The 57,671-nt window shown below is 41.3% G+C and carries 60 protein-coding genes (2 of these 60 cut by a window edge); 9 read left to right on the forward strand and 51 right to left on the reverse strand.

Annotated elements, in window-relative coordinates; all coding sequences use genetic code 11:
* From MHB38_RS11935 to MHB38_RS11955, 5 genes are all read right to left on the reverse strand, one after another.
* Positions 1-265 carry the start of a phosphate ABC transporter substrate-binding protein gene (locus MHB38_RS11935; RefSeq protein ID WP_007501261.1) on the reverse strand. It extends 653 nt beyond the left edge of the window, so the window shows 265 of its 918 coding nt (coding positions 1-265); its start codon is at positions 263-265; its stop codon lies off the left edge, out of view.
* A gap of 214 nt (positions 266-479) precedes the next feature.
* Positions 480-2,615 carry a peptidoglycan D,D-transpeptidase FtsI family protein gene (locus MHB38_RS11940; RefSeq protein WP_017358000.1) on the reverse strand — a complete coding sequence of 712 codons (2,136 nt, stop codon included), beginning with the start codon at positions 2,613-2,615 and terminating at the stop codon, positions 480-482.
* Positions 2,616-2,737: 122 nt separating this feature from the next.
* Complete coding sequence (locus MHB38_RS11945) at positions 2,738-4,024, reverse strand: MFS transporter (RefSeq protein ID WP_025207632.1); 1,287 nt, start codon at positions 4,022-4,024, stop codon at positions 2,738-2,740.
* A 123-nt stretch (positions 4,025-4,147) separates the two neighbouring features.
* Entirely contained in the window at positions 4,148-4,756 is a 609-nt protein-coding gene (sodA, locus tag MHB38_RS11950; RefSeq protein WP_007501264.1) for a superoxide dismutase SodA, read from the reverse strand.
* Between the two features lie 183 nt (positions 4,757-4,939).
* On the reverse strand, positions 4,940-5,425 hold the full coding sequence (locus tag MHB38_RS11955; RefSeq protein ID WP_025207633.1) for a DUF456 domain-containing protein: 486 nt from the start codon (positions 5,423-5,425) through the stop codon (positions 4,940-4,942).
* A gap of 143 nt (positions 5,426-5,568) precedes the next feature.
* Here MHB38_RS11955 and MHB38_RS11960 point away from each other — a divergent pair, with 143 nt between their 5' ends.
* Complete coding sequence (locus tag MHB38_RS11960; RefSeq protein WP_007501266.1) at positions 5,569-6,321, forward strand: DUF1189 domain-containing protein; 753 nt, start codon at positions 5,569-5,571, stop codon at positions 6,319-6,321.
* Between the two features lie 39 nt (positions 6,322-6,360).
* Here the strand turns inward: MHB38_RS11960 and MHB38_RS11965 are convergent, their stop codons facing one another.
* Complete coding sequence (locus MHB38_RS11965) at positions 6,361-6,906, reverse strand: GNAT family N-acetyltransferase (protein WP_017367613.1); 546 nt, start codon at positions 6,904-6,906, stop codon at positions 6,361-6,363.
* A gap of 184 nt (positions 6,907-7,090) precedes the next feature.
* On the opposite strand from MHB38_RS11965, the gene MHB38_RS11970 reads away from it, so the two are divergent.
* Positions 7,091-7,393, forward strand: coding sequence for a hypothetical protein (locus MHB38_RS11970; protein ID WP_007501268.1), 303 nt, complete (start codon positions 7,091-7,093; stop codon positions 7,391-7,393).
* A gap of 106 nt (positions 7,394-7,499) precedes the next feature.
* Positions 7,500-8,615, forward strand: a complete 1,116-nt coding sequence (gene ispG, locus MHB38_RS11975; RefSeq protein ID WP_008342357.1) for a flavodoxin-dependent (E)-4-hydroxy-3-methylbut-2-enyl-diphosphate synthase — start codon at positions 7,500-7,502, stop codon at positions 8,613-8,615.
* Between the two features lie 48 nt (positions 8,616-8,663).
* Here the strand turns inward: ispG and MHB38_RS11980 are convergent, their stop codons facing one another.
* On the reverse strand, positions 8,664-9,026 hold the full coding sequence (locus tag MHB38_RS11980) for a DUF308 domain-containing protein (RefSeq protein ID WP_008342359.1): 363 nt from the start codon (positions 9,024-9,026) through the stop codon (positions 8,664-8,666).
* 139 nt (positions 9,027-9,165) lie between these two features.
* Here MHB38_RS11980 and MHB38_RS11985 point away from each other — a divergent pair, with 139 nt between their 5' ends.
* Positions 9,166-9,744, forward strand: a complete 579-nt coding sequence (locus MHB38_RS11985) for a 5' nucleotidase, NT5C type (protein ID WP_008342361.1) — start codon at positions 9,166-9,168, stop codon at positions 9,742-9,744.
* 227 nt (positions 9,745-9,971) lie between these two features.
* Here MHB38_RS11985 and MHB38_RS11990 read toward each other — a convergent pair whose 3' ends face one another.
* From MHB38_RS11990 to MHB38_RS12010, 5 genes are all read right to left on the reverse strand, one after another.
* Positions 9,972-10,889 (reverse strand): ROK family protein, encoded by a 918-nt coding sequence (locus tag MHB38_RS11990; protein WP_202734341.1) that lies wholly within the window; start codon positions 10,887-10,889, stop codon positions 9,972-9,974.
* Positions 10,890-11,030: 141 nt separating this feature from the next.
* Positions 11,031-11,459: a Fur family transcriptional regulator gene (locus MHB38_RS11995; protein WP_003217433.1), complete on the reverse strand. Its 429-nt coding sequence runs from the start codon at positions 11,457-11,459 to the stop codon at positions 11,031-11,033.
* Entirely contained in the window at positions 11,437-12,297 is an 861-nt protein-coding gene (locus MHB38_RS12000) for a metal ABC transporter permease (RefSeq protein ID WP_007501274.1), read from the reverse strand. The genes MHB38_RS11995 and MHB38_RS12000 overlap by 23 nt, the downstream gene beginning before the upstream one ends.
* Complete coding sequence (locus MHB38_RS12005; protein ID WP_008342368.1) at positions 12,297-13,073, reverse strand: metal ABC transporter ATP-binding protein; 777 nt, start codon at positions 13,071-13,073, stop codon at positions 12,297-12,299. Before MHB38_RS12005 ends, MHB38_RS12000 begins: the two co-directional genes overlap by 1 nt.
* Positions 13,074-13,209: 136 nt before the next feature.
* Positions 13,210-14,091, reverse strand: a complete 882-nt coding sequence (locus MHB38_RS12010; protein WP_017367617.1) for a YitT family protein — start codon at positions 14,089-14,091, stop codon at positions 13,210-13,212.
* Positions 14,092-14,231: 140 nt separating this feature from the next.
* On the opposite strand from MHB38_RS12010, the gene MHB38_RS12015 reads away from it, so the two are divergent.
* Positions 14,232-14,486, forward strand: a complete 255-nt coding sequence (locus MHB38_RS12015) for a DUF2624 domain-containing protein (RefSeq protein WP_008342377.1) — start codon at positions 14,232-14,234, stop codon at positions 14,484-14,486.
* Positions 14,487-14,535: 49 nt separating this feature from the next.
* Here the strand turns inward: MHB38_RS12015 and MHB38_RS12020 are convergent, their stop codons facing one another.
* On the reverse strand, positions 14,536-15,429 hold the full coding sequence (locus tag MHB38_RS12020) for a deoxyribonuclease IV (protein ID WP_017358005.1): 894 nt from the start codon (positions 15,427-15,429) through the stop codon (positions 14,536-14,538).
* Positions 15,430-15,438: 9 nt separating this feature from the next.
* Complete coding sequence (locus tag MHB38_RS12025; RefSeq protein WP_007501280.1) at positions 15,439-16,758, reverse strand: DEAD/DEAH box helicase; 1,320 nt, start codon at positions 16,756-16,758, stop codon at positions 15,439-15,441.
* Positions 16,759-16,913: 155 nt separating this feature from the next.
* Here MHB38_RS12025 and vrrA point away from each other — a divergent pair, with 155 nt between their 5' ends.
* Both vrrA and MHB38_RS12035 read left to right on the forward strand, forming a co-directional pair.
* Positions 16,914-17,585 (forward strand): VrrA/YqfQ family protein, encoded by a 672-nt coding sequence (gene vrrA, locus MHB38_RS12030; protein WP_341003494.1) that lies wholly within the window; start codon positions 16,914-16,916, stop codon positions 17,583-17,585.
* Positions 17,586-17,741: 156 nt separating this feature from the next.
* Positions 17,742-18,686 (forward strand): 4-hydroxy-3-methylbut-2-enyl diphosphate reductase, encoded by a 945-nt coding sequence (locus MHB38_RS12035; RefSeq protein WP_007501283.1) that lies wholly within the window; start codon positions 17,742-17,744, stop codon positions 18,684-18,686.
* Between the two features lie 36 nt (positions 18,687-18,722).
* Here the strand turns inward: MHB38_RS12035 and MHB38_RS12040 are convergent, their stop codons facing one another.
* From MHB38_RS12040 to rpsU, 25 genes are all read right to left on the reverse strand, one after another.
* Positions 18,723-19,844, reverse strand: a complete 1,122-nt coding sequence (locus MHB38_RS12040; RefSeq protein WP_171465585.1) for a Nif3-like dinuclear metal center hexameric protein — start codon at positions 19,842-19,844, stop codon at positions 18,723-18,725.
* Positions 19,837-20,553, reverse strand: a complete 717-nt coding sequence (locus MHB38_RS12045) for a tRNA (adenine(22)-N(1))-methyltransferase (RefSeq protein WP_017367620.1) — start codon at positions 20,551-20,553, stop codon at positions 19,837-19,839. Before MHB38_RS12045 ends, MHB38_RS12040 begins: the two co-directional genes overlap by 8 nt.
* Before the next feature lie 120 nt (positions 20,554-20,673).
* On the reverse strand, positions 20,674-21,033 hold the full coding sequence (gene cccA, locus MHB38_RS12050; RefSeq protein WP_008342390.1) for a cytochrome c550: 360 nt from the start codon (positions 21,031-21,033) through the stop codon (positions 20,674-20,676).
* Positions 21,034-21,334: 301 nt separating this feature from the next.
* Positions 21,335-22,456, reverse strand: a complete 1,122-nt coding sequence (gene rpoD, locus MHB38_RS12055) for an RNA polymerase sigma factor RpoD (protein ID WP_008342392.1) — start codon at positions 22,454-22,456, stop codon at positions 21,335-21,337.
* 203 nt (positions 22,457-22,659) lie between these two features.
* Positions 22,660-24,489, reverse strand: coding sequence for a DNA primase (gene dnaG, locus MHB38_RS12060; protein ID WP_008342393.1), 1,830 nt, complete (start codon positions 24,487-24,489; stop codon positions 22,660-22,662).
* Between the two features lie 33 nt (positions 24,490-24,522).
* Complete coding sequence (locus tag MHB38_RS12065; protein ID WP_008342395.1) at positions 24,523-25,023, reverse strand: YaiI/YqxD family protein; 501 nt, start codon at positions 25,021-25,023, stop codon at positions 24,523-24,525.
* A 261-nt stretch (positions 25,024-25,284) separates the two neighbouring features.
* Positions 25,285-26,106 (reverse strand): pyruvate, water dikinase regulatory protein, encoded by an 822-nt coding sequence (locus tag MHB38_RS12070; RefSeq protein ID WP_008342399.1) that lies wholly within the window; start codon positions 26,104-26,106, stop codon positions 25,285-25,287.
* A 25-nt stretch (positions 26,107-26,131) separates the two neighbouring features.
* A complete protein-coding gene (locus MHB38_RS12075; protein WP_024423017.1) occupies positions 26,132-26,770 on the reverse strand; it encodes a helix-turn-helix transcriptional regulator in 639 nt (212 codons plus the stop codon).
* A gap of 166 nt (positions 26,771-26,936) precedes the next feature.
* Positions 26,937-28,982, reverse strand: coding sequence for a glycine--tRNA ligase subunit beta (gene glyS, locus MHB38_RS12080; RefSeq protein ID WP_099496613.1), 2,046 nt, complete (start codon positions 28,980-28,982; stop codon positions 26,937-26,939).
* Positions 28,975-29,862, reverse strand: a complete 888-nt coding sequence (glyQ, locus tag MHB38_RS12085; protein WP_003217487.1) for a glycine--tRNA ligase subunit alpha — start codon at positions 29,860-29,862, stop codon at positions 28,975-28,977. The genes glyS and glyQ overlap by 8 nt, the downstream gene beginning before the upstream one ends.
* Positions 29,863-30,191: 329 nt before the next feature.
* Positions 30,192-30,962: a DNA repair protein RecO gene (gene recO, locus MHB38_RS12090; protein WP_007501304.1), complete on the reverse strand. Its 771-nt coding sequence runs from the start codon at positions 30,960-30,962 to the stop codon at positions 30,192-30,194.
* A gap of 35 nt (positions 30,963-30,997) precedes the next feature.
* On the reverse strand, positions 30,998-31,141 hold the full coding sequence (locus tag MHB38_RS12095; protein ID WP_008342408.1) for a YqzL family protein: 144 nt from the start codon (positions 31,139-31,141) through the stop codon (positions 30,998-31,000).
* Positions 31,142-31,288: 147 nt separating this feature from the next.
* Positions 31,289-32,194 carry a GTPase Era gene (era, locus tag MHB38_RS12100; protein ID WP_007501305.1) on the reverse strand — a complete coding sequence of 302 codons (906 nt, stop codon included), beginning with the start codon at positions 32,192-32,194 and terminating at the stop codon, positions 31,289-31,291.
* Positions 32,187-32,585 carry a cytidine deaminase gene (locus MHB38_RS12105; RefSeq protein ID WP_008342410.1) on the reverse strand — a complete coding sequence of 133 codons (399 nt, stop codon included), beginning with the start codon at positions 32,583-32,585 and terminating at the stop codon, positions 32,187-32,189. Before MHB38_RS12105 ends, era begins: the two co-directional genes overlap by 8 nt.
* A 112-nt stretch (positions 32,586-32,697) precedes the next feature.
* Positions 32,698-33,084 carry a diacylglycerol kinase family protein gene (locus MHB38_RS12110; protein WP_076822228.1) on the reverse strand — a complete coding sequence of 129 codons (387 nt, stop codon included), beginning with the start codon at positions 33,082-33,084 and terminating at the stop codon, positions 32,698-32,700.
* A complete protein-coding gene (gene ybeY, locus MHB38_RS12115; RefSeq protein ID WP_017358013.1) occupies positions 33,062-33,541 on the reverse strand; it encodes an rRNA maturation RNase YbeY in 480 nt (159 codons plus the stop codon). The genes MHB38_RS12110 and ybeY overlap by 23 nt, the downstream gene beginning before the upstream one ends.
* Positions 33,542-35,656: an HD family phosphohydrolase gene (locus tag MHB38_RS12120; RefSeq protein WP_370648338.1), complete on the reverse strand. Its 2,115-nt coding sequence runs from the start codon at positions 35,654-35,656 to the stop codon at positions 33,542-33,544.
* A gap of 114 nt (positions 35,657-35,770) precedes the next feature.
* The gene (locus tag MHB38_RS12125; protein ID WP_008342419.1) at positions 35,771-36,730 is read right to left on the reverse strand and encodes a PhoH family protein; all 960 of its coding nucleotides are present in this window, start codon (positions 36,728-36,730) and stop codon (positions 35,771-35,773) included.
* Positions 36,731-36,733: 3 nt separating this feature from the next.
* The gene (gene yqfD / locus MHB38_RS12130; RefSeq protein WP_041506935.1) at positions 36,734-37,924 is read right to left on the reverse strand and encodes a sporulation protein YqfD; all 1,191 of its coding nucleotides are present in this window, start codon (positions 37,922-37,924) and stop codon (positions 36,734-36,736) included.
* Between the two features lie 18 nt (positions 37,925-37,942).
* Complete coding sequence (yqfC, locus tag MHB38_RS12135; RefSeq protein WP_076822232.1) at positions 37,943-38,224, reverse strand: sporulation protein YqfC; 282 nt, start codon at positions 38,222-38,224, stop codon at positions 37,943-37,945.
* 206 nt (positions 38,225-38,430) lie between these two features.
* A complete protein-coding gene (locus MHB38_RS12140; protein WP_024718815.1) occupies positions 38,431-38,928 on the reverse strand; it encodes a hypothetical protein in 498 nt (165 codons plus the stop codon).
* Positions 38,929-38,959: 31 nt separating this feature from the next.
* Positions 38,960-39,952, reverse strand: coding sequence for a flotillin-like protein FloA (gene floA / locus MHB38_RS12145; RefSeq protein ID WP_007501317.1), 993 nt, complete (start codon positions 39,950-39,952; stop codon positions 38,960-38,962).
* A gap of 27 nt (positions 39,953-39,979) precedes the next feature.
* Complete coding sequence (locus MHB38_RS12150; protein WP_007501318.1) at positions 39,980-41,293, reverse strand: NfeD family protein; 1,314 nt, start codon at positions 41,291-41,293, stop codon at positions 39,980-39,982.
* 141 nt (positions 41,294-41,434) lie between these two features.
* Positions 41,435-41,884 (reverse strand): GatB/YqeY domain-containing protein, encoded by a 450-nt coding sequence (locus MHB38_RS12155; protein ID WP_007501319.1) that lies wholly within the window; start codon positions 41,882-41,884, stop codon positions 41,435-41,437.
* Between the two features lie 14 nt (positions 41,885-41,898).
* A complete protein-coding gene (rpsU, locus tag MHB38_RS12160; RefSeq protein WP_003152957.1) occupies positions 41,899-42,072 on the reverse strand; it encodes a 30S ribosomal protein S21 in 174 nt (57 codons plus the stop codon).
* 182 nt (positions 42,073-42,254) lie between these two features.
* Between rpsU and MHB38_RS12165 the strand changes: the two genes are divergently transcribed.
* Positions 42,255-43,184 (forward strand): Na/Pi symporter, encoded by a 930-nt coding sequence (locus MHB38_RS12165; RefSeq protein ID WP_076822234.1) that lies wholly within the window; start codon positions 42,255-42,257, stop codon positions 43,182-43,184.
* Between the two features lie 42 nt (positions 43,185-43,226).
* On the opposite strand, the gene mtaB is transcribed toward MHB38_RS12165, so the two are convergent.
* The 12 genes from mtaB to gpr all read right to left on the reverse strand — a co-directional run bounded on the left by mtaB (position 43,227) and on the right by gpr (position 57,227).
* Positions 43,227-44,585: a tRNA (N(6)-L-threonylcarbamoyladenosine(37)-C(2))-methylthiotransferase MtaB gene (mtaB, locus tag MHB38_RS12170; RefSeq protein WP_017358020.1), complete on the reverse strand. Its 1,359-nt coding sequence runs from the start codon at positions 44,583-44,585 to the stop codon at positions 43,227-43,229.
* On the reverse strand, positions 44,585-45,355 hold the full coding sequence (locus tag MHB38_RS12175) for a 16S rRNA (uracil(1498)-N(3))-methyltransferase (RefSeq protein ID WP_046344016.1): 771 nt from the start codon (positions 45,353-45,355) through the stop codon (positions 44,585-44,587). The genes mtaB and MHB38_RS12175 overlap by 1 nt, the downstream gene beginning before the upstream one ends.
* A 23-nt stretch (positions 45,356-45,378) precedes the next feature.
* A complete protein-coding gene (gene prmA, locus MHB38_RS12180; RefSeq protein ID WP_017358022.1) occupies positions 45,379-46,314 on the reverse strand; it encodes a 50S ribosomal protein L11 methyltransferase in 936 nt (311 codons plus the stop codon).
* A 22-nt stretch (positions 46,315-46,336) separates the two neighbouring features.
* Positions 46,337-47,470, reverse strand: coding sequence for a molecular chaperone DnaJ (gene dnaJ / locus MHB38_RS12185; protein WP_341003504.1), 1,134 nt, complete (start codon positions 47,468-47,470; stop codon positions 46,337-46,339).
* Positions 47,471-47,635: 165 nt separating this feature from the next.
* Positions 47,636-49,474 (reverse strand): molecular chaperone DnaK, encoded by a 1,839-nt coding sequence (dnaK, locus tag MHB38_RS12190; RefSeq protein WP_076822238.1) that lies wholly within the window; start codon positions 49,472-49,474, stop codon positions 47,636-47,638.
* A 24-nt stretch (positions 49,475-49,498) separates the two neighbouring features.
* Positions 49,499-50,056, reverse strand: coding sequence for a nucleotide exchange factor GrpE (gene grpE / locus MHB38_RS12195; RefSeq protein ID WP_008342471.1), 558 nt, complete (start codon positions 50,054-50,056; stop codon positions 49,499-49,501).
* Positions 50,057-50,119: 63 nt separating this feature from the next.
* Positions 50,120-51,151 (reverse strand): heat-inducible transcriptional repressor HrcA, encoded by a 1,032-nt coding sequence (gene hrcA / locus MHB38_RS12200; RefSeq protein WP_008342473.1) that lies wholly within the window; start codon positions 51,149-51,151, stop codon positions 50,120-50,122.
* An 81-nt stretch (positions 51,152-51,232) separates the two neighbouring features.
* The gene (gene hemW, locus MHB38_RS12205; RefSeq protein ID WP_050827431.1) at positions 51,233-52,372 is read right to left on the reverse strand and encodes a radical SAM family heme chaperone HemW; all 1,140 of its coding nucleotides are present in this window, start codon (positions 52,370-52,372) and stop codon (positions 51,233-51,235) included.
* Between the two features lie 114 nt (positions 52,373-52,486).
* On the reverse strand, positions 52,487-54,325 hold the full coding sequence (lepA, locus tag MHB38_RS12210; RefSeq protein WP_008342476.1) for a translation elongation factor 4: 1,839 nt from the start codon (positions 54,323-54,325) through the stop codon (positions 52,487-52,489).
* A 165-nt stretch (positions 54,326-54,490) separates the two neighbouring features.
* Positions 54,491-54,823: a YqxA family protein gene (locus tag MHB38_RS12215; RefSeq protein ID WP_017367631.1), complete on the reverse strand. Its 333-nt coding sequence runs from the start codon at positions 54,821-54,823 to the stop codon at positions 54,491-54,493.
* 13 nt (positions 54,824-54,836) lie between these two features.
* Positions 54,837-56,045, reverse strand: coding sequence for a stage II sporulation protein P (locus MHB38_RS12220; RefSeq protein ID WP_341003515.1), 1,209 nt, complete (start codon positions 56,043-56,045; stop codon positions 54,837-54,839).
* Between the two features lie 66 nt (positions 56,046-56,111).
* The gene (gene gpr, locus MHB38_RS12225) at positions 56,112-57,227 is read right to left on the reverse strand and encodes a GPR endopeptidase (protein ID WP_008342483.1); all 1,116 of its coding nucleotides are present in this window, start codon (positions 57,225-57,227) and stop codon (positions 56,112-56,114) included.
* Positions 57,228-57,425: 198 nt separating this feature from the next.
* On the opposite strand from gpr, the gene rpsT reads away from it, so the two are divergent.
* On the forward strand, positions 57,426-57,671 hold the 5' portion of the coding sequence (gene rpsT / locus MHB38_RS12230; protein ID WP_008342485.1) for a 30S ribosomal protein S20. 21 nt of this gene lie beyond the right edge of the window; only the first 246 of its 267 coding nucleotides appear in the window; its start codon is at positions 57,426-57,428; the stop codon falls past the right edge of the window.

Raw genomic sequence — 57,671 nt, forward strand, 5'->3', positions numbered from 1 at the left:
AAAGTCCTGTTCCTGAACCGCCGGCTTGTACTTGAATATCGGCTTTTGGATGTTTATCCATGAATTTTTCTGCTGCCGCAAGAACTAAAGGCTGCATCGCAGATGATCCTGAGATGGTAATGGAACCTGATGCCTCATCTTTGTTTGAAGCATTTCCTTTACTGTCTTTTGAATCTCCGCTTGAGCTGCTGTTTCCGCATGCTGTGACGAATGCTAACAATGCGATAGTAAGGAAAGTAAGCAGCCATAATTTGTTCTTTTTCATTTCAAGAATACCCCCTGAATAATTTGTCCTACGAGTAATACATTAAAGGTTCTTTATTAATTTCGTTTAAATGGAATGTTAAGGTTTTGTAAATGTCGAAGATTTGTAGAGAAATTGCGGGGTTTTTTATGATTTTTGTCAATTTATATCGAAAAGTTTGAAGAAAATATAAAAAAACGCCCACAAAAAGTGAGCGTTTTTACCTAGAATAGGTCTAGTTATTTGTTTCTGCTTCATTTTCAATTTTGTTTTTGTTCTTCGCTTGTGTATCATTGCTTTCCTGTTTCGATTTCAGTTCAAAGTACTTGTCTAATACTTGTTCACCAATATCATTTGTAATCGGATAGCGCTGGTTGTAATCTTGATACACCCAAGGCACGACAACTGAAATCGCTACTTCTGGATTATCAGCAGGCGCATACGCAACAAGTGTTGTGTTATACGTCGGTGTGCCGCGTTTGCTTTTAATCGGGCCGTCATAGAATGATTGAGCGGTCCCTGTTTTGCCAGCTGGATTGTATTTTTTGTTGCCAAAGTTCGAATATGCTGTCCCTCTTGGGTTCTGCATCACAAGCTTGAATCCTTGCTGTACGCGTTTGATCTCATCACTTGTCATATCGAGCTTATTCAGTACATCCGGCTTGACGGACTCCGTTACAGCCCCAATGCCTCTTTGCGGATCTGGCTCTCTCACTTCTTTTACGAGCTGAGGACGTAAACGATAGCCGCCATTGGCAATCGTTGAGACGTATTGCGCCATTTGTAGCGGTGTAAACGTGTCATATTGTCCAATCGCATAGTCAAGTAAAAGACCGGATTGTGTAGACGTTCCACGATAGCCAGTTGCTTCGTTTGGCAGGTCAATACCTGTCTCAACTCCAAGACCAAATTTACTAAAATTGTAACGGAACGTATCAAACGCCTTTGTATCAATTGGGAGCGGCTGATTCTTACGATATTCCCCTTTCCCAATTGCAATCGCTGTTTTAAACATATACACGTTTGATGAACGTTCTAGTGCGGTTAAATCATTAATGAGTCCCATATTTTGATAGGATTTTTTCGGCGGTGACTGAGCGATATAGAGCGGTTCATCGTATTGGGTGCTTCCAATGTGAAGGACGCCTGTTTTATAACCTGTCAGTACAGTTGCCCCTTTTACTGCTGATCCCATCGCATATGATGATGTCATCGTTCCTAGTGCATAGTCATCAAATTTGTATGTCCCATTCTTATTGGTAATCTGTTTACCCGCAATCGAGAGCACTTCCCCATTTCTCGGGTCCATCATGACAACAAACGCACGATCAAGAAGTTCTGTTCCGCCTCTTTGCTTCGCACTTTTCAAGTTCTTTTCGATGATTTTTTCCACCGCTTTTTGCAGCTGAATATCAATCGTCAGCACAAGGTCTTTCCCGCTCTTTCCTTCTGTTAACACTTTAGAGCTTGTGACATTGCCTTCTTTATCCGTTGTACTTTGTTCTTTTTCTTTTTGACCTTGCAGCACATCTTCATATTGATATTCAAGATAGCTTTTTCCTACACGATCATTTCGGCTGTAGCCGAGTGATAGATAATGTTCAAGCAGTGACGACGGAAGACCTTCATCACTTGAAGACACACTGCCGAGCATACTGCGGAGCAGTCCTTTATAAGGATAGCTGCGTGACCAGTCTGTTGTGACATCTACACCTGGTAGCTCGTCCAAATGCTCAGAGACGTAAGCAATTTCACTTGGTTTAACGTCTTCATTTTTTATGAATTGAGGCGTAAGTGCATAGCCTGCATCCATTTGTCTTTTAATCGCAAGCACTTGCAAATCTTTTTTCGTCAGTTGATTTAATTCCTTGTCTGTGATGCGTTTCAGCTGGAGCTCGTATAGTTTATCATCAGAGACCTTATCGTCACCCTTTAAATCGGCTTCTTTTTGAACAAGCTTTTTCGCTTCATTCGGATGGGTTAAGATCCAGAAATCTTTTTTATCACGATCTGTGATTTTCTTCGTACTTACGTGAATCATATCCGCTAATTTTGTTGCCACTTTGAGCCGCTCTTCTTGTGAAGTCGTCGAGGTTCTCGTATATGTAATGGCATTTAGCGCTTTATTGCTGACAATCGTGTTATAGTTTCGATCATAAATTTTTCCGCGCGGAGCAGATGAACTGACATTCACGTCTTCTTGTTTTTCTGCCTGCTTTTTATAATCTTCTCCATTCACAATCTGCACAAAACCGAGTCTGACCACAACACCGGTAAAAATAATGAACGCAGCTAAAAATAATAAATTCAGCCGGATCGGAAGTGTTTTGCGCCCTTCCTTCGCGTCTTTTTTGTTTTTCTTGTTTCTCATCACATCACCTTTTCTATCAAGAAAGAAATGGCACCCCTTTTTATGTATAAAAGGTGCCATCATCATTTTAGCGGTTTTTCTATCATTTATCTAGAAATTTGATGTTCCATTGGTAAGAAATTTTACCTTTCTCCCTTCATAAGGTTCGTTTGAGAAACAGGCTTTTGACCGTCAGCCTCTTCTATATCAGCTGTTTTCTCTTTTAAATGAATGTCCTTTACAAAATAATAAATAAGGGTGTGCCCCGCTCCGAGTATGACAAGTGAAGCAGGAATCCCAAGCCGATCGCCCAGTAAGGTGACAGATAAAAGAAAAAAGACAATCGAACAAATACGCCCTGCATTTAAAAATAGTTCTCTGACGACAATATATTCAATTCGGGCTTTTCTTGCATATCTGGCATGACCGATGACATCGTAAGTTAAAGAGACATACGGAACTAGCAGAAGCGGGTAGCCGATCGCAATGGCTACTGCGTACATAAGCAGTGATACATAGGACAAGTGAAAGACGATTAAAAATAAAGCGCCGTATAAAATAAGCCCGCCAAACATAATCGCTTTTTTGCGCCATTTTTTCTTAATCAAACGAGTAGCAAAAAAATAGGCAAAAAAGGCAACACCTGAATTGACTAGACCAAATGTGCCTAAAGCAAGCTCACTGTTTGTTGCAATAAACACAAAGACACTGATTAAAAAGACAAACACGCCTTCACGGAGCCCCTGAAAAAAGTGAGCAGTTGTGATCTTACGCCAATTCTCGTCCGCATGGCGCTCTTTCCAAATTTGCTTAATGATAAATTTTCCTTTTGATTGTCTCCTCTTGAGGAAAAAACTCATCACAACCGCTAGTGAAAACAAAAAAAGCGATAAAGTGAAAATCACTGTATAGCCTGTATCATCCGTTAATTGAGAAATCACAATTCCTGCAATGAGCGGCCCGATCATACCGGCTGTAGAGGTAAGCACTCCTAAAAATCCATTAAAGAAATCCCTTGTTTCAGGTTCAGTAATCTCAAAAGTGAGCACGTTAAAGGCAAGCCAGTAAAAACCATAGCCGATTCCAAGCACACTGCCTAATAACACGAGCCGAGCTGCCGCTTGCTCTCCTGCCATGAGAACAATTAAGTAAAAAGCGGCTAAGAAGATGACACCGAAACGAAGGACAAATGCACGATCTATTTTTTTAGCGAGCCGTCCAGCAAATAAAAAGGTAATGGGCTGAAGGACAACAATTGCCAAGTTATAAATCGCAAGGTCTGTAAATCGCCCAGACTGTTTCCATAAATACACGTTCACAAACGTATTCGAAAGCGCAATCGCAAGTGCGTATAATCCGCCAATCGTGAGGAGGAGCAATAAATCTCTTGTGACATCCATGTCCCCGAACATTTTCTTTAATCTGCTCATATCATTCATTCTCCTTTTCTACACAATAGTCTGTCTCATCAAAAGGCAGATATGTAAAAAAAGGAGGGAAAATATAAAAAGACCCGCTCTCAGAGAGAAGCAGGTCTTTTCAAATCAAATCATTTATTTAGCTTCGCTGTAAAGGCGAGCCACTTCATCCCAGTTCACAACATTCCAGAATGCTGAAATGTAATCAGGACGACGGTTTTGGTAGTTTAGGTAGTAAGCATGCTCCCAAACGTCTAGTCCTAGGATTGGTGTTTTTCCTTCAGTTAAAGGAGAATCTTGGTTTGGTGTGCTTGTGATTTCAAGTTTGCCATTGTTCACAACAAGCCATGCCCAACCAGAACCAAAGCGTCCTGCAGCTGCTGCAGCGAAATCAGATTTGAATTTTTCAAATCCGCCTAATTCTTTTTCGATCGCATCTGCAAGTTCACCAGTTGGTGCGCCGCCACCGTTTGGTGAAAGAAGCGTCCAGAATAATGAGTGGTTCGCATGTCCTCCGCCATTGTTACGTACAGCTGTACGAATGTTTTCAGGCACAGAGTTCAAGTTAGCCACTAGCTCTTCAATTGATTGATCTTCAAGAGCTGATACACCTTCGATTGCTTTGTTTAAGTTTGTTACATAAGTGTTATGGTGTTTTGTGTGGTGAATCGTCATTGTTTCCTTGTCGATATGTGGTTCTAATGCATCGTAAGCATATGGTAATTCTGGAAGTTTAAAAGCCATGGTTAAATTCCTCCTTAGAAATGTATGTACTGAAATGCTTCCTTAGTAAGCAAGCAATTCACCCTAATCAAAGAGTATCAAAAGAAACGGCTTGTTTCAACGTTATTGCTCATGATCTGAAACATTTCAGTGTTTATTTTGTATTTAACCCTTCTGAAAGAGTGTTAAACACCGATTTTCCATTTAGCGAGGCACATAAAACAAAAAGATTCCCAGCATCAGTGCTTGAATCAACCCTTTTGCAAATACGCCTGACACAAAACCAATTAATGAGCCAAGCCCAACTTTCACACTTGTCTTCAGATCTTTTTGATGAACGAGCAGCTCTGCGATGACACTGCCGATAAATGGACCAATGATAATTCCAGCAATCGGAATCACAAAAGGACCGGCTAAAAGCCCAATGGTACTTCCCCAAATGGCCGCCCGGCTGCCGCCAAAGCGTTTCACCCCAATCAGATTGGAGACATAATCCGCAGCAAATAACACAGCTGTAAACATGGCTTGAATGAGCCAAAAGGTGAGCGTCAATTTCTCAAAGCTAAAAAAAAGCCCATATAAAATAAACCCAAGAACCATGAAAACCACACTAGGAATGATTGGATAGACAAGCCCCACAAACGCAATGATAAATGCACAGCCGATCAAAATCCAATACAGCACGTCCAATCCGCAGCCGCCTCCTTTTTATATGCTGTATACATTATGCCTCATTCCTTCTATCTTAACCAGCAATGAAGGCCGTACTTGTACTGGATGGATAGACATTGATACAATGTGAGAAATAGAAAAGAATGTAGGAAGTGAATCGGTTGAACGTATTTAGTTTATTGTTAAAAGGAATTTATTCACCAAAAGATATTGCCAGAGCACGTTTTACTGGGATTGGAAAGGCCATTTTATTCATCTTTATCCTTTCGATCATCGCAGCTGTCCCCCAGGGCTATCATATGAGCCAAGAGATTTCAAATGCGATGTCAGGATTTCAGCATGTGATTAAAAAAGATTTACCCGACTTTTCCATTGAAAAAGGAACGCTTCAAGCGGACCAAAGCACGCCGATCGAAAAAGAAGAAAACGGCATCACGATTATCTTTGATCCCGCTGAAAAAATAAAATCAAGTGAGCTTGAATCAAAACAAACAGCCATTGCGTTATTGAAAGAAAAAGCAGTGATTGCCATTGACGGACAAATGACAGATATTCCATACCAGCTGCTTGGCGGAACACTCACAAAAGATGAACTTGCCAGCGTCACAAACCAGAATCAAGCGATCATTATCCCTGTCATTTGTGTCCTGCTGTACCTATCTACTGCTGCTCTCATGTTCATCAGCGCAACATTCCTAGCCATGCTTGGTACATTTATTAAACGAATGCAGCAAAAAGAGCTGTCCTTTCAAATGCTTTGGAAGCTCTCTGCCTATTCACTCACATTAACAACCGTCTTTTTCGCCATCATGAGTGCATTAAACACGCCGGTTGCGAACTCATTTTTATTAAATTGGGTGATTAACTTTATTTTCTTATATCTTGTCGTTAAAGAAATACCTGCAAAAAAATAAGCTCCCTCATTTTGGGGAGCTTTTTTATTTGTTTTGACCCTATGACTCATCTGGATGGATGATCGCAAACATATAGTGATCCTCCCACTTATCATTGATCTTTACTTTTTTACGATGAAGTCCCTCATTTTCAAACCCTGTCTTCTCAAGCACACGAATGGAACCAATGTTAGATGGTTTTACGCCAGCCTCTATGCGGTGAAGGTACAGTTCATAAAAGGCATAATCGATAATCAAACGAATCGCCTCTGTCATATACCCCTTCCCGCCTTGCCTTTCATCGAGCACATATCCAAGCAAAGCCCCTTGAATCGGTCCTCTTTCAACAGAATGGAGTGAGATCGTTCCAATTAATGCATCTGTTTCATTTAAGAAAATACCGTGCATATAGGCTTCATCTTTTGCACGCCTTTGCATACTGCGGTTAATCCGTTCCTTTTGACGAGGTACAGTAAAAAAATCATCCTGAACCAAAGGTGTAAATTGCTGAAAATAGGTGCGATTCTCTCGTTCAAGTGTTAATAGAGCTTCTGCATCACTTTCTGTTAGTGTTCTTACATATATATTCTGACTGATTTTCTTCATATACTCTCCCCCTTTTTTTATTTTATCATAATAAAGAAAGCGCTTTGGCTTATCAAAAATTTTTCCGATTACAAGTCATAATAGAACTCACTAGAACCACCCTTCCTAGCTTTCTCACTCTTTTTGTTCTATCAACTCAGGGACAAACATACACTGAAGTAAACTCTTAAAAGCGGTGAGTAAAATGCGGCGAATTATTTTTTTACTAGTCAGTTTGTTTGTCCTCTTTATTATCTTTTTTGATTTAAAAAATGGAACGATCCCCGTTCAGGAAGGCCCTGCTGTTCCCGCCAGCGCCTTTCAAACAGCTGAAAAACAGGCATATAAAACTGTCACTGTTAAACAAGGACAAACCGTCGTCTCTATCGTACATACAAGTAAGCCATTAGATGAAGTGATCGAAGACTTTGAAGCACTGAATCAAGGCGTCAAAGCGAACGAAATTCGGGCAGGCAGCACATACAAGTTTCCGGTCTATAAGAGATAAAACGTTAATTCCTTGTCATTCATACGAAGAGACTGTTACAATATGAGATGTAAAACACGTCGTACACTGCAAACGAATTGCATGTACACTAAGGAGCGATTGACAAGTGAGTGAAGTCACACATCGTACAAAAACGCGTCCCGTCAAAGTGGGACCTTTAACTATAGGTGGAAACAATGAAGTCGTCATTCAAAGTATGGCGACAACCAAAACACATGATGTCGAAGCGACAGTAGCTGAAATTAAACGTTTAGAAGAAGCTGGCTGTCAAATCGTGCGTGTCGCATGCCCAGATGAGCGTGCAGCAAATGCGATTGCGGACATTAAAAAACAAATCAACATTCCCCTTGTTGTCGACATTCATTTTGACTACAAGCTTGCACTGAAAGCGATTGAAGCAGGTGCAGACAAAATTCGTATCAACCCAGGAAACATCGGAAGACGAGAAAAAGTCGAAGCTGTTGTGAAAGCGGCAAAAGAAAAAGGCATTCCAATTCGTATTGGGGTAAACGCCGGTTCACTCGAGAAAAAGATTCTTGATAAATACGGCTATCCAACAGCAGATGGTATGGTTGAAAGTGCACTGCATCACATTAAAATTTTAGAAGACCTAGACTTTCATGACATCATTGTCAGTATGAAAGCATCTGACGTAAACCTTGCGATTGAGGCATACGAAAAAGCAGCAAAAGCCTTTGATTATCCTCTTCATCTTGGGATTACAGAATCAGGTACGTTATTTGCAGGTACGGTCAAAAGTGCTGCTGGTCTTGGCGCAATCTTGAATATGGGGATTGGTAACACACTCCGTATTTCATTAAGTGCTGACCCGGTCGAAGAGGTCAAAGTGGCACGTGAATTATTAAAATCATTTGGCCTTGCATCAAATGCAGCCACACTCATCTCTTGTCCAACTTGTGGACGAATTGAAATTGACCTCATTAGCATTGCAAATGAAGTCGAAGAATATATTTCTAAAATTAAAGCACCAATTAAAGTAGCTGTTCTCGGATGTGCTGTAAACGGTCCGGGTGAAGCGCGTGAAGCTGATATCGGCATCGCTGGTGCTAGAGGTGAAGGCCTCTTATTCCGCAAAGGTGAAATTGTTCGGAAAGTACCAGAAGAAACAATGGTCGAAGAACTGAAAAAAGAAATCGATAAAATCGCTGAAGAACATTATGCGAAAATGGAAGCTGAAAAAGCAAAACAAGCGAACGCATAACAAAGAACGCCTGACATCACTGTCAGGCGTTTTTCTGTTCCTGTCCTGTTAAAAGAACGGAGTGATAAAGATGCCGAGGATGACGGAAACGATTCCGATCCCGATTGACCATGCGCCAAGCGCATGTGCTCCTTTTCTTCTTGCAATATAACCAACGACGATTGCCGCTACGCCTAATAGCACCGGCAAGACAAATAGTGAGATAATCGCGATCGCGAGTGCTGTATAGCCTATCCCCTTACTGCCTGAATCGTCACCTACATGGTCACGTTCTCTTCTGTCTTCACGATCTCTTGATGCTTGATATGGCTCTGCAATTTCAGCAGCTGTTTCCTCTAAATAGCCATCATCATTACTAAAGTGTGTGTCGATTTCACGATCATTTCTTCTGAAATCTTCGTCTCTTTCCATGATCAATTCCCCCTTTTGGTTAATAGAAAGGAGCTTTTTTAGTATGAGCAAAAATGTCTGTTTCATGTTTGCTAAAACTTGCTGGAATTGTGAATTGATTATGTTACACTTTAAGAGGATAAATATGAGGAGTGTGGGCATGTTACGTTTAGGAATTGATATCGATGGCACAGTCACGGCGCAGGACACCTTTGTCCCCTACTTAAATGAGTCGTTTCAATGTGACATCACACTAGATGATATGACGGAATATGATTTGACGAAGCTTTTAAAGATTTCAAATGAAGAATTTTGGGGCTGGATGAATGAGTATGAGCCTCTTATTTATAAACAGGCAAAGCCTGCCGAGGGTGCAAAAGAAATCCTCAATCAAATGAAACATCATCATCAATTGATTTATATCACAGCCAGAAGGCAGCATCACTCAGACATCACCTACAAATGGTTTGAGGAGAATCATGTCCATTATGACGATATCGAGCTTGTTGGCGGACATCATAAGGTGGAAGCTGTTCAAAAACATAAGATCGATGTGTTTTTTGAAGATCACCATGGCAATGCCACAATGATTGCAAAAGAAGCTGACATTCCAGTGATTCTGTTTAACTCACCGTATAATCAAATGCCAATTGATGAACGGATCATTCGCGTGAATAACTGGCAAGAAGCATCCCAATGGATCAAACAGTATGAAAAGCGTCTGCAAACTGCTTACTAAAACAGATCAAAAGCCGATACGTTTTTAATGTATCGGCTTCAGATTGTTGACAAAGGGCTAAAATGAACTTTATTTTAGCCCTTTGTCTTCGTTTCAGCGTGATAGAAAACCTTTGCAGCCCTAGGAAGGACGAGTACTGGAGCGGAGCGAATTTGACATTCGTGAGCACCGGAACGCAGGACTGACAAAGAATGCGAGGGTTTGTCTACACGCTGAAGCCGATACGTTTAATGTATCGGCTTTTTGATTGTACGATGATGTCCTTCTTTTATTAAAAAATGATAAAGTGCACCCATCATACCTGCCTGATTGAAGTAATAGCACGTTTCCAGTGTCACCTGTATGTTTTTCCATGCATGCAAAGTATGTAAATGTTTCTCAATGTTTGGAATCAAATCGGGCCTTGCACTCACGCCCCCGCCAATGAGGATTTTCTCTGGATTGAGAACAGTTGACACATTGTAAATGCCAATTGCGATTCGTTTGTACCACTGATCGATCATCTTCTCAATGGCCGGATCATGCTTGGCTTTTTCAAAGATCTCTTGACCGTCGATTTGCTGACTTTGTGGAATTCCCTGCTGCTTTTTGTAGCTTCGTATCAATCCAGCTGTCGAAGCACTGCTGTTGAGTGTCGTAAACTGACCGCTTTCTGTTTCTGTCAGCATCATGCCAAATTCACCGCCGCGAAAAGAGGCACCGCGCACAAGCTCTCCGCCAGCAAAAATACCGCCGCCGACACCAGTCCCAAGCGTCATACATATAAAGCTGTCACACTCTTTCGCATGACCACTAAATTTTTCAGCCAGAGCTGCACAGTTCGCATCATTTTCTACTTCTACACGAAGTGATGTTTTTTCTTCCAAAAGCGTTTTGACATTTTGGCCATTTAAAGCAATAATCGCTCCTGCAAATTCCGTATAACCCGTTTGACTGTCAACAAACCCCGGAAGACTCATCGCAATCCCTTTGATATCCCAAGTCCTTTGATACTCTTTCACCACGTTCTCCATGTCCTCTAAAAACGGCTCAAGCTGCCGGCAGTTTGTTTCGTAGTCGCCGCTCGTGATCAGCTCACCATGTCGATCCATGACCCCATGCTTTGTTTTTGTCCCGCCTACATCGAATACGATATAATACGCCACTTTTGACCCCACCCCCTATTTCTAAAGACTCAAATCTGCTTCTATAGATGATCTGTTGTTCTCATTTTAATGAAACAGCTATCCTTTGTAAAACGTTTTCAACATGACAAAACAAAAAGCCAGCCCATCGGCTGGCTTCTTTCATGAATGAACTTCCTTCGGTTCGCAAGAAGGACACGTTCCGTAAATTTCAAATTTATGTCCGCTAATGTGATAATCCTCTAGATCAGCATCAAGCTTGTCCATAGGGCAAGCGTCGATTTCCTTTGTTTTACCGCATGTCAAACAAATAAAGTGGTGATGATGATGGGAAAACGAACATTTAAAACGGAACAGTTTCTCCCCTGATAATTCCGTTGTCTCTAATATCCCAAGATCTTCATATAAAGACAGGTTTCGATAAATCGTATCAAAACTAAGCCCTGGGTAATCTTCACTTAAAGCTGTTAATACATTTTTAGCGGTCAAGTATTTATCAGAATCAGAAAACAATTGAAGCATATCTTCACGTTTGCTTGTATATTTATAGCCTTTTTCCTTTAATAAATCAAGCGCTTCTTGTACGTTCATGATGATTCCCCCTTCTGAATTTCCCAATACTAATACACCCGATTAAAATCAAAATAGACAGCATCACAATGGTTCCACCCGGCGCTAAATCAAGATAATAACTTAAAATCAAGCCGACCATGACAGACAATTCCCCAAATAAGATGGAAAGGAAAATCGCCTGTTTAAACCCTTTGGCAATCCGAATACTTGCCGCAACTGGCAGTGTCATGAGTGCGGACACTAGGAGTGTACCAACAATACGCATCGATGCTGCGATGACAAGTGCAACAACTAAAATAAAAATAAAATGAATCCACTTAGCTGAAATACCAGAAGCCTTCGCATGTTCTTCATCAAAAGAAAGCAAAAACAATTCTTTATACAAGAGCACAACCACTAATACAACGACAAGTGAGATCCCAACAATGATCCAAAGATCGAGCCTTGAAACCGCACTGACACTTCCGAACAAATAGCTGAACAAATCTGTATTAAAACCATTTGCAAGTGAAATGAAAATAACAGAGATCCCAATACCACCTGATAAAATAATGGGAATCGCCAGCTCCTGATAATGTTTATACACAGAGCGCAGACGTTCAATAAACAACGAGCCAGCCACAGAAAAAGCCATTCCTAAGTAAAGCGGGCTAACCCCTGTCAAAAGTCCAAATTTTTTATCAAGGAATAAACTTGCCGCTATCCCAGCAAGTGACACGTGACTAAGCGCATCTGCGATGAGAGAGAGCCTTCTCACGACAATAAATACACCAAGTAAGGGCGCAATAAAGCCGATCAGCATCCCTGCGATAAACGCATTTTGTAAAAATTCATAATGAAAAAATGGAAATAGCATTATTCATGTCCCCCATGATGGTGATGATCGTGATGAATCACTTGAATGTCATGCCCGTAAAACTGAGAAAGCGCCTGATCATCCATCGAATCAAACGTTTCCGCATCTCCATGAAAATGAAGTGTCTGATTTAAACAAGCCACATGCGTGACTTTGTCAGAAACGGTTCCTACGTCATGTGTAACGAGAATTAAAGACATTCCTTTTTCTTTGTTCAATGTTTCTAGCAGCTGATAAAAGCCTTCTACTGTTCTTTGGTCTACACCCACAGTCGGCTCATCTAAAATAAGCAGCTTCGGCTGACTGACGAGTGCACGGGCAATAAATGTACGCTGCTGCTGACCGCCTGAAAGCTCACCAATGTTTTGGTGTTTTAAGTCTTGTATGCCAACTGAGCGTATGGCCTCATCTACTTGAAGCTTATCTTGCTTACTCATGCGTTTGAATAAACCAATCTTCGCCGTTAAACCACTTGCCACGACCTCGTATACAGAAGCAGGAAACCCTGTATTAAAGCTATTCGCCTTTTGAGAAACAAATCCAATTTGATCCCAGTCTTTAAATTTTTGAGCAGGTGTGCCAAACAGCTTCAATTCTCCCTGCTGGGGTTTAATCAAGCCAAGCAGGCATTTTAATAAGGTTGTTTTACCAGATCCATTCGGTCCAACAAGTGCTAGAAAGTTTCCTTCCTCTACCGTTAAATGAATGTGATCGATGACATTTCGCTGTCCATATGAATACGAAATGTCCTTCATTTCAATAATTGGCTTTGCCATAAATCTTTCCACCTTTAATCCAATATAAAAAGAATGATTACGATTTATACAACAAAAAGAAAATGGCTTTTGCCATTTTCTTTGTCCATACATACATTTCATTATATAAAAGAAAGATAAAAAAGTAAAATAAAAGCTAATGAATGGCTGTTTTGAATTTACCGCCTTTTGTTTCATGCGTATCCATAATCGTAATAAAGGCTTGACCATCAATTTCAAACACAATAGATTTCAGCTTCGTAATTTCAAGTCTTGTCACGACGGCGTAAATGACATCTTTTTCTTCATCGGTATAACCGCCTTTTCCTCTAAGCTTGGTCGTTCCCCTGCCGAGACGATGAAGAATCGCATCTGAAATTTCATCATAATAATCCGAAACGATAATGACAGCTTTTGTTTCATCTAGTCCTTGAATGACAGCATCAATTGTTTTCATTGCCAAATAATATGTCATGACAGAATACATAGCTTGCTCCGGTCCGAAGACAAAGCCCGCCCAAATAAAAATGAACACATTGACGATCATGACAAACTCACCGACGGAGAAAGGAATTTTTTTCGTCAGAAGAATTCCTAAGATTTCCGTTCCGTCCATTGAGCCTCCATTCCGTATCACAAGCCCAACGCCAAACCCGAGTAACAGCCCCCCAAATACAGTAGCTAAAATCGGCTGCGTCGTAAATGCCTCTACATGATGAAGTGAAGATTCAATCACGGCCAAGCTGACAATCCCAATCACAGTGGAAACCAAAAAGGTTTTCCCAATATGTTTGTATCCTGATATCATAAATGGAATATTTAAAATGACAACAATCGTCGCGAAATTAATGAATGGGTTATCCGTAAAAAGATAATCCAAAATAAGCGAAATACCGATGATGCCTCCATCAATAATATTGTTTGGCACTAAAAATAATTCAATGCTGACTGCTGCACATGCAGCTCCTACTAGAATCAGAAAAATTCTCAAAATAAAATGAGGCACTGATTCCTTTTTATGCTGTTTACTATTTGCCATACGTTCTCCCTTCTACACATGTTTAGTTTTCAATGAACATTTTATTCACTTTACTATTTTATCATTTCACAGAGTAAAATAAAATTTTTTGCACATTTTCCGTTTTCGCCCATACATTGATACAGAGGGGAGGAATGGAATTGATTTTAATTCAAAAAATTGTGTTACAGCGTCTGAATCAGATCACAGCAAATGATTTGTTAAGGTATGCGAAACAGTATGGGGTCAGCTTAACATCCAATCAGGCTGCTGAGGTCGCCAAACTCATGAATGGGAAAAACGTCAATATTTTTAATGATGCAGAGCGCAACCGGCTGCTTAAGCAAGTGGAAGCGATTACGTCTAAACAGACAGCACAGACCGTCAATGATCTGTTTAATCAATTCACAAATTAGGCAAAAAAGGGCCGCATTTAGCGGCACCTCATCACATTGCATGCACTTTTTATTGACCCGTAATCTTATCTAGTAAACCTTCATCAAATTGCTTTTCTTTCAGCATCGCAATTTCGAATTTGTAAGGTGGTTTCTTGTTCTTTTTATCTTCACCTACATAAGGCGTTTCTAGAATCTTCGGCACATCTTGAAGCTGTGGATGATGAACGATATAGCTCAGGGCATCAAAACCAATTTCTCCAAAACCGATATTTTCATGTCGGTCTTTTCTTGCGCCTTGTACATTTTTACTATCATTAATATGAAGAACTTTGATTCGGTCGATCCCGACAATTCGATCAAATTCTTCTAATACTCCATCAAAATCACTCACAATGGGATAACCTGCATCGTGCGTGTGACACGTATCAAAGCAAACAGAAAGTGCTTCGTTATGTGTCACACCGTCAATAATTTGGGCAAGCTCTTCAAAGCTTCTTCCGCACTCTGATCCTTTTCCCGCCATTGTTTCCAGCGCAATTTGAACCTCCTGCCCCTTCACAATGACTTCATTGAGACCTTCAATGATTTTTTGAATTCCAGCATCTGCACCTGCTCCGACATGCGCACCTGGATGAAGAACAATTTGTCTTGCACCTAGCGCTTCTGTACGCTCTATCTCAGAGCGAAGGAAGTCCACTCCAAGCTCAAATGTCGCTGGATTCACTGTGTTCCCAATATTGATAATATACGGTGCATGAACGACGATATCTGTCATACCATGCTCTTTCATATGCGCTTGTCCAGCTTCAATATTGAGATCTTCAATTTTTTTACGGCGCGTATTTTGCGGTGCACCTGTATAAATCATAAAAGTATTTGAACCATAAGAGGCAGCTTCCTCACTCGCTGCAAGAAGCATATGTTTTCCGCTCATGGATACATGTGATCCAATCTTCAACAATGTGTCCCCCTACTTTCCGTTACGCTTTGACTTTCTACGTTCTTGTCTTTTGATCTTATCCATCTCACGTGTCATTTTCTTTTTATATCCAGGTTTGACGGCTTTCGGTTTTCTGACAAGGCGTTTTGCTTTTTCTTCAATTTCATTTGGTGCTTTTTTACGTCTTTGACGCTTCAAACGATCATCTGCATCTCGCCATTCGCCATGAACAATTGTTTTGTTTTCAAACACAACACCCATTTTTTCAATTTGAACGAGTGCATCCTCATCAGCGAGATCATAAATGGTCATTGCAATGCCAGATGAACCAGCGCGAGCCGTTCTTCCCACACGGTGAACATAAAAATCAAGATCGGATGGGAGCTCATAGTTAATCACGTGGCTGACGCCCTTAATATCAATCCCGCGGGCAGCAAGATCAGATGCCACAATATATGTGAACTCCAAATCTTCAATTTGTTTCATCACTTTTTTACGTTCACGAGGCGTTAAACCGCCATGAAGCACCCCAATTTTCATTCCTTTTTCCTGTAGGAATGAGGCAATTTCATCAACAGTTGATTTTGTATTGGCAAAGATGATTCCTAAATAAGGCTGTACATTCGTCACCATTTCATGAAGTAATTTTAATTTATCACGTTGTTTAGATGGAACTAAAATATGCTGAATGTTTTCAGCCGTAATGCGTTTCGGTTCAACATGTGCATATTTCGGATTATCCATATATTTTTTGAGGAAAGGTTTTAATTTTTCTGGAATAGTTGCTGAGAACACGAGCATTTGCAACTGTTCTGGCATTTGTGAACCAATACGATCCACATCTTCTAAAAAGCCCATATCTAGCATAAGGTCAGCTTCATCAATGACAAGAGATGTTGCTTTGTACACATTCAGCGCTTGCTCATGAATAAGATCAGCAATACGTCCAGGAGTGCCGACCACTAAGTGCGGCTGATTCTTTAGCTTTTGAATGGATTTCTGCTTGTCCGTTCCGCCAATGTAAAGCTTTGCCTTGATTTCTTCTTCTGGAGTCGTATTTTTTAAGATCGTTTGTGCTTCTTTAAAAATTTGATTAGCTAATTCTCGTGTTGGTGCAGTAATGACCACTTGTACTTGCTCTTTGCTTGGATCAATTGAATGAATAAGCGGCAATAAATACGCATGGGTTTTCCCTGTCCCTGTTTGAGACTGTCCAATCACGCTTTCACCTTTTAAAACAGCAGGGATAATTCTTTTTTGAATATCAGTCGGCTCATAAAAGCCCAGTTCATGAATAGCATCTATAATAAAAGACTTTAATTCATATGTCGTAAATTTCGTTTCTTTCATGTTTTCACTCCTTAAGGCAATGCCTTTTTGCTCATCTCCTCATTATAGCTGATTTTCAGCAAAAAAACCATGTCCGCTTTTCTCACAGGAAACCAAATGATACTTCCCTGCATAACCTATGAAGAGAAAGAGAATGCAGTAAGGGAGGTACAAGTATGTTAGGGCAAAGGCCTATGGGCGATTTTCAGCCGCATCGTCCCTCACGCCGGCACCTTGGAAATGGCGGTCAGCCCGGGATTTTTCAACGGAGACAGCAGGCTCCGATCGAACAGCCTTTTCAAGGGCAAGGCAACCAATTTCAACAAATGATGCCTCGCGGCGGTCTACGCGGGATGGGTGGCATTCCTGGAGGCGAAAGCCGAGCACTAGGCGGCGGCGCCGGAATTAAGGGCATGCTGGCAAAATTTCTTCCTGGAGCTGGAGGTGGTGCGGGATTACAAGGAATCCAGAGCTTCGCAAACCCTGCGAACCTTTCAAGCATGTTAGGAAATGTTCAAAAAGTACTCGGAATGGCGCAGCAATTCACGCCTATGATTCAGCAATATGGTCCTTTAGTCAGAAATTTGCCTGCCATGATTAAACTCTATAGCCAGCTTGGCAGTGCGGATGATGATGAAACAAATACGAATGATGCAGACGAAGAACCAAAAGAAATCACTGCAGAAACAGACGTTCCGCACGAACCGGTTGATGATGAAATAGAAGAAGGAAAAGAAGAAGAACCAGAGGACATCCTTGTCAAAAAAGGGACTGTACACACATCAACTGCTCCTGAAGTAAAACCGAAAAAAAGATCGGGCAGTTCCATTCCGAAACTATATGTCTAGTGACCTTTTAAAGGCGAAGTGTTTCCCATGTATAACAATCTTTGATATATGCGCTTACTTTGGCTATAATGAAGGAAGAGAATGATCAAAAGCCGTTTTTCACGGCTTTTTATATTGTTCTTCTCTAGCAGCACTTCCCTACAGGAGGACGAATAAATGAATGTAATTAAAATTTCGCCGCGTGGCTATTGCTATGGCGTTGTAGATGCAATGGTCATTGCTAAAAATGCCGCACTTGATAAAAACTTGCCACGCCCAATTTATATATTAGGTATGATTGTGCACAACAAACATGTCACAGATGCCTTCGAAGAAGATGGAATTTACACACTGGACGGACCAAACCGTCTGGATATTTTAAAGCAGGTTGAAAGTGGTACAGTCATTTTCACCGCTCACGGCGTATCTCCTGAAGTCCGTCAAATTGCAGAAGAAAAAGGCCTTGTCGCCATTGATGCGACCTGTCCAGATGTCACGAAAACACATGAACTCATTTCAGAAAAAACAGCTGATGGATATGACATTATTTATATCGGGAAAAAGGGGCACCCTGAGCCAGAAGGAGCCGTCGGTGTTGCACCTGACAAAGTCCACCTTGTTGAAACAGAAGCTGATATTAAAGCGCTCGATTTAACGTCAGATAAACTGCTCATCACCAATCAGACGACAATGTCTCAGTGGGATGTTCATGATCTGATGGAGCTCATTAAAGAAAAATATCCTCACGTCGAGTACCATCAAGAAATCTGCCTTGCGACACAGGTACGTCAGGAAGCTGTGTCACAGCAAGCAGGCCAAGCCGATCTGACCATTGTGGTCGGCGATCCAAAAAGCAATAACTCAAATCGTCTGGCGCAAGTGTCAATGGAGATTGCAGGAACGCAGGCTTACCGAATTGGTGATCTCAGTGAGTTAAAGCTTGAATGGCTCCAAGGTGTAAAAACAGTTGCCGTTACTGCAGGTGCTTCCACACCAACACCTATTACAAAAGAAGTCATTCGTTTCTTAGAAAACTATGAACCTGATGATGAATCGACATGGAAAATTGAACGGACGGTTCCTCTTTCTAAGATATTACCTCGCGTGAAAACAAAGAAATAAAAAAACGTCAGAGCTGCTATGCTCTGACGTTTTTATTTACACAAATTGAAACGGATTTGTGTTTGATTCTGATACAAAGAATTGCACATCATGTTTTTTATCTGTACATAGCGATTCTAGCTTTGTCTTCACGCCCTCTTTCATGATCTTTTCTGCGTAATGACCTGGGTCCACTACATTCAGTCCGAGCATCATGGCATCGTGAGCGACATGGAAATAAAGGTCGCCAGTCACGTACACATCTGCACCCATTCTTTTCGCTTGATGGATATATTTATTTCCGTCTCCTCCAAGCACAGCTACTTTTTTCACGACCGCTTCCTGATCTCCTACAAAACGCGCTCCATTCACATCTAACTTCGTTTTCACAAATTGAGTGAAGTCTTTAAGTGTCATAGGTTCTTTTAATTCTCCAATACGGCCAAGGCCTTTTTGAATAGGAGGAAGATCTGTCGTGTGTACACTGTAAGCCACTTCTTCATAAGGGTGTGCTTTGATCATTTCACGAATCACTTGTTTTTCAATACTCGCTGGGAAAATGGTTTCAATTCGTACTTCTTTCACAAATTCCAATTTACCCGTCTCACCAATAAATGGCACAGCTTCTTCTGATGGCAGAAAACTGCCTGTCCCTTCATTTGAAAAAGCGCAATGACTGTAGTTGCCAATATGGCCAGCTCCCGCATTTCCTAAAGCCGTCCTGATGGCCTCTTCAAATTCCACTGGGACATACAAAGCTAGCTGCTTAATTGGATCTTCGTATGTTGGAACTAGCACTTTTGTTTCCCCGAGCTCTAAAGCCTCTGCAAGCAAGTCATTGACTCCTCCATCAGCCACATCCAGGTTTGTATGTGCTACATACACCGCAATATCATGTTTGATGCATTTCTCAATGATCCGTCCTGCCGGCTGATCTGTCGCCACATGTTTTAATGGACGGAAAATTGGCGGATGGTGGGCAATAATGAGATCCACCTTCCGCTCAATTGCCTCATCTACCACATTTTCTAATACATCTAAGGTGATCATGACATTGGTCACTTTTTTATTTAGCGTTCCAATCTGGAGCCCAATTTTATCACCTTCCACCGCATATGCCTTTGGTGAGAATTGCTCAAATAATTGGATGATTTCATGCCCGTTCACTGTTTTAGCCAACAGTCAAAACCTCCTTTAGCATTTTTATTTTCGCATTCAGCTCTTTCAGACGTTCTTTGTTCTCTTCCGTCGGCGCTGCTTTTTGAATCTGGCCTTCTATATGCTCCATGTGCTGAAGCTCATTCATCCATTTGCGCCGGAAGACATCATTTTGCTCTTTGGCAAGAAACGGACCAACGAGCATGCCTTTTTCAATCGACATGCCTTCATAGGCTTTATCTTTGTCGCCAGTTTCGGCAATGATGATTTCGTATATTTTGCCATCCTCTTCTAAAATCACTTCATCCATCAATTCATACCCCTCTTGATAGAGCCATAAACGAATATGGTGGGCATGAATATTAGGCTGAAGAATAAGCCTCTCCTGCCCTGTGAGCTTGTGTTTACCTTCATTTAGAATGCTTGCAATAAGTGCTCCGCCCATCCCTGCAATCGTGACAGCATTTACCTCGCCTTTTTCAATCACTTCAAGGCCATTTCCTTTTCTGACTGAAATCTGCTCATCTAATTCAAGCCTATGTACTTGCTGCTTCGCAGATTGAAGTGGTCCATCAGTAATTTCACCAGCAATGGCTTTCAATGCTTTATGATGTAATATCGCATAACATGGCAAATAGGCATGATCTGAGCCAATATCAGCAAAGACCGCCTCTTTTGGTAAAAAGTCTGCGACTCTTTTTAATCGTTTTGACAAATTCATTTCATTCATCCATATCACTACTTTTCTTTAATGTTCATACTTGTCTATCTTATATAAATTATGGACTTTTTAAAAGTCGTTTTCAAATGAAAAAAGCTCTTCTGATGAAAAAGAGCTTTTTGCGCTTTATTATTTAATTTTGGATACCCATTCTGACATTTCATCGAGCTTTTCATTCGGAATTAGCCCGCCCGGCATCCCATTTCCGCCTTCTTGAATTTTCTTCTTGATGTCTGCTACTTCAAGCTTGTCGCCAACACCTTTTAATGCAGGACCAGCGCCACCTTCGTAGTTTTCCCCATGACAGCTAATACAGTTCTGCTTATACAATTCTTCCGGCGTTGCATTTGCGGTCTCTTCTTGCTTTTGCTCTTTGCCCCCAGAGGCAATTTTGTCTTCATCTTTCAGCCCCTTCATTGATAAGAAAAAAGTGAGTCCAATACCTAAAATGGCAATCAATAAGAATGGTATAAGTGGATTCCGTTTCATTTCTTTCATCCTCCCCTTTGTGAAAAACCCCTTTGAGACTATGCAAACAATTCTAATTCTACTTTAATTTTACAAAAAGTAAACGAATTATGATACAAAACTTTGGTCAAGTTCACAGATTAGACAAAAATGATTCAAAATGAGAAAAGAAGCCTTCAGCACATTTAGATGTATTTTTTATACATCTTTTCTCTAAGAACGTTGCAAATTCATTTGTTATTCAGTAAAATATAATCAGATCAAAAAAGCGTTTTCATTTTGATGAAGAAAGAACGGATCTCTCTCAAGATCCGTCCGGTTTCTATTCTAAGAAGTCTTTTAATCGTTTACTTCTGCTTGGGTGTCTTAATTTACGAAGAGCTTTCGCTTCAATTTGGCGAATACGCTCTCTTGTTACGCCAAACACCTTTCCTACCTCTTCTAATGTGCGTGTTCTTCCGTCATCTAGTCCGAAACGCAGTCTCAGCACATTTTCTTCACGGTCCGTTAGCGTATCTAATACATCTTCAAGCTGCTCTTTTAAGAGCTCATAGGCAGCATGGTCTGATGGAGAAGTCGCCTCTTGGTCTTCGATAAAATCACCAAGATGCGAGTCATCTTCCTCACCAATAGGTGTTTCTAAAGATACTGGCTCTTGCGCAATTTTAAGAATTTCTCTTACTTTCTCTGGTGTTAAATCCATGTCTTCCGCAATTTCTTCTGGCGTTGGTTCTCTACCTAGATCTTGTAGAAGCTGTCTTTGGACACGGATTAATTTATTAATGGTTTCCACCATATGAACCGGGATCCGGATTGTTCTCGCCTGATCGGCAATCGCACGTGTGATCGCCTGTCTAATCCACCAAGTCGCATATGTTGAGAATTTGTATCCTTTGCGGTAATCAAACTTCTCAACCGCCTTCATGAGCCCCATGTTTCCTTCTTGAATCAAGTCAAGGAACAGCATACCACGACCAACATAACGTTTCGCAATGCTGACAACGAGACGAAGGTTCGCTTCCGCTAATCTTCTTTTTGATTCCTCATCGCCTTCTTCAATCTTTTGAGCATACGTAATCTCTTCTTTCGCAGATAGCAAATTGACGCGCCCGATCTCTTTTAAGTACATACGAACAGGATCATTAATTTTGACACCTGGTGGTACGCTTAAATCATTCAGGTCAAATTCTTCTTCTGCCTTAGCCAGCTGCTGAACATTTGGGTCTTCAGTCTCTTCGTTTTCACTGATGAGTTCTACACCCTGTTCGCCTAAGTATTCATAGTATTCATCCATCTGGTCTGATTCAATTTCAAAGCTAGACATACGCTCTGCAATTTCTTCGTATGTTAAAACGCCCCGTTTTTTACCCGTTTCAGTGAGCTTATCTCTCACCTGTTCAAAGGTTAATTCAGTTTCAGTTTCGTGGGCTTGTTTATCAGCCATTATGGATCCCTCCTTCCAAAGCTTGCAACGAATTCTAAAGTAACTTGCGATTTGCTTCTGCTCTGCCTTTCTCTCTCTATCAAACAGAATGAGCAAATAGGAATAAAATAAATAATGATGAAGGCAAGATGCTTGCGGTCTTATGCTCCTCCCATTAAAGGATTCATTGCCAGCCGTAAGTCTTGTCATAAATAGTAGACGTATTACTTCAGCGAACGGTTCAACTGAATAATTTCTTTTGCAAGTGTTGCCGCTTTGAAGAAATCTTTTTGCCTCTCCGCCTCTGCACGTTCTAGTTCTTTTTCCTTTATCATTGACAAATTCCGATGATTCAACACTTTTTTTACATAATCACTTAATTCAGCTTCACTTAGTTCGTCTCCAACTTGAATCATGAATATATCCGTCAGGAGCTGATTGATCACATCATCTTCTATACGGTTCATCAGATGCTGCGGGGTCGGCTCCTTGCCTTCTTCATACAATGCATAAATGTATGTTGCCAGCGCTCTGTGCGAATCTATATTAAATTCAAACCCTATCCTATCAAGCACTTTTCGGATCACGTCATCATTTTTTAACATATGTGCAAGGAGCATTCGCTCTGCGTTTTCATATGCCGGCCTTAGACGTTTTCGTCTTACCTGTGTTGACAGATGTGCACGCCGCTTTTCAAGTCCATTTTCTTCTTGTGAGCTCTTGGCCTCTTGGCGCTGCTGCTTTTCAAAAAGCTCCAATTGCTCCTTTAATGAGTCAAGTGAAATGGAGAACTCCCCAGCCAGCTGCTTCATGTAAATCTCTTGTTCCAAGGAACCGTTTAATCGGCTAATTTCTCGGAGAACCTGCTTCATGTAAGTCAGGCGGTCTCCTTCGTCAGACAAATTCTTTCCTCTTCGGAAAAAGTTCATCTTAAATGTCATTAATGTCACACTTGCATCTATGATGTCATTCCTAAATTTCTCGCCGCCATATTTACGAATGTAATCATCTGGATCAAGTCCATCTGGTATCATGGCAACGCGAACTTTACATCCTCTTTTTCCAAGCAAATCTGATGCTTTCATGGTCGCTTCATACCCGGCCGTGTCAGAGTCATAACATAAAATGATCTCTTCTACGTTCCGCCTAAGAAGCTTTACGTGCTCTTCTGTTAAAGACGTACCCATTGTTGCAACACTTTCGCCAACACCACTTGTGACAGCCGAGATGACGTCAGCAAATCCTTCGAAAAGGACTGCACGTTCGCGTTTTCTAATATGCATACGCGCGTCATGAAAGTGATAAAGCAGCTTACTTTTATGAAAAAGTGGCGTTTCAGGACTATTCATATACTTTGGCTGCTGATCACCAAGTGATCTTCCAGAAAAAGCGACAACCGTCCCGTGATGATCATGAATTGGAAACATGACACGATCTCTAAAGCGGTCAAAAAAACCTGTGCCGTTTTCTCGTTGAATCAAAAGACCAGCCTTCTCCATCATCGCAGGATCAAACCCTCGTTTTTCTAAAAACTTGGTCACGAAATCCCACGAGTCGAGAGCATACCCGATCTCAAACTTGGCAATTGTTTCATCCGTAAAGCCCCTGGACCTTAAATAATCGAGTGCGTTTTGACCTTCCTTTGTATTTACCAGCAAATGGTGGTAAAATTTCTTAAGAAGTTCATGCGCCTCAATCATTTTATGATCTGCTGTATCCTCTTGCTGTGAGGAACTGATCTGCGCATTCGCTACATGATCCGGCAAATCAATATGGTACTTATCAGCAACATGTGAAACGGCTTCAATAAATGAGTAGCCTTCCATTTGTCTGAGGAACGAAAATACATTACCTCCTGCACCACAGCCAAAACAATGGAAGATTTGCTTATCTGCTGAAACAGAGAATGAAGGAGTATTTTCACCATGGAATGGACAAAGACCGAAGTAATTCCGACCTTGTTTTCTAAGCTGTACGTATTCTCCAATCACTTCGACAATGTCTGCGTTTTTTTGGATTTGCTCCAAAAGTTCATCTGGTATACGTTTGCTCATCCTAATAACACTCCGTCGTACATTATTCGCCTTTTAATTCAAAAATCCTTCATGATTCGACAGGATTTTTTGTAGTTGGGCAATAAATCGCTTTTTATCCTCTTCTAAAAGCTTTTTGGGACCTTTTCCGTATACACCTTTTCTTCGCTGTTTACTGGAAACATGCCTGCGTTCCAAATCAAAATCAATTGTTTCGTTTGTGTACATTCGTCCTCTTTCAGACAGAACAATGACTTGTCTTGGAAGCAGTAAGGAGGCCAGACCAATATCCTGGGTGACAACAATATCGTGCTTGACAGCTAAGTTCGCAATGACTAAATCTGCTGCTTCCTTATGTGTATCAACAAACCGCCAATCTTCAAGTGGTGATCGTTTGGTTTGAAAATGCTCATATGAAGCAATGAAAGTCACAGGTACTTGAAATTGAGATGCGACAGAAAGGATTTCGTCTTTTACAGGACAAGCATCTGCATCGACATAAATCGTCCTTTCTTTTTTACGTTCATTCAGGTGACTAATTCTCCATCCCTCCACCTTATTCCTGCTTTAGAGAAGCAAAAAGACCATACTTTTCCCCCATAAAGCAATCAACAGTAAAACTCATTTTGTCGAAAAGTTATGTTCAGAATCACTTGACTTCTGCCAATATTAGTTTATTCGTTCTTGACTTAACTTAAACCTAAAATCAATCATTTTATCACAATTTTTTATTATAATACAAATGCAGCAAATATGCTATTGTTTTTGTTTACCCGTTTCCCACCATAGGAAAAACCCAGGAGGAGCATCCTGAGTTTATTCGGAACCTCTTTTGGTCAGCATTTGATGAATGACATTTGCTGTCTCCTCAACTGCTTTATTCGATACATCAACAACTTGACAGTTAATTCGGTCAACCACTTTTTCAAAATATTCTAGTTCCTCTTTAATCCGCTCGATATTCGCATAAATGGCACGGTCATTTAAACCGAGTGATTTTAAACGTTCTTTACGGATATGATTTAGTTTGTCTGGACTAATTTTCAGGCCGATGCATTTTTTTGGATCAACTGAGAATAACTCCTCCGGCGGATCAACTTCAGGAACAATCGGAACGTTTGCTACCTTCAAGCGTTTATGTGCTAAGTACTGAGAAAGTGGTGTCTTAGACGTACGCGATACACCAATCAGCACAATATCAGCCTTTAGAATACCTCTTGGGTCCCGGCCATCATCATATTTCACAGCGAACTCAATGGCTTCTACCTTTTTAAAATAGTCCTCATCTAATTGACGTACACGACCTGGCTCATGTTTCGCTTCATTTCCATATGCCGTCTCCATTTTATCAATAAGTGGACCGATAATGTCATAGTACACGACGCCATTGGCTTCTGCTTCTTCTATTAAGAATTGGCGCATTTCTGGCACAACAAGAGTAAAGCAGACGATCCCATTATCTGCTTTCGCCAGTGAAATGACTTCTTTAATCGTACCAACATCCTCTACATATGGGATTCTTCTAATATTTGAATGGTCGGATGAGCCGCCATCAAATTGGCTAAGTGCCGCTTTGACCACGAGCTCTGCCGTTTCTCCTACTGAATCTGATACAACAAAAATTACGCGATTACTCATAACATCCCCTCGCAGTCTTCTGTAATTAGATAATTTCGTTCTCTGATAAGCTAACAAGTATTTTCGTCATGTTTGTTTTCGTAATTCTGCCGACCACTTCAAAGCCTTTATCCGTATCTTTTATAACAGGAAGTGCATCTATTTGCTTTTCAATCAAGTGCTTGGCCACATCCATAATAAAATCTTCTTTGCGGCAAACGGTAATGTTCGGCATTCTTGTCATAATAATATGGACAGGTATAGATGGAAGCTCTTGTTTCCCAATACTTGCTCGAAGGAGGTCTTTTCTTGATAACACGCCTGTTAAAATAGAGTGATCGTCCACAACGAATAATGTGCCCACATCCTCTAAAAACATCGTACAAATCGCATCATAAACCGAAACATTCTCGTGTATCACGACCGGAATGGACTGAAAATCTTTCACTTGAAGTTTTTTCAGCTTATCTGCCAGAAGCTGCGTGCCTGTTTTGCCTGTGAAAAAGTAGCCGACCCTTGGTCTTGCTTCTAAAAAGCCAGACATCGTTAAAATGGCTAAATCCGGTCTGAGGGTAGCCCTTGTTAAGTTCAGCCGATCGGCGATATGCTCTCCAGTGATCGGACCATTCTCTTTGACAATCTGTAAAATCTGCTCTTGCCGTTTATTTAACTCGATTGTACTCACCACCTTTAAATAGAGAGAGCGAATCCTTACTTTATGTATATCAATTTCATAACTCATCATATTATAGCGCATCTTCGTCCGAATGAAACAAAAATCCACTCAAAAACCGTGAATTAAATGAGTAAAAAACGATTGCCCTTCGAAAAAGGCAACCGTTCTTAGGTATTTATTTTACAATTAAATTGTTCATATTCGCAAATGATTGAATGACTTTTGCAAGTTTGACCATTTGTGCCAAACGATTTTGTTTCAGTTTTTCATCATCGGCATGAACCATTGTATGGTCGAAATAATGAACAATTGGTGCCTTTAACGTATCTAACGCTTCAAGTGCTGAATGGTACTGTCCACTTGCCATATGCTCGTTGACGGCTTTTTCCGCTTGCTGATACGCTTCAAATAGCTTTTGTTCGTGTTCATTTTCAAACAGTTCAGGCTGAATCTGTGCGTCTTCCCCTTTTTTACTGATTGAAATGACGCGGCCTAGTGCCTCAGCCGTTTCTTTGAAACTCTCCTGTTTCACGCTCTCTTCAAGAACAGCCGCTTTTTTCACAACCGCATATGGTTCAATATTTTCAACATCAAGGACTGCTTCCACCACGTCATGACGGATATGTTCTGCTTGGAGAACATATTTCAAACGGTGTGTTAAAAATTCAATGAGAGCCGCTTCATGTTTTGCATCTACTTGAGCTAGTGCTAAAAGCTCTTTAAATGAAAGATTCCATTGGCGGTCTAGCAGGATTTGAACGATACCGCTCGCTTGTCTTCTTAATCCATAAGGATCTTGAGAGCCCGTTGGAATGACATCAATTGAGAAGAATGAACAAATAGAATCTAACTTATCCGCCACTGCAACAATCGCCCCAATAAGTGTTGACGGCGCATCGTCACCGGCAAAACGCGGCATATAGTGCTCGTTGATACTCTTTGCCACTTCTTCATGCTCGCCAAGTGCTCTAGCATATTTTTCACCCATGATTCCTTGCAGTTCTGGGAATTCATAGACCATCTGAGTCACAAGGTCAAATTTAGAAATACTGGCTGCTCTTGCAGCGCGTTTAGACGTTTCTTCATCTGCACCCACATGACTAGCAAGGCGGACGGCAATGTCTGTTACTCTTTTCAGCTTGTCGCCAATCGTGCCAAGTTTCTCATGGAATACGACTTTATCAAGCTTTTGAATGTTGTCTTCAATGACGAGTTTTTCGTCTTCTTTATAGAAAAATGCCGCATCTGATAAACGTGCGCGAAGGACCTTTTCGTTCCCTCTTGCCACATTTTCAAGTGCCTCACTGTTTCCATTTCTGACCGTAATAAAGTGCGGCAGTAATTCCCCTTGTTCATTTTTCACAGGGAAATAACGCTGATGCTCTTTCATTGTCGTGACAAGCACTTCTTCCGGCAGCGCAAGAAATTCTTCTTCAAAAGAACCAAATAGAACGGTTGGATATTCAACGAGATCGTTCACTTCTTCTAGAAGCTCAGGATCAACTGGAATGACCCAGCCTTTTTCGGAAGAAAGCGCATGTAATTGCTCAGTAATTAATTGTTTTCTTTTATCTGAATCTACAATGACAAATTGATCTCTTAATGTTTGCTCATAAGAAGCTGGTGTGTCAATGCTGGCTGTCGTCCCTAGGAAACGATGTCCTCTAGTCTCCCGTCCGCTTTTCACTCCTGCAATTTCGACAGGAATGATCTCTTGACCAAATAAACAAACAATCCATTTAATTGGACGGATATAGCGTAAATCCTCGCTTCCCCATCTCATGTTCTTTGGAAAACTCAATGAAGCGGCAATGTCCCCCAATGCTGGAAGAAGGTCTTTGACTTGTTTACCTTCTTGAAACTTTTGGACATGGACATAATCCACACCTTTGATGTCTTTGAAATACAGATCATCAGTTGAAGCGCCTTGTCCGCGGGCAAAACCTTCGGCAGCTTTTGTCCAATTGCCTTCAGCATCTTGAGCAATCTTTTTAGCTGGTCCTTTTGCTTCTTCTTTGATGTCCTCTTGTTTTTCTGCAACACCTTTGACGAGTACAGCTAGACGTCTTGGTGAATTAAATAAAGCAACGTCTTCGAATGAAATATTTTGCGCTACGAACCAAGCTTTTACTTTGTCACCTAGCTGCTTTGTGCTTTCTGGCATGAAACGAGCCGGCATCTCTTCTAAGCCGATTTCAAGTAATACATCTTGTTTATTCATGAGAAGCCGCCTCCTCTTTTAGCATAGGGAATCCTAGTTTTTCTCGTTCTTCGTAATATGTTTTGGCTACTTTTCTCGCTAACTGACGTACTCTTCCGATATAGCCTGTTCGCTCAGTCACAGAAATCGCGCCTTTGGCATCAAGCAAGTTAAATGTGTGAGAACATTTGAGTACATAATCATATGCCGGGTGAACAAGCCCTTTGTCCATTTGACTATGTGCTTCTTTTTCATACGTTGTAAATAAATCGAACAGCATATCCGTATTAGATGTTTCAAACGTATACACAGAATGCTCGTATTCAGCCATTAAGAATAAATCTCTTACAGTAAAGCCATCTGTCCATTCAAGGTCAAATACATTTTCTTTGTCCTGGATGTAAGAAGCAAGACGCTCAATTCCGTATGTGATTTCAACAGAAACTGGCTTACATTCTAAACCGCCGACTTGCTGGAAATACGTAAATTGCGTAATTTCCATTCCATCAAGCCAAACTTCCCAGCCAAGTCCTGCGCAGCCAAGAGATGGGTTTTCCCAGTTGTCTTCAACAAAACGAATATCATGTTTCAGCGGGTCAATGCCAAGCGCCTTCAATGATTCTAGATACAGTTCTTGAATATTGTCAGGTGATGGCTTAATGATCACTTGAAATTGATGATGTTGATACAATCTGTTTGGGTTTTCTCCATATCTGCCGTCAGCCGGGCGTCTTGAAGGTTCTACATAAGCTACCTTCCATGGCTCTGGCCCAATGCTTCTGAGGAACGTGTATGGACTCATCGTTCCAGCACCTTTTTCTGTGTCATATGCCTGCATTAATACGCAGCCTTCATTTGACCAATGCTTTTGCAGTGTCAAAATCATGTCTTGAATATTCAATGATCGCACCTCCATCTTTTTTACACCATCCGCTATGTATGGCGGTGGGGCCTAGAACCTTTTTGCAAAACACAAAAACTCCCGTCTCTATGCTCACAAGGTTCCTTGCAAACATAGGGACGAGAGTTTTTCCCGCGGTTCCACCCTATTTGCTGGTGTCGTAGCACCCAGCCGCTTTGTTTTACGTTGCTCAAGAATGCCTTTCGTTACGTGTCCATCCTTAGCTCACACCGTCCTAAGGTCGCTTTTATGGCTGATACGTAAGTACTTCTTTCTGTCAATGCAACATATTTGATCTTAGATGATCTTACAAAAAGTCACGAGAGATGTCAACTTTTGTTTTCACCGTCCATTAGCTTTTTCATGGATTCCATTTGATTCATGAATTTTTTTGATTTTAAATAAAGACCTGAATACTCTTCATAATAATGATCGAGCACTTGACGAATTTCTTGTTTCGTTTGTGGTTTCACGTCAACCTGACCAAGCCTTGATAAATCAAAATAATGAAACAAACGGAGCAGTCTTGCTGCTGCTGGGGATAAGGGCAGTTTATATGGATCTTTAGAAAAGCATTGCCTACAGATGAATCCGTTATCTCTAATTGAGAAATGGAACTGCCCTTCTTTTTGACCGCAGTGTACACATTGGTCCAGTTCAGGCTTCAACCCCATCACTGACAGCATTTTAACCTCTACGATAAATAAAATAATATCAGCATCTGTGCCTTCATTGAGATGGCGTAAAGATTGAAGAAGAAGTTCAAACAAGTAAGGGTTTGGCTTCTTTTCTTCTGTTCCTTTATCAAGTAATTCAGTCATATATGCGGCATATGCGGTCAGAAATAAATCTTCCCGAATGGTTCGCATGCTTTCCATCATTTCACCTTGCTGGAGCGTTCCAAGTCCTGTTGATGATTGGATCAGGAAGGTTCCGTATAAAAACGGCTGGCTTATGGCTGACAGGCGGCTGTTCGATTTCTTAGCGCCTCTTGCCATCACACCAATTTTCCCATGTTCTCTAGTGAGCAGCGTGACAATTTTGTTTGTTTCGCCATAATCTGTTGTTCTAAGGACGATTCCTTCACTTTTAATGAGCATTTGTCTACACTCCGAGCATTGGAGGGGGTCAAGAATTATAAGATTGGAAAATCAAGTCGTGCTATTTCTTCTTCAAGTACATCGGGTCTTTCCAGGTTCTCCTTTTCTAACTCTTTGAAAAGCAGATACGTGTCAACGCTTCCTGTTTGTGAAAATACGTTCCATGTAAAATTCAACATAAAAACCCCACCTTTCTTTATTAGAAGCAGCAACGCTACATCCAACATATTAATTTTATCTTGACCAGGCTACCTCCATTTCATGATAAACAATTTTTACTAATCGAACCGCACCATTGTCAGATCTACTAACAACTGTATCGGTTTTTAATATTCGTCTTCTCTAAATCCGAAATCACGAAGATGTGTGGATTTATTACGCCAGTCCTTCTGCACTTTTACCCAAAGCTCTAAATACACCTTTGAGCCTAAAAGTGCTTCAATGTCTCTGCGCGCTTTTTGTCCCACTTCTTTTAATAAGCTGCCGCGCTTACCAATCACAATCCCTTTTTGTGAATCACGTTCTACGACGATGGTCGCTGCAACATGAATCTTGCCGTTTTCATCTGGCTTGATCGATTCAATCGCAACCGCAATACTGTGAGGGATCTCTTCTCTCGTTAAATGCAGCACTTTTTCACGAATTAATTCAGAAATAATAAATCGCTCTGGGTGATCTGTTACTTGATCTGCCGGATAAAATTGAGGGCCTTCTGGAAGATAACCTTCAATTTGCTGAAGAAGCGTATCAATGTTGTTGCCTTCAAGTGCTGAAATTGGCACAATTTCCTTAAATGGGTAACGTGTACGGTATTCATCAATTAAAAGGAACAGTTCATCCGGATGAATTTGGTCAATTTTATTGACGACAAGGAACACCGGTGTCGATGTTTGCTTTAGTCGTTCAATGATGAATTCATCACCTTTTCCATAGCCTTCCTGTGCGTTGATCATAAACAAGATCAGGTCGACTTCCTTGAGTGTATTTTGAGCCACCCTCATCATAAAATCGCCAAGTTTGTGCTTCGGTTTATGAATTCCTGGTGTATCGATAAAAATCGTTTGTGACGTGTTCGTTGTCAGAACACCTTGCACTTTGTTTCGAGTCGTTTGAGGCTTATCACTCATAATCGCAATCTTTTGTCCAATTACACGATTAAGAAAGGTCGATTTCCCTACATTTGGTCTTCCAATAATTGATACAAATCCTGATTTGAAGCTTTCGTTAGTCATTTAAATCCTCCGGTGAAAATGCGCCTGGCAATAGTTCGTTTACTGTCGTTTCGTATATATGACCTTTTAAGTTCGTTAGAATCACTGGCATATCAGGTGCACATAGCTCTGAAATGACCTGTCTGCATGCGCCGCATGGTGAAACAGGCCGATCTGTATCAGCCACTACTGCAAGCATTTGAAAAGATGTGATGCCCTCTGAGTACGCTTTAAAAAGTGCTGTTCTTTCCGCACAATTACACATACCATATGCTGCATTTTCAATATTGCAGCCGCCATACACTTTTCCGTCATGCGATAATAATGCTGCACCGACTTTGAATTTAGAATAGGGTACATATGCAAAATCTCTTGCTTTGACTGCTTCTGAAATCAACTCTTGTTTGTTCATTCTAGTTCCCACTTTCAGAAGAAATGGTACCACTGTCACATTTATATTTTACATAATTCACGTGACATTTTCACGCCCATTTCTAAAAATGTTAATAAATAGTAATATTGTTCTATTGCATGATCTTCGGTAAGAAGATGATCAACCCAATCATAACCGAAATGGCGGCGTAAACGCAAACAGCGCCTGCTGCGGCGTCCTTCGCTCTCTCAGCAAGAGGATGCTTCTCTTCTGTGAAAAGATCTACTGTATGTTCAATCGCTGTATTCACAAGTTCTAACGCAAACATCCCGCCACATAAAAGCAGAATGATCATCCATTCAACCGGATGAATGTGAAACCAAAAGCCGCAAATCACCACGATGATGGCTGCGACTGTGTGGAATCGAAAATTCCGTTCATTCAAGAAAGTTCGCCCTATTCCTCTAAATGCATAATAAAAACTCCGAAAAAAACGGACAAGCGGCGTTCGCTTCTTACGATGATCTCGAAAGGCCATAATCATCCAAAATTTTTGTCTGTTTGGCGAACATTTCTTTTTCATCTTCTTCTGTCATATGATCATAACCAAGCAAATGAAGAAAACCATGAATCGTTAAAAATCCTAGCTCTCTCATGAAGGAATGTCCATATTCCTCTGCTTGCTCTTTCGTTCGATCAACACTAATGATAATGTCACCTAGTACCGGCGGAATGTCATCAGCACCAATGATTTCAATTTCCCCTTCGCCTTCTTCCTCAAGTGCAAATGAAATCACATCTGTTGGTGCATCTTTTCCTCGGTATTCTTTATTAATTTGATGAATTTCCTCATTCGAAACGATCGACACTGATACTTCCGCTTGATCTTTTACCTCAAGGGCATCCGCAGCAAATTGAAGAAGCTTTTCCACTTCTTCAAGCTGCTCTTTCGTTACTTGTCCTGTTTCATCTATTAAATCGATTAACAATGTCATTTACTTCACCTTCTGCTTCGGGGCATCTGGATATTCAATCCGAGAATGGAAAATCCCCTTTAATGTTGTACAAATTGTTTGGCTAATAATATTTAATTCTTTAAATGTCAGATCACATTCACTAAATTGTCCATCCTGCATCTTATCTGAAATAATGCCTTTCACAAGCTTTTCAATCCGCTCAGGGTTTGGATTATGCATCGAACGAACCGCCGCTTCCACGCTGTCAGCTACAGAAATAATGGCCGCTTCTTTCGATTGCGGTTTTGGACCAGGATAACGAAATTCTTCTTCTGTCACCTGATCATCCCGTTCTTTTGCCTTATAGTAAAAGAACTTCAGCAGGGACTTTCCGTGATGCTGTTCTGCAATGTCCACAAGTTCCTCTGGAAACTTCTTTTCTCTCAGCATTTCAGCACCATCTGTCGTATGGGCAATAATAATATTCTTGCTCAGCTGAGGAGAAAGCTTGTCGTGTGGATTATCAATGTTCATTTGGTTTTCGATAAAGTATTGTGGTCTTTTCGTTTTTCCAATGTCATGATAATAAGCTCCAACCCTTGCTAACAATCCATTTGCACCGACTGCTTCACATGCAGCATCCGCTAAATTCGCCACCATGACACTATGATGATATGTACCTGGCGTCTCTGTTAAGATCTTTTTCAGCAGCGGATGATTCGGGTTCGATAATTCAATAAGCTTCATGGTCGAAAGAATGCCAAACATGCTCTCAAAGACTGGCATTAACCCAATAACCAAAATAGCCGATGCAAACCCTGACACAATCGCCATGATGAGGTTCACACCTATTTCAAGCCCTGATGGAGAAGAATTTTGAATCAGCATAATGGACAGCACAACAAGTACATTCACCAAAGCTACCCAAAGCCCCGCCTGCAAAATTTTTGATCTCGCATTATGTTTTCTCAAAAATAAAATCCCCGCCATCCCGCTTATTAAATAATAAGCACAGATGACATAGTTAAAGACGCCTGTTACTCCTTGATTAAACATCATACTGCCGCAAAGGGCAAATACAAGGCCGGAGAAGATCGCCAGCCGCTCATTGATCAGCAGCTTAATCAGCATCGTGCCAAGTGCCACAGGCACGACGTAGCCGATGGTTGTATATTTGGTTTCCTGGAAGAGACTGAATACTTCCATGATGATTAAAATAATGGTGAAAATAAGCGAGTACAGCAGTAACGATTTATTCTTATGGACGAGCGACTTTTTCCTCGATTCCAGTGAGTGGACAATCGCCGCTAAGAAGAGACCAATTAAGATGATAAGACCGCTTACAGGCTTAAACAAATTGGAGCTGTTTAAAAGGCCGGTCAGTTCTAATTTGCGATACACTTCGCGGTCAATGAGCTCTCCTTCTTCCACTAAAATTTGCCCTTGCTTAATTTGAACCGGCTGGATATTATCAGCTGCTTCTTGTCTTTTCTTCTCTGTTGCGACCGGGTCAAATACATAGTTTGGAATAATCGCAAATTCACCAATTTCTTTCGCTGCATTTAAATATTTTGACGGAATCGAATTGTTTTCAAGCTCTGCTTTCACTTGTTTCTTTTCATCTTGCAGCTTAGAAGCTGTGATTTCTTTACTCATGAGAGAATTGACCACTGTGATGATGGAATCTTTTGTAAAAGAAAGATTTTCGTCACTTGCTTGGAGCAGCGCTTTAATCGATTGATCCGAAACAGCTTCCTGCATATCGGTTGTGAGTTTCTCTTTTACACGCTTCACCATCTCTTGATCTGTTGGCGGGTTCTCTTTGTCATCAGCTGCTGCTTTCTTCTCTTCTTTAATGGCTTCAAAGAGGGATGAAATGAGGTCAACACGATTATCAGAATACGCTTTTTTGAGTGTATATTGGTCTTCCACTTGATCCGTTGCTTCTTGTTTCTTTTCTTCTGTTGCTTCTTGGTCATCAACGGTAGACGGAGAATAGATGGTCTGTTCGCTCACTGAAAACAAATCTAGGTCGAGCGATTCAGGCTTTACATGGAAGAAGAGCACCACAAACAGGATGGCCGCTAAACCAGCGTATAGCAGTACGTTTAAATAGCGTGAGCGCTCCATTTTCTGAGGTTCTTTTTTAGACAGCAGCCTTTTGCGCTTACTGCCTTTCTGATTCTTTCTCAAGGAAAGTACCTCCTTTTTTACTTTAAACCACGATCGAAACAAAATGACCCGATTAAGGCGATCGGGTCACTCAGTTCATTTTTGCTTTTCGTATGCTCCAATGATCTTCGCCACAAGCGGGTGTCTGACCACATCTGTCTGATCTAATTCAATGAATGAGATACCCTTGATCTCAGCAAGCATGTCCTTTGCAGCTGCAAGGCCTGACTGCATACCTTTAGGCAAATCAATTTGTGTAATATCTCCTGTAATGACCATTTTAGAACCAAAGCCTAGTCTCGTCAAAAACATTTTCATTTGAGCTGGCGTTGTATTCTGCGCTTCATCTAAAATCACAAATGCATCATCAAGCGTCCGCCCTCTCATATAGGCAAGAGGGGCAATTTCAATCACTCCGCGCTCAATTAAACGTTCCGTATGATCACTACCAAGCACATCGTGCAGAGCATCATATAGCGGTCTTAAATAAGGATCGACTTTTTCTTTTAAATCTCCTGGCAAAAAGCCAAGACTTTCTCCTGCTTCAACAGCTGGCCTTGTCAGGATAATCCGTTTGACATGTCCATTTTTGAGGGCATGTACGGCGTTGACCACTGCTAAATACGTTTTACCTGTACCAGCAGGTCCAATCCCAAAGACCAGATCATCTTTTTTCATTGCCGCAGCATATTCACGCTGGCCGATCGTTTTGACTCTGATCGACTTGCCTTTGGCATTTTTCGTAATTTCATCTTCATACATATTTTCAAAATAATTGAGCTTGTCTTTTTGCGCCATTTTAATGGCATAGACGACATCCCGCTCAGAAATCTCAATTCCTTTACGAATGAGATGTAAGAGAGATGTAATCAAACGGCTCACAGTATCTCTTGATGCTTCCTGACCAGAAACATACACTTTCTCTCCACGTGTGATAATGGAGACATTCAGCTCGTTTTCCATCAGTTTCAGATAAGCATCTTGATTGCCAAATAAAGCAATGGCTTCATTTGGGCTATCCAATTTTTGTTGAATCTCAAGTAAATGTTCTGTCATTCTCTAGTCTCCCTGAACAATAGGTGTTGGTTGAACAATATCTTCTATTACTTGGTAAAGGATGATTAACTTAACTTTACCATTCCCTGTTGTCTCGTGCAAAACTTTTTCACTTTTCACCTCACCTGTTTGACCTAGCTTTTCTTCTAATTCTTTTTTACCCATTTTAATCCCTGCTTGAACCGCTTCTTTATTTGTGTATTCTCGATTTATTTTTTCACTTTCTCGTGTGATTTCCTTTTCATAGGAGAACGGCAGCTGCATATTCAAGAAATGAAGCGGGTGAACTTCTTTTTCTGTTTTCGGCTGCTGAAAATCATCTTTTTTAAAGGAAAATCCCCAAAATGGGATGGAGCCTCCAAACAAGGAGAGCTTGTGCTTTGTCTTCATTTTACCCGTAAAGACATCAAAAGATGTTCGGAGAGGGACAGAAACTTCAGATCGGTACCATGTTTCACCATATATTTTCGCTTTGGCTCCGACCGTTTTTTTCTGATCTTCACTCCCAATCAAACCAGAGACGAGCATCTGCCCTTTTTTCACATGTTCATCGACCTGGGCAAGCGGTTCCCCCTTTTCTACATACATTCTCGTGATGACCGCCTTTTTCTTGGCAACGATGTGCTGAGGACTCGTATATTTCTCCTTTTCAGGCTCATTTTTTTCGACCACTTTCATTTGAAACGTCGTTCCGTTCAATTCAACCCCGACCCATGTAATGCTCTGAATATTGGTCGTCAATGACTTTTGTATTTTTTCAGGTGTCCCCATAAGAAACTGAAAACGCCCTTTTTGTACCCCAATTTCATCTAGATGCTTTCTCATTTGATGTTCTGTTTCTGGATTCGCACCTTTAATCTCAATTTTCCACACCATATTTGAAAGAGCCAATATCGTCACTAGGAAAAAAGCCATCCCGAGGGTGAATCCAATATTTCTTCTCGACCATAGAAGAAGAAACGGGAACCCTTTCTTTTGATGAAATGAACATTTCACCTCATGATGTCTGCGCACTTTTCTAAAGGCATGTACATCTGAGAGGCGAATAAATAAGCGCACGCTGTCTTGACGGCGGCTCACTTGAAAAATTGTGATCCCCTGTCTCGTGCACTCATTGATTAGCCGCTCAATACCGCTTCCTCTTATCTCCACTTCCACTCTGCCAATAAAATAGGCAAACCATTTGTTCTTCACGTTTCTCCCCTCCGTCAGTTAAGAATCAATATAACGGACCTCATCGATTTTCCCCTCTAATAAGATCTCTTCTGGCAAAATCGTTTTAATCACAAAGTCTTTTCCTAAAATAATGCACTGTCCTTGCTTGAGCATCAGCCTTACCTCTTGATCACTGAAAAGTAAAAGCCCTTTATGGTTCTCTATGTAAATGTGGAGTCTACCAACCATCGTAATACGGGGAAGATCCATCATCACGTCCGGAGGGATTTCAAGTGTTCTTGTCAGCCATGCTTTAAGTCGATTGTTTCTTTTTCCCATTCAATAAGAACCCCTTCCCACCTCATGTGTATGAGATCAAACTGAAAGATGGTGAGACTGATGAGAAAGCCTCTATATCATCCTATTCCTTAGCGGTTCATATCATGCTAATGAATCCCGTAAAACAGCCGTTTCATCATTTTGACTAAGAAAAATCTCCATTACGCAACAAAAAAGCCCCCTTAAGAATAAGGGGACTTTCTTCTTTATCTTTTATATGGTCGTTTCATCGTTCGATGTGGCTTTTTCGCACGAGGCTCTCCAAATACTTCACCAAGGATCATCCCTTGAACGACTGTATCTTGGTTGAGTTTCTCAATCATTTTCGGCTTCATTCCAGCAGATGCTGCCTTTGGCCTTGTAAGTTCTCTTTCAAGCGATTGAAACTCTTTATTCAGCTCGCTTTTTCTTTCTTCCATTTCGGCAAGTGTAGCTGTATAACGATCCTGTAAGGACTGTGAACCTTGTTTCTTCATCCCGCCATGATCATGTACATCGCCAAAATCGTCGAGCTGGTCCGTCACGACTGGATCTGGACTTGTTTGTTTTGTTTGCTTTTGCGGCACTGGTTTACGTTGAGGAGCCGGTTTGTTTTGCTGGTTCTTTTGTTCGTTCTCCTCTTGTTTGCCGATTTTCCCAAAGACCGCAGAGATAATACCGATGATAATCGCTATTAGTAACGGATTTTCAAATAGAATGTCCAATGGGCTCCCTCCTTAAAGCGTGAGAGGATGCTTATTTGTTTTCATTATCAGATGGACCTTTTGTCATTTTGCCAAATGAATCTCTCATATCCGTATCAGCATCGATATTCTTAATGTTCATGTAGTCCATAACTCCAATATTACCTTCACGTAGTGCTTCGGCCATTGCAAGTGGTACTTCAGCCTCTGCTTCTACTACTTTCGCGCGCATTTCTTCAACTCTCGCACGCATTTCTTGTTCTTGTGCAACAGCCATCGCGCGGCGTTCTTCTGCTTTCGCCTGTGCAATGTTTTTGTCGGCTTCTGCTTGGTCTGTCTGCAGGATCGCCCCGATATTCTTACCGATATCAACATCTGCGATATCAATCGAGAGAATTTCAAATGCTGTACCTGAATCTAATCCTTTACCAAGAACCGTTTGAGAAATCATATCAGGATTTTCAAGAACCTTTTTATGATTATCTGATGAACCGATTGTAGAGACAATCCCTTCACCTACACGAGCAATGATCGTTTCTTCCCCTGCACCACCGACAAGTCTGTCAATGTTTGCACGAACTGTAATACGTGCTTTTGCTTTTACTTCAATCCCGTCCATCGCAACACCTGAGATAAATGGTGTTTCAATGACTTTAGGGTTTACACTCATTTGGACAGCTTCAAGTACGTCACGTCCTGCTAGATCGATTGCCGCACAGCGAGCAAAATTCAATTCGATATTCGCACGCTGAGCTGCGATCAGTGCGTTGACAACGCGGTCTACGTTACCACCTGCAAGATAGTGGCTTTCTAATTGGTTAATCGTCGCATCAAGACCTGCTTTATGCGCTTTGATGAGCGGGTTGACCACTCGGTTTGGAATCACTCGGCGAAGTCTCATTCCTACAAGTGTAAAAATGCTCACTCTTACGCCAGCCGCTAAGGCAGAAATCCACAGCATCACCGGTACAAAGGTGAAGAAGATCGATAGAACGATCAAACCTGCTGCGATAATCACAAATAATAGTAAAGTAGATGGATCCATTTTATTCCTCCTATAAAATCAGTATATCTATACTTTCCTCACGACAATGCGTGAGCCTTCCGCTTTCACAATTTTTACTTGTTCATCCTTATCGATAAAAGCACCTTCTGACACAACATCAATGCGCTCGTCTCCGAATACAATCGTACCAGATGGACGAAGTGCTGTTGCTGTCACTGCGATTTGTCCTACAAGATCATCTCTTGTTTCATTTGAGACATAACCACTTTCTTTATTGGTTGAATCGGTTAAAATGAACTTTTTAAAAAATTTCATACGTTTCCCCAACACCTTTGTCAATAAAATAACTGCTATGATTGAAACAGCAGTGGCAATCAAGATGGAAATCGCCATTTCTGTAAAGCTTCCAGCTGCTAAAAATAAGCTGACAACGACACAGATTAGTCCAATGACACCCACGATTCCCCCTGGCAAAAATAATTCCAGAATGATCAACACAATCCCTGCCAAAAACAGGAACAATGTCTCATATCCTGCAAAACCTGCCACGAGATGACCATAAAAGAATAGAAGAAGCGCTGTGACTCCCATGGTACCTGGGACCCCAAAGCCGGGAGAATATAATTCAACAATTAACCCTAAGCTCGCGATGGATAAAAGGATAGGAATGACGATCGGATGCGTGAGAAAACGCGCAACCTTTTCAGCAAAGCTCACTTCATCGTATTGAACAGAAGCATCTGCTAAGTTCAGCTTCTGAAGCAAGTCATCCATATTTTTCGCTTCTCCTTCTGCATAACCGAACTGAAGCGCCCGATCTGTGTTAAAGGTCAGCAATTCTCCTTTTGGTGCACCAGCTTCTTTTGCGTCTATATCTACATCTGCCATCGCAAGAGCATATTTTGGATCACGCCCCTGCTTTTCAGCAGCGTCACTCATTTCAGCAAGCCATAGAGATTCAGATTTTTGATCGGCAGCGTTGCCTTCACCGTCAATGATCGCCGCAGCCCCCATCTTTCCGTTTGGGGTCATATAAATTTGATCGGCATTTAGGGCGATGAATGCCCCGGCTGAAAGCGCTCTATGATTCACAAACGCTGTCACTGGGATATCGGATGCACGAATGGTATCGGCTATTTCAAGCGCCGCATCGACTGCACCACCTGGTGTATTGATGTCGAGAATGATGTGCTTAGCCCGTTCCGACTTTGCCTGCTCAAATGATCGTTCAATGAATTTAGAAAGTCCTTTTTCTACTGTATCTTCAATTGGGATAACATGAACTTTCTGATCTGCTGATTTCGCGGTCAATTGAACCCCTAATAACAAGCATATTATAAAACAACTGAAGAGAGCAATAGAAATTTTCATTTTTTTCATCTATTTGGTGATCCCCCCTCTCTTTCTTTCATTTTACCGTTCCTTTACATACGTTACAAATGTATCATAGGTTTCATTTTTATATGACAGGTTTATGAAGACATAAAAAAAGTACCCTTCTAACATGAGAAGGATACTTTTTTATTGAGACAGTTGCTCGCTGACAAGTCTGTTAATCACAGCACCATCAGCTTTACCTTTTACTTTTGGCATAATAGCGCTCATCACTTTACCCATATCAGCTTTCGATGAAGCACCGGTTTCGGCGATTGTTTCTTTCACAACCGCCTGCAGTTCTTCTTCAGAAAGCTGTTCAGGTAAATAAACGTCTAAAATGTCAATCTCTTTTTGAACTTTATCTACTAAATCTAAGCGATTAGCTTTCGAAAATTCATGGAGGGAGTCTTTACGTTGCTTAATCTCGCGGGAAAGGACGGTTAGTTCCTCATCTCCGGTCAAACTGTCTTTCTTAAGCTTTATTGCTTCATTTTGCAGTGAAGCCTTTACCATACGAATGACAATAAGCTTGTCTTTCTCTCGGTTTTTCATAAAAAGCTTCATATCAGAATTTAATTGCTCAAGAAGACTCATAAAATCCACCCTCTTTAGAATTTACGTTTTCTAGCAGCTTCAGACTTTTTCTTACGCTTTACGCTAGGCTTTTCATAAAATTCACGCTTTCTTGCTTCTTGCAATGTTCCAGTTTTGGATACACTGCGTTTAAAGCGACGAAGAGCATCTTCAAGCGATTCGTTTTTTCTAACGACCGTTTTTGACATTCTCTTTCCCTCCCTCCGAATACACCAATCGACTGCATTAAAAAAAGATATACATGCAAAACATGTACCTAGACATTATAATATAAGCCTAGGTTGAGGTCAACTAAGTGATTTGGAAATATATTTTCGTCATGAGCAGGTAGACAAGTCCATATATTCATTGGTAAGAGGAGGACTTTTCTATGATGGCGATCATTTATTTTTGTGCACTTATTTTCATTTTTTTATGGGCAATGGGTTTGCTTAGGAAAGGATTAATGGCGCTCACGTCGTCTCGTATTGAGAAATCACTTCTTCTCTTTACAGATCATCCAGTCAAAGCATTCTTGGTCAGTATTGTGTTTACAGGGGTTCTTCAAAGCAGTTCGGCGTTTATGGTCATCGTTATCGGCTTTGTGAGTACAGGCATTCTCACGTTTAAAAAATCCATACCCATGATTCTTGGAACGAATATCGGCTCAACATTTACGACAGAATTTATTGCCATTAAGATGGACGTGTTTATGTGGGTTCTGATTGCAGCTGGTCTTTTATGTATCATTTTGGGCAGGAAGTCTTTTCGATATGCAGGAAAAAGTTTATTTGGGCTTGGCATGATCTTTTTTTGCATTCAAGGTTTTTCAAAAATTGCAGGGATGATGACCAGTCAGCCAGAGACACTGCATTTCCTTGAAATGATGCAGCACTCCGATTGGACAGCTCTTCTCTCTGGTACAGTGCTCACGGCGATTGTTCATTCAAGCTCCGTATGTATCGGTATTTTGATGGGATTTATGAATGAAGGGACTGTCGCTCTAAAAGAAGGCATCAGCTTTGTTTTAGGGTCCAATATCGGGACATGTATTACTGCCGTGATGGCTGCTATCTCTGGCGGTTATGCAGCACGCCAAACCGCGTATGCACACGTTGTGTTTAATGTTCTAGGTGTTCTTTTATGTTTTCCTTTTCTCGCCTTTATCACAGAGTTTGTTGCGCTTCTCGCAAGCTCTCCTGCCCAGCAGATTGCGCACTTTAGTCTGCTGTTTAATGTGGCAAGTTCTCTCCTCTTTTTCCCGTTCATCCGCCCTTTTCACGCCTTGATTTTGTTCCTTCTTCCGAATCGGTCAACATAAAAGAAACCGGCTTGCCTAATGGCTGCCGGTTTTTCATCTCTATTATGAGGTCATTCTCACTTGATCCGTCTGCACGTCATCACTTATACGGACAAATTGTCCTTCGTTATAAGGATAGCCTGCTTTTGTAATCTTCACTTTCACCAAACGGCCGATCATGTCCTCTGTTCCTTCAAATACGACCTTCATGTAGTTATCAGTATATCCTACATACAGATTGTGCGTTCCGTCTTGTTCTTTGAACGATTCTTCTGGAATAATCTCTAAGACTTCGCCTTCATATGCCGATGCATATTCTTTCGCAAGCTGATCAGAAAGAGCAATGAGGCGGTGAACGCGTTCGTTTTTCACATTCTCATCTACTTGATCTTCCATTCTTGCAGCAGGCGTACCTGTCCGTTTGCTGTAAGGAAACACATGGAGCTCAGAGAATTGATGGTCTTTGACAAAATTGTATGTTTCCATAAATTCTTCTTCTGTTTCTCCTGGGAATCCAACGATCACATCTGAAGTGACAGCAAGACCTGGCAATGCTTTTTTGAGCTTCGTTAAACGCTCTGCAAAGAATTCCATTGTGTATTTACGGCGCATTCTTTTCAGTACAGTATTAGAGCCAGATTGAAGCGGAATGTGCAAGTGTCTCACAATTTTATCTGACTGATCGAGCACTTCAATCACTTCGTCTGTAATTTGACTTGCTTCAATGGATGAAATGCGGATTCGTTTTAATCCCGCCACACGTTCATCTAATTCTTTCAGAAGCTTAGCAAAGTTATAATCCTTTAAATCTTCACCGTATCCACCTGTATGAATACCTGTTAATACAATTTCTTTGTAGCCAGCATCGACAAGCTGCTGCGCTTGATTGATGACTTCTTCTGGATCGCGAGAACGCAGTAATCCGCGAGCCCAAGGGATAATGCAGAATGTACAGAAATTGTTACAGCCTTCTTGGATTTTTAATGAAGCACGTGTTCTGTCTGTAAACGCAGGAACATCTAGTTCTTCAAAGACCCGTGCTTTCATGATATTGCCAACTCCGTTGATCGGCTGTCTTTCTCTTCTGTATTCTTCAATATAACCAAGCAGTTTATGTCTGTCTTGTGTGCCAACCACAATATCAACACCAGGAATCGCCATGATTTCTGCCGGAGACGTTTGTGCGTAACAGCCTGTTACACAAATGACACCATCCGGATTATGACGAATGGCTCTTCTAATGACTTGGCGGCTTTTTTTATCGCCTGTATTGGTGACGGTACATGTATTAATGACATATACGTCTGCTTTTGATTCATAATCTTTTCTTTCATAGCCAGCTTCTTTAAACAGCTGCCAGATGGCTTCTGTTTCGTAGTGATTGACCTTACAGCCAAGTGTATGGAACGCTACTGTTCCCATCATGATTCACCTCTTAATAACTCTGTTTGATAAGATATAGCAGAAAGCGCATAAAGAGGAGCTGTTTCTGTTCTTAAAATGCGTGGTCCAAGCCCGCAAATGACTGCACCATGCGCTTCAAGTTCTTCAATCTCCTTTTCTGCTAAACCGCCTTCTGGACCAAAAACCACTAATAAGGTTTGTCCGCCCTTCATCTGTTGGAGCACCGTTTGAAACCGGCTTTGCTCGCCTTCTTTCGATGATTCTTCGTATGCAACGACACATTTATCGAATTCACCGGCCAGTTGAATCAGCTCTTTAAATGTTGATACTGGATGAACGCGCGGAATGATATTCCGGTAAGACTGCTCGGCAGCTTCTTTCGCAATTTTTTCCCAGCGATCTCGTTTTTTCAATGACTTTTTTTGGTCAAGTTTTGTAATCGAACGAGTCGCTTGAAACGGAATAAAAGCACTTGCGCCAAGCTCGGTGCCTTTTTGGATAATCCATTCAAGCTTATCCCCTTTTGGCAGACCGCTTGCAATCGTCACCTTGATCGGAAGTTCTCGATTCTGATTCGTCCAGCCTTCCAAGTGACAAATCACTTCTTCCTTTGTTATTGTATCAATTTTACTGAGCGCTTCAAAGCCGTCTGTCGTTAAGCAAAGGATGTCTTCTCCTGCTTTCATCCGCATGACGTTTGCAAGGTGATGAACATCTTCACCCTTTATGACGATGTGTCCCTTTTCCGTCACTTCTTCTTTTGTGAGGTCGATAAAATATCGTTGCATACGTGTCCTGACACCTACTCGCTTTATTTTTTCGCTATAATGCTGACCCAATCTTCCATTGACAGCACTTCAACAATCTCAAAACCGGCTTCTTCTAAAGCCGTTTTGACTTGTAATTTCTTTTGTCCGATAATGCCTGATGTAATAAAGTAACCGTCTTTCTTCAATAGATCATACGCTTGATCTGTAAAGCGCATGATGACCTCTGCAAGGATATTGGCCACAATCACATCGCGTTCACCTGAAATCCCATCAAGTAAATTATTTTGTTTTACCGTTACTTGCTCGCTCACACCATTTAATTCGATGTTCTGCTTTGCACTTTCCACTGCAACGGTGTCGAGATCAAATGCATGAATGTCTTTTGCACCGAGCATTGCAGCAGCAACACTTAAAATGCCAGATCCTGTTCCAACGTCAATCACCGTGTCGTTTTCCTTCACATAGCGCTCAAGCGCCTGAATGCAAAGAACCGTTGTTGGATGTGTACCGGTTCCAAATGCCATTCCAGGGTCCATTTCGATGATCAATTCATCAGAATGAACAGGTGTGTACTCTTCCCATGTTGGGACGATGGTAAATTTCTCAGAGATTTTCACAGGATGATAGTATTTCTTCCATGCAGTCGCCCATTCTTCTTCGTTTACTTCACAAATTGACAGTGTATTTCGTCCAAGGTCAATATCATATAGAAGAAGATTGTTGATGGCTTCTTTGATCTCATCTACCGTTTCCATCAAAAAGCTATTCATCGGAAGGTAGGCTTTGACGATAACCCCTTCCTCAGGATAATCATTCGGATCGAGCTGGTAGATCTCACCGTATACATTTTCACGTTCCTTGACTAAATCAAGCGGGTCCTCAATCACGACACCACTTGCACCTGCTTCATGCAAAATATTGGTGATCGGTTCCACCGCTTCATTTGTTGTATGGACGCTAATTTCTGACCACTTCAATACTACCAACTCCTTATCCGTCTTACTCGCCTTTAAATGCGCGTTTCACCTTATCGAAAAAGCTCATTTCTTGTTCGTCCGGTTTATTTCCGCTCACTTCAGCAAATTTTCTAATGATATCTTTTTGATTTTCAGTTAAATTCGTCGGTGTTACGACGCGTACAACGATATGCTGATCGCCTTGACCATAACCGCGTACATTTTTTACACCTTTTCCTTTGAGTCTAAACTTCGTACCCGTTTGTGTGCCCGCAGGAACTTTTAATTTGACTTTCCCATGTAATGTCGGCACTTCAATTTCATCACCTAGTGCAGCCTGCGCAAAGGTAAGCGGCATTTCGCAGTAGATGTCATCTCCATCTCGTTCGAAGAATTCATGCGCCCTCACATGGAAAACAACAAATAGATCGCCTGGAGGTCCTCCATTTACACCTGGTTCACCTTGACCAGATACTCTAAGCTGCTGACCATCGTCCACACCTGCTGGGATCGTCACATTGATTTTCTTACGCTTACGCACTTTACCAGATCCACCACATGTTGAACACTTATGTTCAATTTGTTTACCAGTTCCGCTACAGTAGTTACATACTCTGCGGTTGACTACTTTACCAAATGGCGTGGATTGCTCGACATTTAGTTGACCTGATCCGTCGCAATGTGAGCATGTCTTCGCCTGTGTTCCAGGTTTTGCACCTGATCCATGACACGTTTCACATGATTCCTCGCGGGGAATCTCGATCGTTGCTTCTTTCCCAAATGCCGCTTCTTCAAATGAAAGGGTCATTGTATATTGAAGGTCCGCTCCTTGACGCGGTGCATTTGGATCTCTTCTTCTGGCTCCGCCGCCAAAAATACTAGAGAAGATGTCATCAAAGCCGCCGAAGCCGCCAAAGTCTCCTCCACCGCCAAATCCGCCGCCACCAAATCCTTGGTTTGGATCGGTGTGACCGAACTGGTCATAATGTGAACGTTTTTGATCGTCAGAAAGGGTTTCATAGGCTTCTTTTACTTCTTTGAATTTATCGTCTGAGCCAGCTTCTTTATTAATATCAGGGTGATACTTTTTTGAAAGCTTGCGGTATGCCTTTTTGATTTCGTCCTTTGAGGCGCTCTTACTCACGCCAAGCACTTCATAGTAATCACGCTTACTCATCTCTTCACACTCCCGATTTTCTCACATAAATACGATTGTATCATTTTAAATTGATCTTTTTCAATTCCTTTTCATCGTTGAAAAGAAAAAAGTCAAAGCCAAGAGATCCTGACTTTGACTTTCTGACGAGTACGTTTCAGCAGTCTTTTTCAAAAGTAAAGGTGATTATTTTTTCTCTTGATCGTCGTTTACTTCTTCGTATTCTGCATCCACTACATTGTCATCTGCTTTTTGAGCACCTTCAGCGCCTTCTTGCTGAGCTTGTGCTTGTTTTGCAGCTTCTTCATAGAGCTTTGTCGTTAATTCTTGAACGATTGTTTGTAGCTCATCTTTTTTCGCTTTAATGTCTTCAAGCTCGCCTTTTTCGATCGCAGCTTTTAGCGCATCTTTTGCATCATTCGCTTTTTTCACTTGCTCTTCATCGATTTTGCCTTCAAGATCTTTTAATGTTTTTTCTGTTGTAAACACTAATTGATCTGCTTCATTGCGCACTTCGATTTCTTCTTTTTTCTTTGCATCTGCTTCAGCATTTTCTTCTGCTTCTTTGACCATTTTTTCGATCTCATCATCAGAAAGACCTGAAGAAGATTTGATTGTGATGTTTTGCTCTTTGCCTGTACCCATATCTTTCGCACGTACGTTGACAATACCGTTTTTATCGATATCAAAAGATACTTCGATTTGTGGTACGCCGCGTGGTGCTGGCGGGATATCAGTCAATTGGAAACGACCTAATGTTTTGTTGTCTGCTGCCATTGGACGCTCACCTTGTAAGACGTGAATGTCTACAGCAGTTTGGTTGTCAGCAGCCGTTGAGAATACTTGAGATTTGCTTGTTGGAATTGTTGTATTACGTTCAATTAGCTTTGTGAATACGCCGCCCATTGTTTCAATTCCTAAAGAAAGTGGTGTGACGTCAAGAAGAACAACGTCTTTGACATCTCCTGTGATAACTCCACCTTGAATTGCCGCACCAAGTGCAACCACTTCATCAGGGTTTACGCCTTTATGAGGCTCTTTACCTGTTTCTTTTTTGATTGCTTCTTGTACTGCAGGAATACGAGTTGATCCACCAACAAGGATGACTTTATCAATCTCGCTAGCAGATAGACCAGCATCTTTCAGTGATTGACGTACAGGTGTCATTGTACGCTCTACAAGCTCAGAAGAAAGCTCTTCAAATTTAGCACGAGTTAAAGTTAACTCTAGGTGAAGAGGTCCTGCTTCTCCAGCTGTGATAAATGGCAGTGAGATTTGTGTAGAAGATACACCAGAAAGATCTTTTTTCGCTTTTTCAGCAGCATCTTTTAAACGCTGAAGCGCCATTTTATCTTTAGAAAGATCAATGCCGTTTTCTTTTTTGAACTCAGCCACTAGATGATCGATGATGACTTGGTCAAAATCGTCTCCACCTAGACGGTTATCCCCAGCAGTTGAGCGTACTTCAAAGACGCCGTCTCCAAGCTCAAGGACTGATACGTCAAATGTACCGCCGCCAAGGTCATATACAAGGATCGTTTGATCTTCATCTGTTTTATCTAAACCATACGCAAGTGCAGCTGCTGTTGGTTCGTTGATGATACGTTCTACTTCAAGACCAGCAATTTTACCAGCATCTTTTGTTGCTTGGCGCTCTGCATCGTTGAAGTAAGCAGGAACTGTAATAACCGCTTTTGTTACTTCTTCGCCAAGATAAGCTTCAGCGTAAGATTTAAGGTGTTGAAGGATGATTGCAGAGATTTCCTGCGGCGTGTAGTTCTTGCCTTCAACTTCTACTTTATAATCTGTACCCATATGTCTTTTAACAGACATGATGGTGTTCGGGTTTGTAATTGATTGACGTTTCGCTACTTCACCTACTTGGCGCTCTCCATTTTTAAAAGCGACAACAGATGGTGTTGTACGTGCTCCTTCAGCGTTTGCAATAACTTTTGGCTCGCCGCCTTCGAGTACTGCAACACATGAGTTTGTTGTTCCTAAGTCAATACCAATGATTTTACTCATATTCGATGACCTCCCATTATGTAGTTATTGATTTACTTTTACCATTGATGGACGAATAACTCGGTCTTTGAGTTTATAGCCCTTTTGCAATTCTTCTACAACGATGTTTGAATCGTAGTTTTCATCTTCAACTTGCATGACGGCTTGATGAAGGTTTGGATCGAACTCTTTGCCGACAGCTTCAATTGGTTCAACGCCTTCATTTTTCAACGCTTCTACCAGCTGGCGGTAAACCATTTGCATACCTTCTAACAAACTTTTCGTCTGCTCATTGTCTGGATCGATTCCAAGCGCTCTTTCAAAGTTGTCGAGAGCTGGGAGAAGGTCGCTGACAACATGTTGAGAACGATATTTTTGCACGGTCTCCACTTCAGTTCGAGCACGGCGTTTATAGTTTTCAAAATCTGCTTGAACACGCAGAATTTTGTTTTCTTTTTCATCTAGAAGCTGCTGCAATTCATCAATCTTCTCTTGGAAGGCAGACTGTTCATCGTGCTTTACTTCCTCAGTTTCTGCTTGAACTGCTTCTTCTTGTGCTTCAACCTCTGCTGCTTGCTCAGGTGTCTGTTTTTCTTCTGACATTGTGTTCACCTCCCTCAAAAGATTCAATTATACGAAGGGGCTGTGCCCCCACCTTTTATCACCCTACTCATCATACAAATTGGAAAGTGCGTTTGACAAGTCTTTTGATACATGATGCAAAAGACTAACGACTCGCCCGTAATCCATACGGGTTGGACCAATGACAGCGATGGAGCCGAGTGATTTTTGATCAATCGCATAAGTTGCTGTGATTAAACTGCAGTTCTCCATTGCTTCCAAATTGTTTTCTGAACCGATTTTAATGGTGATTCCTTGCTGATTTGGATGAAACAGCTGCATGACATCATTCTTTTGTTCAATCAGCATCATGAGTGAACGAATACGGTCAATGTCATGAAACTCTGGCTGGTTCAACATATTAATCTTCCCGCCAAAGAAAAGTTTTGATTCATTTTGTGTTGAAGTGAATGTGTTACCAAGCGCATCTAAAATATGATCATAGTCTTTTAAATGCGTGCGAAGGAGCATCACTACTTCTTTATACATCCTGTCCTTCAGCTGATCCATCGGGACTCCGGCTAAGCGGCTGTTTAAAATATTCATCAGCTTCTCAATATCGGAGACATCAAGATGCTCAGAGAAGGTAATGGTTTTGTTTTCAACATGCCCGCTGTCTGTAATCATAATCGCTACTGCTTTATTAGGCTGGACGGGGACAAGCTGAATTTGCTTCAATCGATTTTCACTTAGCTTTGGACCAAGGACAATCGATGTGTAGTTTGTGAGATCTGATAAAATTTCCGCCGATTTTTGAACTGTTTTTTCCAGCTCAAAAATTTTCTCCTGAAATACTGACTGGATGAGCACAAGCTCTTTAGATGACAGTTTTCGCGGAGAGAGCAAATGATCTACATAATAACGATATCCTTTTTCGGAAGGAATTCTTCCTGATGAAGAATGGGTCTTTTCAATAAAACCGAGTTCCTCCAAATCAGCCATTTCGTTTCTAATCGTCGCAGAGCTGAATGTAATGTCTTCTTTTTTGGAAAGAGTCCTTGATCCAACTGGCTGCGCCGAACGAATAAAGTCATTAATAATGACTTGTAGAATCAAAAGCTGACGATTTGTTAACATCATCATCACCCCTGTTAGCACTCTCTTTCAACGAGTGCTAATTGTATAAACAAAATTACCAAACTCAAATTAAAATGTCAATTATAACTCACCGAGAAACGCTTGAAATACTTCATTTCCTAACAATTTTCCTTTTCTTGTTAAATGAATGCCAATCTCATCCTGTTCAATGAGACCTTTTTCTGCTAATTCTTCAAGAATGGCGGGAAAGAGTGCTTCTGGTGATGCTCCAAATTTCGCTTGAAAGTGAGCACTTTTCACGCCTTCAATTTTCCGCAAACCTAAGAACATTTCTTCTTCGATCTGTTCTGCTTTTGTCACCTGATGCGTTTCCTTATATGGAAACCCTGTTTGTTCAATGAGCTCTAAGTAATGCTTCACTGGTCCAGCGTTCACATTACGGACGCCATCTACATACCCGTGCGCTCCAGCGCCAAAACCAAAGTAATCTTCGTTGCTCCAATAGGTGAGGTTATGCTGGCTTTCAAAACCTGGTTTGGCGTAATTGCTAATCTCATATTGTTTGAGTCCGTGCCGCTCCATTTCATCCATGACGAGCTCATACATTTCAGCCTCACGTTCTTGCGGTGGTAAATGCAGTTTCCCTTTTTGCATCAAATTGTAAAAGACCGTCTTTGGCTCGACAATCAGCGAATAAACCGAATAATGTTCTGCACCTAATGAAAAAGCGGTCTCTAGTGAATGCATGACATGATGCTTCTCTTGATGAGGCAAACCAAACATCAGATCAAGACTAATGTTGTCAAACCCAACTGCTCTTGCTCGCTCGAAAGATGTGAGAACATCTTTCTTTTGATGAACCCGTCCGATTTTTTTGAGCAGGTCATCTTCAAATGTTTGAACACCAAAGCTCAGCCGATTAACACCTGCTGATTTTAAGACATTCAATTTCTCAAGCGATAGTTCGTCTGGGTTTGCTTCTACTGCAAACTCGATTAAGTTCTTGGTTGGTTTTAATACGCGGTGAATGCTGTCCATAAGCTGATCTAACTGGCTGGTTGTCAGTGATGTCGGGGTTCCCCCGCCAATAAAGATCGTCTTTAGTTCTTGCTCCCCTTTTTGATCAATCGTGTGCTGCATTTCTTTTTCAAGAGCGGCTAAGTATTCATCGACCGGCTGGGTTTTTATGAAAAATTTATTGAAGTCACAGTAGTGACAAATGTGCTCACAAAATGGGATGTGAATGTATGCTGCTTTCATTTGTTGACACCTTCTTTACAGGTAAAGAGCCGCAGTTTATCGCTGCGGCCTCTTCGTTTGTTTTCGACTATAAACGTCAAGGCGAGCATTGTAAAGCAGGTTGCCTTGAGGATGTTATTTTTTCGGTGTGCTGTCGTCCATTTTCAGCACGGCCATAAATGCTTCTTGTGGGACTTCTACAGAACCCACTTGCTTCATGCGCTTTTTCCCTTCTTTTTGCTTCTCAAGAAGCTTTCTTTTCCGGGAAATATCTCCACCATAACACTTCGCTAGTACGTTCTTGCGCATTGCTTTAATGGTAGACCGAGCAACAATCTTTTGACCGATCGCTGCCTGAACTGGCACTTCAAAGTGCTGGCGCGGAATCAGTTCTTTCAGCTTTTCTACAATGATCTTTCCGCGTTCATATGCATAATCGCGGTGAACAATAAAGGAAAGAGCATCGATTTTTTCGCCATTAAGCATGATATCCATTTTCACTAGAGTGGATGGGCGATAGCCGATCAGCTCGTAATCAAAGGATGCATACCCTTTTGTATTGGACTTTAATTGATCAAAGAATTCGTATACGATCTCTGCCAGAGGAATTTCGTACACAATGCTCACGCGGTTTGCATCAAGATATTGCATATCAATGAAATTGCCGCGCTTTCCTTGGCAAAGCTCCATCACAGAACCAACATAATCATTTGGCACCATCATTGTTGCCTTCACGTATGGCTCTTCAATTCGCTCAATCTTTTGCGGATCAGGCAAATTGGATGGGTTATCTACGACAATTTTTTCTCCGTCTGTCATATACACATCGTAAATAACACTTGGCGCTGTCGTAATAAGGTCGATTTTAAATTCACGTTCAATCCGTTCTTGGATGATTTCCATATGAAGCATGCCAAGGAAGCCGCAGCGGAAACCGAAGCCAAGTGCTTGGGATGTCTCTGCCTCATATTGAAGTGAAGAATCGTTTAATTCAAGCTTTTCTAACGCTTCACGCAAGTCGTTATATTTCGCTGTGTCAATTGGATAAAGGCCGCAGTACACCATTGGGTTCAGCTTTCTATATCCAGGCAGAGCTTCTTTCGCAGGGTTTACCGCACTTGTGATCGTATCCCCTACTCGTGTATCACCAACGTTTTTAATGGCAGCTGTTAAATAACCAACATCTCCAACAGTGAGTTCGTCTGTTGGCATTGCTTTCGGTGTAAATACGCCGACTTCAAGCACTTCAAATTCTTTGCCTGTCGCCATCATCTTAATTTTTTGACCCGGTTTGACGGTTCCTTCGACAATTCGTATGTAAGCAATGACGCCACGATACGCATCGTAGAGAGAATCAAAAATGAGGGCTTGAAGTGGTGCTTCTGGATCTCCAGCTGGTGCCGGCACCTTTTCGACGATTTGTTCTAAAATATCCTCGATCCCGATGCCCGCCTTAGCAGAGGTAAGAACAGCTTCAGATGCATCCAACCCGATGACATCTTCAATTTCTTGTCTTACACGTTCAGGTTCTGCACTCGGCAGATCAATTTTGTTAATGATCGGCAGGATTTCTAAGTTGTTATCAAGAGCTAAATAAACGTTCGCTAGTGTCTGTGCTTCAATGCCTTGTGCTGCATCCACCACAAGAATTGCACCTTCACAGGCAGCTAGGCTTCGAGATACCTCATAGGTGAAGTCGACATGCCCTGGTGTATCAATCAGGTGCATAATATATTCTTCTCCATCCTTCGCCTGATATTTCAGCTGGACAGAGTTTAATTTGATCGTAATGCCGCGTTCACGCTCTAAGTCCATGGAATCAAGTAATTGTTCTTTCATTTCTCGTTGCGTAATCGCCGCTGTTTTTTCCAAAATACGGTCAGCCAATGTGGATTTCCCATGGTCAATATGGGCGATAATGGAGAAATTTCGAATTCTTGATTGCCGTTCTAATCGTTTTTCTTTATCTGTCACAATCTATCACTCCTACTATAAAACGCGGGTTGCGCTAGGTTAGATTATATCAATAGGGCTGTAAAGATTCAATCGAAATCAAGAAAAGCCGCTCATCGGTTAGCGGCTTTTGCGAAAAGGTGTGATATCTTATGAAATAACATCCAACATGATGCTTACAACAGTTTATTTACCATTCACCCAATCATAAAGTGTACGGGCTGCATGCGTCATACCTTCTGATAATGCTTTTCCGGCCTTAGAGAAGGCATTAAAGCTCTCCATTTCTTCTAGCTGCTTTTGTTTTTCTGCTAAGTCTTTTTGTGTGACAGCTGTTCCGAGGATAGAAGCTTCTTTTTCTTGATCATCATTCGTTTGGACAGTGAAGGCCCCTTTTAATTGCGGATCATGATACCCTTTCATTTGAAGCATGCCATTATTGGCTTGCTGCATTCCTAAAAAGACACCGAATAGCAATACGAGCGATAAAATAATGGTTTTTCCGATAAATGATCCCATGTCCTCCACCACCTTAAGACCGTTTTTTCTCATCCTTTGCTTTGCCGTCTACCTTTTCTGCGTCCCAGAAAATTTCACTGAACACATCAGCTGCTGCATTAGATGCGTTTTTCAGTTCTTCCATATTATTATCCACACCGCCAAATTCTAATAGGAGGGCTTTGTCAGATAAATCTTGATTATAGATTCCATTATCTCCAATTTCTCCTTTGGCAAACACACCGACACTAAGTCCTCTATATTTTTTCTCCATCAAATGGTGGAACTCTGTCGCCAGCTTTAAGTTTTTCTCATAGCTTTGATTCTTCTTCCCTACAACAAACGCGATTCTCGCATATTTCTTGCCTTTGATTTCTACTGTCGTATCTTTCTTTCTTCTTGAATCCCGGTGAATATCGATTAAGTAATCTAGGTCATCATTTTTAGCGAGAGCTTCTTTTACAACCAATCTGGATTCATTATATGATTGAGGATACTTCAACCCTTTTTTCAGCAGTCTTTTTTCAATTTCTGTTTTATCCACTGTGTTGCCGATTCCTTGCTGATCAAGCGCTTTACCAAACATCTCCCCGACAAGGGTGACGTTCACTTTTGAGTGGCGCGCATTGTTTGGGTTTGTTTCTCCTTTTAAAAATGGTAAATATGATTCCGTATTATGTGTGTGATAAATGTACACAGCTTTTCGTTTTCCTGTCGACTGGTCCGGCTCTTTTGCAGGCGTTTTCGGTTCATCTTCATCAAGCTTGTCCAGCTCAGCTAGATTTGCTTCTTTTTCATCTTTGATGACTTCACTTGGAGGCGGCGATTCCATTGGCATATTCGTATAGTCTGTACCTTCACCTGCTAGGATGATTTTTGTATCAAAATGTTCAAAGCCTGGCAGCTCTCTTCCTAGAAAACTGCGGGGGTCTTCTAAATTGATACTTGTGGCAAGTTTGAGTGACAGCCCAGAGAAATGAAATCCTTTTTGATCTTCAGGGACTGCTGAGGCAAAATATTGATTTTCCATCCCCATTAGAGTTGCAAAGAATGCCCCTGACAGCTCATCTGCCATACCATATAATGATGCTTGAGGCCTAAGCTCAGGTTTTAAAGACGTCAAAGCCCCTGACATGACAAACACAACCACCAGAGAGACAATAAACAAAAAAATACTCTTCACTACTTTTGTTCCATTAATCGCAACGACCAATTGTCGAGGACGGCGAGGTCTTTTTTTCATGATTTACTCCCTCCAGCACGCTTTCTAGTAATTACACTATGAGCGAGCTAGAGAAAGTAGAACTGATTAATGATTATAAGAACCCATGTTGTCTTGAGAGATTTTTTGATGAAGTGCTGTATTTAACCCATTGGCGAGTACGTTCGCCATGTCATCAATGAATGTATCCACTTCCTTCGGTGTGACCATTAGATTTTGTCCAAGTGGTGCAAGTACCTCATGGATCAACTGTCTTTTTTCTTCTTCAGGAAGCGTTCCGACGATTCCTAAAAAGGATTGACGCGTTTCATCATCTGGCAAATCTTCTTCATTCAGCACTTTTTTCTTCCCAAATGTCAGACCCGCTGGTACTAAAGATCGGGAAGGTCTATCATCTTTCAGTTCTCTACCAAAATGCTTTAACACGTAATCAATCGTGTCACTTGCGATCGTGACCGCATCGACCACTGTCGGTACACCAATGGCAATGACTGGAATCCCCAAGGTCTCTTTGCTTAATTCTTTTCGTTTATTTCCGACACCCGATCCTGGATGTATACCTGTATCAGAAATTTGAATCGTTGTATTCACCCGTTCTACTGCACGTGCAGCCAGTGCATCGATGGCGATCACAAAATCTGGTTTAGATCGTTCAATGACACCTTGTATAATGTCACTTGTTTCTATACCAGTCAGCCCCATGACACCAGGCGATAATGAAGACACTGGGCGATAGCCTTCCTGCACATTCTCAGGCTGTAATTCAAATAAGTGGCGTGTCACCAGCAAATTTTCAACTGTGAGCGGCCCTAAAGCATCCGGCGTGACATTCCAGTTTCCGAGTCCTACGACAAGACAGCTCGCATCAGCCTGAATGCCGTGATCTTTTAAAAATTGAGCAAAATGATGGGCAAAAACTTCAACCACTTTTTCTTGCATCTCAGAGTCTTTCTCCCGAATTCCTTGCGCCTCAAGCGTCAAGTATGTCCCTGCCTTTTTTCCGGTCAGCTCTTCTCCTTCTGTCGTAATCTCCACAGTGCGGATGCGGATGCCGTGCTCTTCCTTCTCCTTCTCAACAATTCCTTGAATACCGTCCTTTTTGACCACATTCGGATCGTTCTCTTGTTCTAGTATCTCTTTTGTTTCAACGGCCAAATCGGTCCGGATTTGATAAGCGCTTAAATCGAGTTTCTGTTTCTTCATGAAAAGGCTCCTTCCATCAAGTAATTAACAGTAGTCTTTCCATCTCTTTCAAGAAACATTCGAGCGCTTCATCAATGAAAAATACTTTACATTTATATTGCATTCTAAAGGTGTGTTTGATAGAATACAATTTGTTCTATTGTGAAGATTTAACCTTAAGACAATTGTGTTTAGGTTGTATCTTAGGAGGTGAAACACATGCCAAATATTAAATCAGCGATCAAACGTACAAAAACGAATAACGAACGCCGTGCACACAACGCAACAATCAAGTCTGCGATGCGTACTGCGATTAAACAAGTTGAAGTTTCTGTAGCTAACAACGATGCTGAGCAAGCAAAAGCTGCTCTTTCTTCTGCTGCAAAACGCATTGACAAAGCCGTTAAAACTGGTCTTGTACACAAAAACGCAGCTGCGCGTTACAAATCAAGACTTGCGAAACAA

The organism is Bacillus sp. FSL K6-3176 (assembly GCF_038003325.1).
Lineage (GTDB): Bacteria > Bacillota > Bacilli > Bacillales > Bacillaceae > Bacillus > Bacillus altitudinis.

Bases quoted from the DNA above. Each gene is read 5' to 3' on its own strand.
- MHB38_RS11940 (WP_017358000.1), bottom strand. From the start codon at position 2,615: ATGAGAAACAAGAAAAACAAAAAAGACGCGAAGGAAGGGCGCAAAACA.
- MHB38_RS11945 (WP_025207632.1), bottom strand. From the start codon at position 4,024: ATGAGCAGATTAAAGAAAATGTTCGGGGACATGGATGTCACAAGAGAT.
- sodA (WP_007501264.1), bottom strand. From the start codon at position 4,756: ATGGCTTTTAAACTTCCAGAATTACCATATGCTTACGATGCATTAGAA.
- MHB38_RS11965 (WP_017367613.1), bottom strand. From the start codon at position 6,906: ATGAAGAAAATCAGTCAGAATATATATGTAAGAACACTAACAGAAAGT.
- MHB38_RS11970 (WP_007501268.1), top strand. From the start codon at position 7,091: ATGCGGCGAATTATTTTTTTACTAGTCAGTTTGTTTGTCCTCTTTATT.
- MHB38_RS11980 (WP_008342359.1), bottom strand. From the start codon at position 9,026: ATGGAAAGAGACGAAGATTTCAGAAGAAATGATCGTGAAATCGACACA.
- MHB38_RS11985 (WP_008342361.1), top strand. From the start codon at position 9,166: ATGTTACGTTTAGGAATTGATATCGATGGCACAGTCACGGCGCAGGAC.
- MHB38_RS11995 (WP_003217433.1), bottom strand. From the start codon at position 11,459: ATGAACGTACAAGAAGCGCTTGATTTATTAAAGGAAAAAGGCTATAAA.
- MHB38_RS12000 (WP_007501274.1), bottom strand. From the start codon at position 12,297: ATGCTATTTCCATTTTTTCATTATGAATTTTTACAAAATGCGTTTATC.
- MHB38_RS12005 (WP_008342368.1), bottom strand. From the start codon at position 13,073: ATGGCAAAGCCAATTATTGAAATGAAGGACATTTCGTATTCATATGGA.
- MHB38_RS12010 (WP_017367617.1), bottom strand. From the start codon at position 14,091: ATGGCAAATAGTAAACAGCATAAAAAGGAATCAGTGCCTCATTTTATT.
- MHB38_RS12025 (WP_007501280.1), bottom strand. From the start codon at position 16,758: ATGAAAGAAACGAAATTTACGACATATGAATTAAAGTCTTTTATTATA.
- vrrA (WP_341003494.1), top strand. From the start codon at position 16,914: ATGTTAGGGCAAAGGCCTATGGGCGATTTTCAGCCGCATCGTCCCTCA.
- MHB38_RS12035 (WP_007501283.1), top strand. From the start codon at position 17,742: ATGAATGTAATTAAAATTTCGCCGCGTGGCTATTGCTATGGCGTTGTA.
- MHB38_RS12045 (WP_017367620.1), bottom strand. From the start codon at position 20,553: ATGAATGAAATGAATTTGTCAAAACGATTAAAAAGAGTCGCAGACTTT.
- cccA (WP_008342390.1), bottom strand. From the start codon at position 21,033: ATGAAACGGAATCCACTTATACCATTCTTATTGATTGCCATTTTAGGT.
- rpoD (WP_008342392.1), bottom strand. From the start codon at position 22,456: ATGGCTGATAAACAAGCCCACGAAACTGAAACTGAATTAACCTTTGAA.
- dnaG (WP_008342393.1), bottom strand. From the start codon at position 24,489: ATGAGCAAACGTATACCAGATGAACTTTTGGAGCAAATCCAAAAAAAC.
- MHB38_RS12070 (WP_008342399.1), bottom strand. From the start codon at position 26,106: ATGAGTAATCGCGTAATTTTTGTTGTATCAGATTCAGTAGGAGAAACG.
- glyS (WP_099496613.1), bottom strand. From the start codon at position 28,982: ATGAATAAACAAGATGTATTACTTGAAATCGGCTTAGAAGAGATGCCG.
- recO (WP_007501304.1), bottom strand. From the start codon at position 30,962: ATGCTCATTAAAAGTGAAGGAATCGTCCTTAGAACAACAGATTATGGC.
- MHB38_RS12095 (WP_008342408.1), bottom strand. From the start codon at position 31,141: ATGTTGAATTTTACATGGAACGTATTTTCACAAACAGGAAGCGTTGAC.
- era (WP_007501305.1), bottom strand. From the start codon at position 32,194: ATGACTAACGAAAGCTTCAAATCAGGATTTGTATCAATTATTGGAAGA.
- MHB38_RS12105 (WP_008342410.1), bottom strand. From the start codon at position 32,585: ATGAACAAACAAGAGTTGATTTCAGAAGCAGTCAAAGCAAGAGATTTT.
- MHB38_RS12110 (WP_076822228.1), bottom strand. From the start codon at position 33,084: ATGGCCTTTCGAGATCATCGTAAGAAGCGAACGCCGCTTGTCCGTTTT.
- ybeY (WP_017358013.1), bottom strand. From the start codon at position 33,541: ATGACATTGTTAATCGATTTAATAGATGAAACAGGACAAGTAACGAAA.
- MHB38_RS12125 (WP_008342419.1), bottom strand. From the start codon at position 36,730: ATGACAGAACATTTACTTGAGATTCAACAAAAATTGGATAGCCCAAAT.
- yqfC (WP_076822232.1), bottom strand. From the start codon at position 38,224: ATGGGAAAAAGAAACAATCGACTTAAAGCATGGCTGACAAGAACACTT.
- floA (WP_007501317.1), bottom strand. From the start codon at position 39,952: ATGGATCCATCTACTTTACTATTATTTGTGATTATCGCAGCAGGTTTG.
- MHB38_RS12150 (WP_007501318.1), bottom strand. From the start codon at position 41,293: ATGAAAAAAATGAAAATTTCTATTGCTCTCTTCAGTTGTTTTATAATA.
- MHB38_RS12155 (WP_007501319.1), bottom strand. From the start codon at position 41,884: ATGAGTCTTCTTGAGCAATTAAATTCTGATATGAAGCTTTTTATGAAA.
- rpsU (WP_003152957.1), bottom strand. From the start codon at position 42,072: ATGTCAAAAACGGTCGTTAGAAAAAACGAATCGCTTGAAGATGCTCTT.
- MHB38_RS12165 (WP_076822234.1), top strand. From the start codon at position 42,255: ATGATGGCGATCATTTATTTTTGTGCACTTATTTTCATTTTTTTATGG.
- mtaB (WP_017358020.1), bottom strand. From the start codon at position 44,585: ATGGGAACAGTAGCGTTCCATACACTTGGCTGTAAGGTCAATCACTAC.
- MHB38_RS12175 (WP_046344016.1), bottom strand. From the start codon at position 45,355: ATGCAACGATATTTTATCGACCTCACAAAAGAAGAAGTGACGGAAAAG.
- dnaJ (WP_341003504.1), bottom strand. From the start codon at position 47,470: ATGAGTAAGCGTGATTACTATGAAGTGCTTGGCGTGAGTAAGAGCGCC.
- dnaK (WP_076822238.1), bottom strand. From the start codon at position 49,474: ATGAGTAAAATCATTGGTATTGACTTAGGAACAACAAACTCATGTGTT.
- grpE (WP_008342471.1), bottom strand. From the start codon at position 50,056: ATGTCAGAAGAAAAACAGACACCTGAGCAAGCAGCAGAGGTTGAAGCA.
- hrcA (WP_008342473.1), bottom strand. From the start codon at position 51,151: ATGTTAACAAATCGTCAGCTTTTGATTCTACAAGTCATTATTAATGAC.
- hemW (WP_050827431.1), bottom strand. From the start codon at position 52,372: ATGAAAGCAGCATACATTCACATCCCATTTTGTGAGCACATTTGTCAC.
- MHB38_RS12215 (WP_017367631.1), bottom strand. From the start codon at position 54,823: ATGGGATCATTTATCGGAAAAACCATTATTTTATCGCTCGTATTGCTA.
- MHB38_RS12220 (WP_341003515.1), bottom strand. From the start codon at position 56,045: ATGAAAAAAAGACCTCGCCGTCCTCGACAATTGGTCGTTGCGATTAAT.
- gpr (WP_008342483.1), bottom strand. From the start codon at position 57,227: ATGAAGAAACAGAAACTCGATTTAAGCGCTTATCAAATCCGGACCGAT.